This is a genomic window from Cyanobium usitatum str. Tous (assembly GCF_003011885.1).
In the GTDB taxonomy this organism is placed as follows: Bacteria; Cyanobacteriota; Cyanobacteriia; order PCC-6307; family Cyanobiaceae; genus Cyanobium_A; species Cyanobium_A usitatum.
Genome location: NZ_PXXO01000004.1, coordinates 1 through 52,131, shown reverse-complemented (window position 1 = coordinate 52,131; position 52,131 = coordinate 1). Strand labels below are relative to the sequence as shown.

The 52,131-nt window shown below is 65.1% G+C and carries 61 protein-coding genes and 1 tRNA gene; 21 read left to right on the top strand and 41 right to left on the bottom strand.

Annotated elements, in window-relative coordinates:
* Entirely contained in the window at window positions 1-744 is a 744-nt protein-coding gene (locus C7K55_RS04595) for a fatty acid desaturase (RefSeq protein ID WP_241518177.1), read from the top strand.
* Complete coding sequence (locus C7K55_RS04590; protein ID WP_338152863.1) at window positions 744-1,070, top strand: hypothetical protein; 327 nt, start codon at window positions 744-746, stop codon at window positions 1,068-1,070. Before C7K55_RS04595 ends, C7K55_RS04590 begins: the two co-directional genes overlap by 1 nt.
* A 3-nt stretch (window positions 1,071-1,073) precedes the next feature.
* Here the strand turns inward: C7K55_RS04590 and C7K55_RS04585 are convergent, their stop codons facing one another.
* Both C7K55_RS04585 and C7K55_RS04580 read right to left on the bottom strand, forming a co-directional pair.
* Window positions 1,074-1,277: a hypothetical protein gene (locus C7K55_RS04585; RefSeq protein ID WP_106502249.1), complete on the bottom strand. Its 204-nt coding sequence runs from the start codon at window positions 1,275-1,277 to the stop codon at window positions 1,074-1,076.
* Window positions 1,277-1,732 carry an RrF2 family transcriptional regulator gene (locus C7K55_RS04580; RefSeq protein ID WP_241518176.1) on the bottom strand — a complete coding sequence of 152 codons (456 nt, stop codon included), beginning with the start codon at window positions 1,730-1,732 and terminating at the stop codon, window positions 1,277-1,279. The genes C7K55_RS04585 and C7K55_RS04580 overlap by 1 nt, the downstream gene beginning before the upstream one ends.
* A gap of 403 nt (window positions 1,733-2,135) precedes the next feature.
* Here C7K55_RS04580 and C7K55_RS04575 point away from each other — a divergent pair, with 403 nt between their 5' ends.
* The 3 genes from C7K55_RS04575 (at window position 2,136) to C7K55_RS04565 (ending at window position 4,888) form a co-directional block, all read left to right on the top strand.
* Window positions 2,136-2,708 (top strand): HD-GYP domain-containing protein, encoded by a 573-nt coding sequence (locus tag C7K55_RS04575; protein WP_106502247.1) that lies wholly within the window; start codon window positions 2,136-2,138, stop codon window positions 2,706-2,708.
* A 421-nt stretch (window positions 2,709-3,129) separates the two neighbouring features.
* On the top strand, window positions 3,130-3,834 hold the full coding sequence (locus tag C7K55_RS04570) for a DUF6088 family protein (protein ID WP_206603474.1): 705 nt from the start codon (window positions 3,130-3,132) through the stop codon (window positions 3,832-3,834).
* Window positions 3,827-4,888, top strand: coding sequence for a nucleotidyl transferase AbiEii/AbiGii toxin family protein (locus C7K55_RS04565; RefSeq protein WP_161956120.1), 1,062 nt, complete (start codon window positions 3,827-3,829; stop codon window positions 4,886-4,888). Before C7K55_RS04570 ends, C7K55_RS04565 begins: the two co-directional genes overlap by 8 nt.
* Before the next feature lie 149 nt (window positions 4,889-5,037).
* Here C7K55_RS04565 and C7K55_RS04560 read toward each other — a convergent pair.
* The 4 genes from C7K55_RS04560 to ftsH form a co-directional block, all read right to left on the bottom strand.
* Window positions 5,038-5,110 (bottom strand) — tRNA-Ala (locus C7K55_RS04560).
* A gap of 87 nt (window positions 5,111-5,197) precedes the next feature.
* Complete coding sequence (gene lexA / locus C7K55_RS04555; RefSeq protein WP_106502245.1) at window positions 5,198-5,827, bottom strand: transcriptional repressor LexA; 630 nt, start codon at window positions 5,825-5,827, stop codon at window positions 5,198-5,200.
* A 52-nt stretch (window positions 5,828-5,879) separates the two neighbouring features.
* Window positions 5,880-6,833, bottom strand: a complete 954-nt coding sequence (gene argF, locus C7K55_RS04550) for an ornithine carbamoyltransferase (RefSeq protein WP_106502244.1) — start codon at window positions 6,831-6,833, stop codon at window positions 5,880-5,882.
* Between the two features lie 10 nt (window positions 6,834-6,843).
* On the bottom strand, window positions 6,844-8,703 hold the full coding sequence (gene ftsH, locus C7K55_RS04545) for an ATP-dependent zinc metalloprotease FtsH (RefSeq protein WP_106502243.1): 1,860 nt from the start codon (window positions 8,701-8,703) through the stop codon (window positions 6,844-6,846).
* Between the two features lie 95 nt (window positions 8,704-8,798).
* On the opposite strand from ftsH, the gene C7K55_RS04540 reads away from it, so the two are divergent.
* The 3 genes from C7K55_RS04540 to C7K55_RS04530 are packed head-to-tail and all read left to right on the top strand — an operon-like array spanning window position 8,799 to window position 10,167.
* Window positions 8,799-9,437, top strand: a complete 639-nt coding sequence (locus tag C7K55_RS04540) for an SOS response-associated peptidase (protein ID WP_106502242.1) — start codon at window positions 8,799-8,801, stop codon at window positions 9,435-9,437.
* Window positions 9,434-9,679, top strand: a complete 246-nt coding sequence (locus tag C7K55_RS04535) for a Nif11-like leader peptide family RiPP precursor (protein WP_106502241.1) — start codon at window positions 9,434-9,436, stop codon at window positions 9,677-9,679. The genes C7K55_RS04540 and C7K55_RS04535 overlap by 4 nt, the downstream gene beginning before the upstream one ends.
* Entirely contained in the window at window positions 9,679-10,167 is a 489-nt protein-coding gene (locus C7K55_RS04530) for a DUF427 domain-containing protein (protein WP_106502240.1), read from the top strand. Before C7K55_RS04535 ends, C7K55_RS04530 begins: the two co-directional genes overlap by 1 nt.
* Here the strand turns inward: C7K55_RS04530 and C7K55_RS04525 are convergent.
* The 7 genes from C7K55_RS04525 to C7K55_RS04495 form a co-directional block, all read right to left on the bottom strand.
* Window positions 10,133-11,152 (bottom strand): mechanosensitive ion channel family protein, encoded by a 1,020-nt coding sequence (locus C7K55_RS04525; protein ID WP_106502239.1) that lies wholly within the window; start codon window positions 11,150-11,152, stop codon window positions 10,133-10,135. The genes C7K55_RS04530 and C7K55_RS04525 overlap by 35 nt on opposite strands.
* Complete coding sequence (gene ribD, locus C7K55_RS04520) at window positions 11,149-12,252, bottom strand: bifunctional diaminohydroxyphosphoribosylaminopyrimidine deaminase/5-amino-6-(5-phosphoribosylamino)uracil reductase RibD (RefSeq protein WP_241518175.1); 1,104 nt, start codon at window positions 12,250-12,252, stop codon at window positions 11,149-11,151. The genes C7K55_RS04525 and ribD overlap by 4 nt, the downstream gene beginning before the upstream one ends.
* A gap of 7 nt (window positions 12,253-12,259) precedes the next feature.
* Window positions 12,260-12,757, bottom strand: coding sequence for a DUF3122 domain-containing protein (locus tag C7K55_RS04515; protein WP_106502238.1), 498 nt, complete (start codon window positions 12,755-12,757; stop codon window positions 12,260-12,262).
* On the bottom strand, window positions 12,754-15,255 hold the full coding sequence (locus C7K55_RS04510) for a GH116 family glycosyl hydrolase (RefSeq protein WP_106502237.1): 2,502 nt from the start codon (window positions 15,253-15,255) through the stop codon (window positions 12,754-12,756). The genes C7K55_RS04515 and C7K55_RS04510 overlap by 4 nt, the downstream gene beginning before the upstream one ends.
* A 143-nt stretch (window positions 15,256-15,398) precedes the next feature.
* Window positions 15,399-15,803 carry a PIN domain nuclease gene (locus tag C7K55_RS04505; RefSeq protein ID WP_106502236.1) on the bottom strand — a complete coding sequence of 135 codons (405 nt, stop codon included), beginning with the start codon at window positions 15,801-15,803 and terminating at the stop codon, window positions 15,399-15,401.
* Entirely contained in the window at window positions 15,800-16,030 is a 231-nt protein-coding gene (locus C7K55_RS04500) for a hypothetical protein (protein WP_106502235.1), read from the bottom strand. The genes C7K55_RS04505 and C7K55_RS04500 overlap by 4 nt, the downstream gene beginning before the upstream one ends.
* A gap of 85 nt (window positions 16,031-16,115) precedes the next feature.
* Complete coding sequence (locus C7K55_RS04495) at window positions 16,116-16,361, bottom strand: hypothetical protein (RefSeq protein WP_193486144.1); 246 nt, start codon at window positions 16,359-16,361, stop codon at window positions 16,116-16,118.
* A 70-nt stretch (window positions 16,362-16,431) separates the two neighbouring features.
* Between C7K55_RS04495 and cbiE the strand changes: the two genes are divergently transcribed.
* Window positions 16,432-17,712 (top strand): precorrin-6y C5,15-methyltransferase (decarboxylating) subunit CbiE, encoded by a 1,281-nt coding sequence (cbiE, locus tag C7K55_RS04490; protein ID WP_106502233.1) that lies wholly within the window; start codon window positions 16,432-16,434, stop codon window positions 17,710-17,712.
* Here the strand turns inward: cbiE and C7K55_RS04485 are convergent.
* The 4 genes from C7K55_RS04485 to pheS are packed head-to-tail and all read right to left on the bottom strand — an operon-like array spanning window position 17,675 to window position 20,811.
* A complete protein-coding gene (locus C7K55_RS04485; protein ID WP_106502232.1) occupies window positions 17,675-18,166 on the bottom strand; it encodes a DUF192 domain-containing protein in 492 nt (163 codons plus the stop codon). The two genes, cbiE and C7K55_RS04485, sit on opposite strands and share 38 nt — an antisense overlap.
* Complete coding sequence (locus tag C7K55_RS04480; RefSeq protein WP_106502231.1) at window positions 18,163-18,834, bottom strand: response regulator transcription factor; 672 nt, start codon at window positions 18,832-18,834, stop codon at window positions 18,163-18,165. The genes C7K55_RS04485 and C7K55_RS04480 overlap by 4 nt, the downstream gene beginning before the upstream one ends.
* On the bottom strand, window positions 18,831-19,748 hold the full coding sequence (locus tag C7K55_RS04475; RefSeq protein WP_106502380.1) for an NAD(+) kinase: 918 nt from the start codon (window positions 19,746-19,748) through the stop codon (window positions 18,831-18,833). The genes C7K55_RS04480 and C7K55_RS04475 overlap by 4 nt, the downstream gene beginning before the upstream one ends.
* Before the next feature lie 55 nt (window positions 19,749-19,803).
* Window positions 19,804-20,811 carry a phenylalanine--tRNA ligase subunit alpha gene (pheS, locus tag C7K55_RS04470; protein WP_106502230.1) on the bottom strand — a complete coding sequence of 336 codons (1,008 nt, stop codon included), beginning with the start codon at window positions 20,809-20,811 and terminating at the stop codon, window positions 19,804-19,806.
* Window positions 20,812-20,883: 72 nt separating this feature from the next.
* Between pheS and surE the strand changes: the two genes are divergently transcribed.
* Window positions 20,884-21,669: a 5'/3'-nucleotidase SurE gene (surE, locus tag C7K55_RS04465; protein WP_106502229.1), complete on the top strand. Its 786-nt coding sequence runs from the start codon at window positions 20,884-20,886 to the stop codon at window positions 21,667-21,669.
* 11 nt (window positions 21,670-21,680) lie between these two features.
* Here the strand turns inward: surE and C7K55_RS04460 are convergent, their stop codons facing one another.
* Window positions 21,681-22,262 carry a DUF3611 family protein gene (locus C7K55_RS04460; RefSeq protein WP_106502228.1) on the bottom strand — a complete coding sequence of 194 codons (582 nt, stop codon included), beginning with the start codon at window positions 22,260-22,262 and terminating at the stop codon, window positions 21,681-21,683.
* 77 nt (window positions 22,263-22,339) lie between these two features.
* Here C7K55_RS04460 and C7K55_RS04455 point away from each other — a divergent pair, with 77 nt between their 5' ends.
* From C7K55_RS04455 to C7K55_RS13690, 5 genes are all read left to right on the top strand, one after another.
* Complete coding sequence (locus C7K55_RS04455) at window positions 22,340-23,323, top strand: bifunctional riboflavin kinase/FAD synthetase (protein ID WP_106502227.1); 984 nt, start codon at window positions 22,340-22,342, stop codon at window positions 23,321-23,323.
* 77 nt (window positions 23,324-23,400) lie between these two features.
* Complete coding sequence (locus C7K55_RS04450) at window positions 23,401-24,480, top strand: thiamine phosphate synthase (RefSeq protein WP_106502379.1); 1,080 nt, start codon at window positions 23,401-23,403, stop codon at window positions 24,478-24,480.
* A complete protein-coding gene (gene thiS / locus C7K55_RS04445) occupies window positions 24,480-24,683 on the top strand; it encodes a sulfur carrier protein ThiS (RefSeq protein ID WP_241518189.1) in 204 nt (67 codons plus the stop codon). The genes C7K55_RS04450 and thiS overlap by 1 nt, the downstream gene beginning before the upstream one ends.
* A gap of 82 nt (window positions 24,684-24,765) precedes the next feature.
* Window positions 24,766-25,683 (top strand): DUF1517 domain-containing protein, encoded by a 918-nt coding sequence (locus tag C7K55_RS04440; protein ID WP_241518188.1) that lies wholly within the window; start codon window positions 24,766-24,768, stop codon window positions 25,681-25,683.
* A 106-nt stretch (window positions 25,684-25,789) separates the two neighbouring features.
* Window positions 25,790-25,948 carry a hypothetical protein gene (locus tag C7K55_RS13690; protein ID WP_193486141.1) on the top strand — a complete coding sequence of 53 codons (159 nt, stop codon included), beginning with the start codon at window positions 25,790-25,792 and terminating at the stop codon, window positions 25,946-25,948.
* Here the strand turns inward: C7K55_RS13690 and larB are convergent.
* The 4 genes from larB to C7K55_RS04420 form a co-directional block, all read right to left on the bottom strand.
* A complete protein-coding gene (gene larB / locus C7K55_RS04435) occupies window positions 25,922-26,635 on the bottom strand; it encodes a nickel pincer cofactor biosynthesis protein LarB (protein WP_106502224.1) in 714 nt (237 codons plus the stop codon). The genes C7K55_RS13690 and larB overlap by 27 nt on opposite strands.
* A 106-nt stretch (window positions 26,636-26,741) precedes the next feature.
* Complete coding sequence (locus C7K55_RS04430; protein ID WP_106502223.1) at window positions 26,742-27,134, bottom strand: TIGR03792 family protein; 393 nt, start codon at window positions 27,132-27,134, stop codon at window positions 26,742-26,744.
* 56 nt (window positions 27,135-27,190) lie between these two features.
* Complete coding sequence (gene ispF / locus C7K55_RS04425) at window positions 27,191-27,676, bottom strand: 2-C-methyl-D-erythritol 2,4-cyclodiphosphate synthase (protein WP_106502222.1); 486 nt, start codon at window positions 27,674-27,676, stop codon at window positions 27,191-27,193.
* Window positions 27,677-27,735: 59 nt separating this feature from the next.
* Window positions 27,736-28,155: an NfeD family protein gene (locus tag C7K55_RS04420; RefSeq protein WP_106502221.1), complete on the bottom strand. Its 420-nt coding sequence runs from the start codon at window positions 28,153-28,155 to the stop codon at window positions 27,736-27,738.
* 75 nt (window positions 28,156-28,230) lie between these two features.
* On the opposite strand from C7K55_RS04420, the gene C7K55_RS04415 reads away from it, so the two are divergent.
* Complete coding sequence (locus C7K55_RS04415; RefSeq protein ID WP_106502220.1) at window positions 28,231-29,112, top strand: SPFH domain-containing protein; 882 nt, start codon at window positions 28,231-28,233, stop codon at window positions 29,110-29,112.
* Here the strand turns inward: C7K55_RS04415 and C7K55_RS04410 are convergent.
* Genes C7K55_RS04410 through budA form a run of 6 tightly spaced genes read right to left on the bottom strand, consistent with a single transcriptional unit; the run spans window position 29,103 to window position 32,960 of the window.
* Complete coding sequence (locus C7K55_RS04410) at window positions 29,103-29,486, bottom strand: heavy metal-binding domain-containing protein (RefSeq protein ID WP_106502219.1); 384 nt, start codon at window positions 29,484-29,486, stop codon at window positions 29,103-29,105. The two genes, C7K55_RS04415 and C7K55_RS04410, sit on opposite strands and share 10 nt — an antisense overlap.
* Before the next feature lie 41 nt (window positions 29,487-29,527).
* Window positions 29,528-30,229: a tRNA (guanosine(37)-N1)-methyltransferase TrmD gene (gene trmD / locus C7K55_RS04405; RefSeq protein ID WP_106502218.1), complete on the bottom strand. Its 702-nt coding sequence runs from the start codon at window positions 30,227-30,229 to the stop codon at window positions 29,528-29,530.
* A gap of 4 nt (window positions 30,230-30,233) precedes the next feature.
* Window positions 30,234-30,737, bottom strand: a complete 504-nt coding sequence (locus tag C7K55_RS04400; protein ID WP_106502217.1) for a phycobiliprotein lyase — start codon at window positions 30,735-30,737, stop codon at window positions 30,234-30,236.
* Between the two features lie 13 nt (window positions 30,738-30,750).
* On the bottom strand, window positions 30,751-31,089 hold the full coding sequence (locus C7K55_RS04395) for a PIN domain-containing protein (RefSeq protein ID WP_106502216.1): 339 nt from the start codon (window positions 31,087-31,089) through the stop codon (window positions 30,751-30,753).
* Window positions 31,090-31,125: 36 nt separating this feature from the next.
* Window positions 31,126-32,055 (bottom strand): GTPase Era, encoded by a 930-nt coding sequence (era, locus tag C7K55_RS04390; RefSeq protein WP_106502215.1) that lies wholly within the window; start codon window positions 32,053-32,055, stop codon window positions 31,126-31,128.
* Window positions 32,056-32,081: 26 nt separating this feature from the next.
* Complete coding sequence (budA, locus tag C7K55_RS04385) at window positions 32,082-32,960, bottom strand: acetolactate decarboxylase (RefSeq protein ID WP_241518174.1); 879 nt, start codon at window positions 32,958-32,960, stop codon at window positions 32,082-32,084.
* A gap of 34 nt (window positions 32,961-32,994) precedes the next feature.
* On the opposite strand from budA, the gene C7K55_RS04380 reads away from it, so the two are divergent.
* Together C7K55_RS04380 and C7K55_RS04375 are read left to right on the top strand one after the other, a co-directional pair.
* The gene (locus C7K55_RS04380) at window positions 32,995-33,519 is read left to right on the top strand and encodes a hypothetical protein (protein ID WP_106502213.1); all 525 of its coding nucleotides are present in this window, start codon (window positions 32,995-32,997) and stop codon (window positions 33,517-33,519) included.
* A gap of 43 nt (window positions 33,520-33,562) precedes the next feature.
* Window positions 33,563-35,116 carry an alpha/beta hydrolase family protein gene (locus tag C7K55_RS04375; protein WP_106502212.1) on the top strand — a complete coding sequence of 518 codons (1,554 nt, stop codon included), beginning with the start codon at window positions 33,563-33,565 and terminating at the stop codon, window positions 35,114-35,116.
* A 43-nt stretch (window positions 35,117-35,159) separates the two neighbouring features.
* Here the strand turns inward: C7K55_RS04375 and C7K55_RS04370 are convergent, their stop codons facing one another.
* The 6 genes from C7K55_RS04370 to C7K55_RS04345 form a co-directional block, all read right to left on the bottom strand.
* Window positions 35,160-35,897 carry a Bax inhibitor-1/YccA family protein gene (locus C7K55_RS04370; protein WP_106502211.1) on the bottom strand — a complete coding sequence of 246 codons (738 nt, stop codon included), beginning with the start codon at window positions 35,895-35,897 and terminating at the stop codon, window positions 35,160-35,162.
* A 124-nt stretch (window positions 35,898-36,021) separates the two neighbouring features.
* Complete coding sequence (locus C7K55_RS04365) at window positions 36,022-36,528, bottom strand: FUSC family protein (protein ID WP_106502210.1); 507 nt, start codon at window positions 36,526-36,528, stop codon at window positions 36,022-36,024.
* Complete coding sequence (locus C7K55_RS04360) at window positions 36,525-37,556, bottom strand: PhoH family protein (RefSeq protein ID WP_106502209.1); 1,032 nt, start codon at window positions 37,554-37,556, stop codon at window positions 36,525-36,527. The genes C7K55_RS04365 and C7K55_RS04360 overlap by 4 nt, the downstream gene beginning before the upstream one ends.
* 11 nt (window positions 37,557-37,567) lie before the next feature.
* A complete protein-coding gene (gene rpsP / locus C7K55_RS04355; protein ID WP_106502208.1) occupies window positions 37,568-38,014 on the bottom strand; it encodes a 30S ribosomal protein S16 in 447 nt (148 codons plus the stop codon).
* Between the two features lie 49 nt (window positions 38,015-38,063).
* The gene (gene ffh / locus C7K55_RS04350; protein WP_106502207.1) at window positions 38,064-39,533 is read right to left on the bottom strand and encodes a signal recognition particle protein; all 1,470 of its coding nucleotides are present in this window, start codon (window positions 39,531-39,533) and stop codon (window positions 38,064-38,066) included.
* 75 nt (window positions 39,534-39,608) lie between these two features.
* Window positions 39,609-41,603, bottom strand: a complete 1,995-nt coding sequence (locus C7K55_RS04345; RefSeq protein WP_106502206.1) for an IMS domain-containing protein — start codon at window positions 41,601-41,603, stop codon at window positions 39,609-39,611.
* A 95-nt stretch (window positions 41,604-41,698) separates the two neighbouring features.
* On the opposite strand from C7K55_RS04345, the gene pdhA reads away from it, so the two are divergent.
* Window positions 41,699-42,826 (top strand): pyruvate dehydrogenase (acetyl-transferring) E1 component subunit alpha, encoded by a 1,128-nt coding sequence (gene pdhA / locus C7K55_RS04340; protein ID WP_106502205.1) that lies wholly within the window; start codon window positions 41,699-41,701, stop codon window positions 42,824-42,826.
* Window positions 42,827-42,881: 55 nt separating this feature from the next.
* Here the strand turns inward: pdhA and C7K55_RS04335 are convergent, their stop codons facing one another.
* Both C7K55_RS04335 and C7K55_RS04330 read right to left on the bottom strand, forming a co-directional pair.
* Window positions 42,882-43,808 (bottom strand): sigma-70 family RNA polymerase sigma factor, encoded by a 927-nt coding sequence (locus C7K55_RS04335; RefSeq protein WP_106502204.1) that lies wholly within the window; start codon window positions 43,806-43,808, stop codon window positions 42,882-42,884.
* 142 nt (window positions 43,809-43,950) lie between these two features.
* Window positions 43,951-45,504, bottom strand: coding sequence for an NAD(P)H-hydrate dehydratase (locus tag C7K55_RS04330; RefSeq protein ID WP_241518173.1), 1,554 nt, complete (start codon window positions 45,502-45,504; stop codon window positions 43,951-43,953).
* A 23-nt stretch (window positions 45,505-45,527) separates the two neighbouring features.
* Here C7K55_RS04330 and mnmA point away from each other — a divergent pair, with 23 nt between their 5' ends.
* Window positions 45,528-46,739 (top strand): tRNA 2-thiouridine(34) synthase MnmA, encoded by a 1,212-nt coding sequence (gene mnmA, locus C7K55_RS04325; protein ID WP_396094817.1) that lies wholly within the window; start codon window positions 45,528-45,530, stop codon window positions 46,737-46,739.
* A 10-nt stretch (window positions 46,740-46,749) separates the two neighbouring features.
* Here the strand turns inward: mnmA and C7K55_RS04320 are convergent, their stop codons facing one another.
* Genes C7K55_RS04320 through C7K55_RS04310 form a run of 3 tightly spaced genes read right to left on the bottom strand, consistent with a single transcriptional unit; the run spans window position 46,750 to window position 48,926 of the window.
* On the bottom strand, window positions 46,750-46,995 hold the full coding sequence (locus tag C7K55_RS04320; RefSeq protein ID WP_106502203.1) for a 2Fe-2S iron-sulfur cluster-binding protein: 246 nt from the start codon (window positions 46,993-46,995) through the stop codon (window positions 46,750-46,752).
* Window positions 46,996-48,486, bottom strand: a complete 1,491-nt coding sequence (locus C7K55_RS04315; protein ID WP_106502376.1) for a cobyric acid synthase — start codon at window positions 48,484-48,486, stop codon at window positions 46,996-46,998. It lies immediately after the preceding gene.
* 44 nt (window positions 48,487-48,530) lie between these two features.
* Window positions 48,531-48,926, bottom strand: coding sequence for an Npun_F0494 family protein (locus tag C7K55_RS04310; protein WP_106502202.1), 396 nt, complete (start codon window positions 48,924-48,926; stop codon window positions 48,531-48,533).
* A 21-nt stretch (window positions 48,927-48,947) separates the two neighbouring features.
* Here C7K55_RS04310 and C7K55_RS04305 point away from each other — a divergent pair, with 21 nt between their 5' ends.
* Window positions 48,948-49,526: a Maf family protein gene (locus tag C7K55_RS04305; protein WP_106502201.1), complete on the top strand. Its 579-nt coding sequence runs from the start codon at window positions 48,948-48,950 to the stop codon at window positions 49,524-49,526.
* On the opposite strand, the gene C7K55_RS04300 is transcribed toward C7K55_RS04305, so the two are convergent.
* Together C7K55_RS04300 and psbC are read right to left on the bottom strand one after the other, a co-directional pair.
* The gene (locus tag C7K55_RS04300; protein ID WP_161956119.1) at window positions 49,504-50,484 is read right to left on the bottom strand and encodes a YcgJ family protein; all 981 of its coding nucleotides are present in this window, start codon (window positions 50,482-50,484) and stop codon (window positions 49,504-49,506) included. The genes C7K55_RS04305 and C7K55_RS04300 overlap by 23 nt on opposite strands.
* A gap of 179 nt (window positions 50,485-50,663) precedes the next feature.
* Window positions 50,664-52,049: a photosystem II reaction center protein CP43 gene (gene psbC / locus C7K55_RS04295; protein ID WP_106502199.1), complete on the bottom strand. Its 1,386-nt coding sequence runs from the start codon at window positions 52,047-52,049 to the stop codon at window positions 50,664-50,666.
* Window positions 52,050-52,131 lie beyond the last annotated feature (82 nt).

Genomic DNA, 52,131 nt, shown 5'->3' with positions numbered 1-52,131 from the left:
ATGGGTTGGCTGGTCAGCCTTGCTGGCCTGCTGAGCTGGGATTTAAATGCCACCCAGCTGGCCAGACCATGGGTCTGGCTGGCCATCTTTATTGGAGTGGTTGGCCGCACCCTGCTGCAAACAGGCCTATTCATCGTTGGTCACGACGCCATGCATGGGGTGTTGTGGCCCCATTGCCGCAATCGCAATGCCTTGCTGGGCAGGATCGCCCTGGGCCTATATGCGGCGCTTCCTTATCAAGCCTGTTGCCGCAACCATCAACACCACCATCTATTCACCGCTAGCGCCTCTGACCCTGATTTCCACGGGGATCCAGCCGCAGGGGCCATCGCTTGGTATGCCCGCTTCATGGCTGGCTATCTCACCTGGGGCCAGATGGGCCGGTTACTTATGGGCTGGACAGTGTTGGCCTTGATCGCCTGCCGCTTGGCTCCATTCGGCTGGCTGAATGTGCTGCTGTTTTGCACCTTGCCCCTGCTGCTCAGCTCGCTGCAGTTGTTTGTTTTCGGCACCTACCTGCCCCATCGAGGCCAGCGTTTGCCCCAGCGTCGCCCCCACGCCGATAGCCTCGAACTGGCTCCCTGGCTTTCGTTACTGGCCTGTTTCCACTTCGGTTATCACAGGGAACACCACGACGCCCCGACGCTTGCCTGGTTTGAACTTCCGGCCCAGCGGCGTAGGTCTCGCAGCAGGCTGAGTCCCCGACTAGCCTCGCTGCTAAGGGAGAGGGCTCAATTCACATGATGGACACTATGCTTGAGGGTTGGACAGATACGGAGCAGGCAGTTGCCCGCGAAGCCTTCGACCGTGCTTACACCCGGGCAGTGCAGCAGCTAGTGGCTCAGGTGCGTGCTAAGGCCGACGAGCTTGAGGATGCTGAAACCGTATGGCAGCTGCACGATTACCTCAGTATCGAGCGCCACACGATCGAAGGTCGGTTTGATTTCCGCCTCGACGGCATCCTGTTCGTGTTTGCCAGCTTGGTTAAAGACAGCCTGCTGCAGCTCGACGAACTGAATGGTCTAGAAGCCGAGAAGCTGGCCAAGATCGTGGCGATGTCCCGCTTCTAGCCCTCAAGTGATTGAGCGGTTGCGCTGATCGGGCATTGGCTTGGGGCTGGGCGGCTCAAAGGCAGGCAAGAGGCTGTTAACCCCCAGCATCACGAAGCCAAGGGCCCCAAGCAGGGCCAGCAGCCTTAGCAACACGGGACGCCCCTGGTCGATGGGCCAGTCTTCTTGATCCTCCATTGATGGAGGCAAGGGCTTGCGGTTGCGCATCAGATGTAGAACATCGGCAATGGCTGCTTGAATGCATCGTGCTCGCGCAGCAGTTGGGCCAGGGTGGTTGCGGTGAGAAGGGCTTCCTTGCTGGCATCCAGTTTTTGGTCTAGAGCCGCAAGCACTAGGAAGGCCGGGTCATCTGGTTCTCTTTGCAGCTCCGTGTTGCTGCTGCCTTCCAGCGCAGCCACTACATCGGCCACGGTGATGTTGTCTGGATTGAGGGCGAGTTGAAAGCCACCCTTCGGTCCGCGGATGCTGTTTAGCAGTCCGGCCTTGCGCAGGCCGGTGAGCATCTGCTCGAGGTAGCGTTCGGGAATGGCATGGCGCTTGCAGATCTCGCCGGTTTGAACCAAGGCTCCAGAGGCGTAAGCCCCGGCGAGGTCTATGAGGGCGACCAATCCATATTGGGTTTTGGCGCTGAAGCCCATGGGCTTGCAATGGTCAACTGCCATTCTGCCAGCTAAACAACGCTGGGTGGGTAGGAAATCCCTAAGGGCAGTCAACTGATTGCGGCAAAAGCCCCAAAACAAGAGGAGGCTGGTGAGAGCGGAGATCTGTGTAGGCCGTCTCCCCTATTTCCTTATGGCCGCAAGCCATTTGCCTAGATAGGCTTTAGGGGTTGGGGGAGAAAAGATAGTGACGAAGCAGGAATATCTAATTCAACGGTCGTTGTAGGAGTCGGAGTAGCTCTAATGGCGTCTTTTTGAGTCTGCCCAAGATGGCATTTGGATAATTTATGCGTTGACTGGCTTGATTATGAAGGTCAATCCCTAACTCTGCGATCTACTTGGTTGTCCCTCTGCTGAAATTGGGGGGCTTGAAGTTGTGGGAGATTGGCGGTGAAATTTGTAAGCAATGTCTATTCGGTTGGCGAAGCTATATGCCGCTGGCAATACTCACCGAGTGGCGGGTCTTGCCGAGGCGATTGGTCGAGGGCTGGGCCTAGATGCAAGCACCATGCAGGGTTTACGCATTTCTGCACTTGTGTACGACATTGGCAAGATTGCAATTCCCGCAGAGTTATTGACCAAGCCCATCGCCTTGTCTGCTTGGGAAATGGCTCTGATAAAGAGCCATGGGGAGGTGGGATATGAGGTGCTTAGTGAAATTGATTTTCTCTGGCCGGTGGCTAAGGCGGTGCGTCAACACCACGAGCGTCTCGATGGCAGCGGCTACCTTCACGTGCTTGAGGATGACGCCATCATTGTCGAGGCCAGGATTCTGGCGGTGGCCGACACCGTAGAAGCGATGACTGCCAACCGTCCCTATCGCTTTGCCAAAGGATTGGTGGAGGCGTTGGAGGTCGTCAGTGCGGGCAAAAATACCCTGTTCGACGGCGCTGTGGTGGAAGCTTGCCTGGCGCTGTTTCGGGAAAAGGACTACTCCTTCCCCCAATCTTTGACCCGCCACGGTGGCAGCTCTAGCTGAACTTCTTAAGTGAGCTAGTGGGTTGCCCCCCGGCAGCTCATCGGCCAAACATCAAAAAAACCAGGGCTGAACTCCTGCATGCCATGCAATAAATGCCACCCTTCCAGCCCCCTGATCGCCACTGGTAAAGCCATTGCATTGCAGTCGATTTGGACAAGATCTGTGGTCAAGTGGATGTCTCTGGATGCATCGGTTTTGCGCTTTTTTGCGCTAGGTCTTGCGCTACTGCCCGCCCGCTCGCTGGACGCCGATGGAGGGCCCCTTCTTCCCTCCACCCCAATCACCTGCCCCGGAGCGCGTCGACGGCCAAGTCAAGAGCACCGGTCTCACGGAGGCGATGGCAAAAGCTCTGTAGACAGGGTGTCAGAAACTTGTGTAGGCTCCTGACACCCCAGGACATAACAGGACCTATCCAGGCGTCATGGCTGTTCCGAGCGAGAAGGCTGTTCCGAGCGAGAAGGCTGTTCCGAGCGAGAAGGCTGTTCCGAGCGAGAAGGCTGTTCCGAGCGAGAAGGCCGTGCTGAGCGAGCAGATCCTTGAAGCGGCAGGCAAGTGCCCTGAGGGATTCCTGCTGGCTGCCAAGCAGTTCCTTGCGCTGGGCAAGCGCGATGCGGTGGACCAGGCCCTGCGGCGCCTGGCGGCCCGGGGCAAGCTTGTGAAGATCACCCGCGGCCGTTACGCCCTGCCCGTTTGCAGTCGCTTTGGCACCAGACCACCGGCGCCGGAGGCGGTGATGGGCTGGCTCAACCAGGAGGGCGTTCAGCAGTTGGTGAGCAGTGGTGCTGCCGCTGCCAATGCCCTTGGCCTCACCACCCAGATGCCCGTACAGCAGATCTATCTGTCCCGCAGCCGGAGCCAGAAGCGCTATGTCTTCGGCAAGCAGCAGGTCACCATCCGTACGGCAGCCGCCTGGAACTTCCTGCTGGCCGATCGCCCTGCCGGCCAGGCGATCCGCGCCCTGACCTGGCTCGGCCCTGATCAGGCTTCAGCAGTTCTGCCGAAGCTCCGAACCGTGCTGCCTCCTGAAGAATGGGAAGCCCTGCTCTCCGTCAGCGCTGAGCTGCCCTTGTGGCTGGCTGAGCTGCTCAGTGAACAAGATCAGGGACCGCTGGAGGTTCGTGGCTGAGTCCTGGTTTGCTCTTTCCGCAGAGGATCAGAAGGAAGCCTTGGCGGTGGCTGCTGCCGAATCCGGCTGGCCTGCCTATCTGCTTGAGAAGGACATCTGGGTGGTTTGGGCCCTGCAGATCCTTGGCACAGATCAGCAACTCCTGCAGAGCCTCACCTTCAAGGGCGGAACCTCGCTCTCCAAGGCCCATGGGTTGATTGACCGCTTCTCGGAGGACGTTGACCTCACCGTCAACATTCAGCACCTCTGGCCGGATGTCGACCTGGCGCCGGCAGTCAATCCAAGCCAGGCCGAAAGGCGCCGTAAGGCCGCCGACAGCAAGCTCAAGCAATGGGTAAGCGAGATCCCCATGCCACTGCTTCAAGGGGCTGTCTCGGCCGCAGGCATCCCGGTGAAGCTGACGCTCAAAGCGGCGGAACTAAGGCGCCGGCAGCCACCCACCATCGTTCTCAACTACCCACCGCTGACCCCGCCGCCTGAGGGCACCTACGGCTACGTGCGGCCAACGGTGCTGCTGGAGTTCGGTGCCCATTCCACCGGCGAACCGCATGGGCCGATGCCCATCACCTGCGAGGCAGCCGCCCACCTGGCCATGCTCGATTTCCCGACTGCCAGGCCACTGGTGATGGACCCGAAGCGCACGTTCCTGGAGAAGGCCGCGGCGATCCATGTCTCCTGCCGAAGAGGCCGTTGGGGCAGCGGTGAGGGCGACCGTTATTCACGGCACTGGTATGACCTTGATCGCCTGGCCCGGGCAGGCATCGCGGAGGAGGCCGTTCGCGATGGCCTCCTCACCGCAGAAGTGGCTCAGCAAAAGGAGGATTTCTGGCGTGCCACGGATGCCGATGAGCAGCCCATCGACTACCTCTACGCCCTCAGCGGCAACCTGCAGCTGGTCCCGACCGATGCCGCCCGGCAGGCACTGGAGTCTGACTACACGGCCATGGCTGACTCAGGGATGCTGCGCGGTGAGTTCCCGAGCTTCCCGGAGCTGCTGGAGCGGATCAGTCAGCTGGAGGAGCACTGCAATGCCATCGCGCGCTCCCTCGCCTGAGCAGCCGAACCATTCCGATCCGGACCCATTCGGGGCCGTCGCTTGCCTCAGTTTTGAGCTTGATTTTACGCTTTTCGGCCCCGCCGGGCATGCCAGCGACCCCCTGGCCTACAAAAAAGACCCCTTGTAGCGCAAGGAGTCTGACGGAATGGAGCCAAGCGGATTCGAACCGCTGACCCCCTGCATGCCATGCAGGTGCTCTACCAGCTGAGCTATGGCCCCTATAGGACGCAGTGGCAACGGAATGCTGGTCATTCCGCTTGGCTTGTGGCCTTGCCTGGCGCGCACTGAGCTTACAACGCCATCCGTTTAGACCTGGCGCCAGACGGCCACTAGCTTGCCCTGCACCGTTACCTGGTCGGCGGGGAGCACGATTGGGGCATAGGCGGGGTTGGCTGCTTCCAGGGTCACCGTGGCGCCGCTGCGGTGGAAGTGCTTCAAGGTGGTGCCACTGCCCGGCACCAGGGCGCTGACGATCGTGCCTGCTTTGAGCCGGCTCGGGTCGCTGACGGGCTCGAGCAGCACCACGTCCCCGTCGGCGATGTGGGCGTCCACCATTGAATCGCCGTTCACGGTAAGGGCAAAAAGGCCGCGGGTATCGAGCACGGGGGCCAGGTCGAGGCGCTCCTGGATGTCGTCGAAGGTTTCAACCAGGCCGCCGGCGGCCACGGCGCCGAGCACTGGGATGCCGCTGGCCATGCCGCCCAGGAGCTGCAGGGTGCGGGCTTGGCCCTCTTGCCAGGTGATCCAGCCCTTCTGCTGCAGGTGGCGCAGGCGGCTCTGGATCGGCGCCGGAGAGCGCAGCCCCATCGCTTCCATCATTTGGCGGATCGAGGGACTGTGGCGGTTGCTGCCGATGTAGTCGCTAAGCCAGTCGTATAGCTCTTGCTGGGCAGAGGAGAGCTCCTGCTGGACTTGGTTGTTGCTGGGATGGGGCACGGACGCTACGTCGCTGATACAGATGTACCGCCTCGCGGCCTGTTTGTCCAGCTCAGGTGCTGTCGAGTAGGGCTGCCAGTAGGGCTTGTTGGGCGTGGAGGCGGTTTTCGGCCTGGTCAAATATGCGGCTGGAGCTGCCCTCCATGGCGCCAGCGCTGATTTCCAGGCCGCGATATGCCGGGAGGCAGTGCAGCACGATTGCGCTTGGATCTGCTTCTGCCACCAGCTCTTCGTTGAGACACCAGCCGGCGAAGGCCCTTTGCCGCTCTGCCTTTTCCTCCTCCTGCCCCATTGAGGCCCACACATCTGTGTAGAGGGCGTGGGCGCCACGCACGGCAGCCACCGGCTCGTGCATCACCACCACCTCGGATCCGCGAGCAGCAGCTAGGTGGCGTGACTGCTCAAGCACGGTTGCATCTGGTTCAAATCCCACCGGGCAGCCGATGCGCACATTCACCCCGAGCAGGGCGCCGCAGAGCATCAACGAGTGGGCCACGTTGTTGCCGTCGCCCACGTAGCTGAGGGTCAGGCCCTTCACTGCTCCGAAGACCTCCTGCAGCGTCAGGTAGTCGGCGAGGGCCTGGCAGGGGTGCTCCAGGTCGGTTAGGGCATTGATCACCGGGATCGTGGCCCAGTGGGCGTACTCTTCGAGTTCGCCCTGGGCGAAGGTGCGGATCGCCAGGGCATCCACGTAGCGGCTCAGCACCCGCGCCGTGTCGGCCACCGGCTCACCGCGGCCTACCTGGCTCACCTGGGGATTGAGATCGATGGTTTGGCCACCAAGCCTGGCCATGGCCACCGAGAAACTCACCCGAGTGCGGGTGGAGGCCTTGCTGAAGATCAGTCCAAGGGTTTTGCCGCCTAAATCGAAACTGCTGCTGCCGGCCTTTAGGTCGGCAGCCAGCTGCAGCAGGGACTGGGTCTGTTCGCCGTTGAGGTCGGACGAGGAGAGCAGGTCCCGCCCGCGCAGCTCTGCCAGGGGTGGATAGGCACTGATGGCAGCCATGGCTCAACTCCTAGGGCATGACGCTGCTTGCCAGCAGCTCCTTGAGGTCATCACCTTCGATCACCTCCTTTTCGAGGATCTTCTCGGAGATCGATTCGAGCAGCCCCCGGTTGTGGTTAAGGATCGCCAGCGCCTTGTTGTGGGCGTTGTCGACAAGGGAGCGAACCTCCTTATCGATCGCTTGGGCCGTGGCGTCACTCACCACCCGGCGGGGGTTGTTGTTGCCGCCGAGGAAGCGGCTGCCGCCCTGCTTGTCGTAGGCCAGGGGGCCGAGGGTTTCGCTCATGCCGAAGGTGCCCACCATCTGCTCGGCGATGTCGGTGGCGCGTTGCAGGTCGTTGGCGGCGCCGGTTGTGACCTCACCAAACACCACCTCTTCAGCGCTGCGGCCGCCCAGCAAGGTGGCAATTTGACCTTCAAGGTCTTCTTTGGAATTGAGGAAGCGCTCTTCGGTGGGCAGCTGCAGGGTGTAGCCCAAGGCGCTCATGCCGCGGGGCACGATCGAGATCTTGGCCACCTTGCTGCCGCCGGGCATCAGGTGCCCCACGATCGCGTGGCCAACTTCGTGATATGCCACCACTTTTTTCTCATCGGGTTGCAGCACCCGGCTCTTCTTCTCCAGACCAGCCACCACGCGCTCAATCGCCTCGTTGAGGTCGCCTTGCTCCACCTCGGTGCGATACGAGCGGGCGGCGAGCAGGGCTGCTTCGTTCACGAGGTTGGCCAGGTCGGCGCCGGCAAAGCCGCTGGTGGCCTGGGCAATTTTGTCGAGGTCGACGGCGCTGGAGAGCTTCACCTTCTTGGCGTAGATCTCCAGAATCAACTTGCGACCAGACAGGTCGGGGCGATCCACCAGCACCTGGCGGTCGAAACGACCTGGGCGCAGCAGCGCAGCATCAAGGGTTTCGGGCTGGTTGGTGGCTGCCAGCACGATCACCGGCTTGTCCTGGCCGGCAAAGCCATCCATCTCTGTGAGCAGCTGGTTGAGGGTCTGCTCGCGTTCGTCGTTGCCGCCGACCACACCCATCGAACCCGATCGGCTCTTGCCGATGGCATCTAGCTCGTCGATAAAGATGATGCAAGGCGCTTTTTTCTTGGCTTCTTCGAATAGATCGCGCACTCGCGCAGCGCCAGCACCAACGAAGAGCTCCACGAATTCGGAGCCGGAAATGATGAAGAAGGCCACGCCTGCTTCACCTGCAACGGCCTTGGAGAGCAGGGTTTTGCCCGTGCCGGGAGGACCCACCAGCAGCACACCTTTGGGAATGCGGGCGCCGATGGCGGCGTAGCGCTCGGGTTTTTTGAGGAAGTCGACAATCTCTGCCAGCTCGGCCTTGGCCTCATCCACGCCAGCAACGTCGGCAAAGGTGACCCGTGATTCCTCATCGGGCACGTAAACCTTGGCCTTGCTCTTGGTGAAGCTCAAAGCTCCCTGGGCGCCACCGCCCATCTGGCGGCGGGCGAAGAATTGCAGCACCAGGATGAAGATCAGCGGCGGCACCACCCAGCTCAAGGCGGTGGTGAGGAAGCTGGGCTTCTGGGGGGGCGCGGCGGCGAATTCCACCCCGTGCGACTCGAGCCGCTGGGGCAGATCCATGTCGAAGATCGGCGTGGTGGAGAGCACGGTGGGGGCCCCCTCCTCCTCGGGCTCCTTGAGCTCGTAGCGGATCTGGTCTGAGGTGATGTAGGCCCGCTTGACGTTGCTGCCGTTCACCTGGTCGATGAACAGGGAATAGGGCACCCGCGGCACCTGGGCGGCTGGATTGGGCAGGAAGTTGCTGAACAGCAGCAGCACACCAAAACCGATCAACACCAGGTTGATGATTCCGAAGCGGCGGTTAGGGCGGTTGTCGTCCTGGCGGATCGCCATGGTGCGGCAGCCAAAGGTGCACCCAAACTAGGGCTGTGGTCCCCTGGCCGTTTCGGCGGCGGGTTGGGAGAACCGAACGAGGACCCAATTCAGCTATGTGTGGTCGTTACTCCCTCTGCGCCGACTTCGATCGCCTGCAGCCCCGTTTGCAGGGTCCTCTGCCGCCCGGCCTGGCGGCCCACTACGCGCCCCGCGCGCAAGTGCTTCCCGGCGAACCCCTGCTGATCCAGCGCCAGGAAAATGGCCAGCTGCAGGTGGGGCTAGCCCTTTGGGGGCTGCTGCCCGACTGGGTCAAGGATCCCGCCACCGCCCACCGTTGCCTGCATGCCCGCGCTGAGACGGTGGCCTTCAAGCCCAGCTTTCGCGCCGCCTGGCGCCATCGCCGCTGCCTGATTCCTGCTGATGCTTTTTGGGAGCAGGGCCAGTGGCTGCGCCGCCGCGATGGCGATCTGTTTTGGCTTGCCGGCCTCTGGGAGCGTTGGATCGGCCCCGATGGCAGCGAGCTCGACAGCTGCTGCGTGCTCACCACCGCCCCCAATGCCCTAGTGGCGCCAATCCACCGGCGCATGCCGGTGGTGATTCCCAACGGCCTGGAGCAGGCCTGGCTCGAGCCCACCGATGGCCATGGCCTACGGGCCCTCGAACCGCTGCTGCTGCCCTGGGATGGGGGCGACTGGCAGGCCGATGGGGCAGCGATGGCGCTAGACCAACCGCAGTTGGAACTGGACCTGTGAGCCTCGAGCGCCTCGATGCCTTTTTGGCGCATGCCCGCCAATCGCCCCAGCTGGCGACCCAGTTGGCGGAGCCCTTGGAGCTGCAGGACTTCCTGGAGTTGGCCCGCGGCGCTGGCTATGCCCTTGAGGAGGCTGATGTGATCGCCGCGCAGCAGCGGCAGGAGTCCAGCCTCAGCGATGCGGAGCTGCAGGAGCGGGCTGGCGCTGAAGGCCGGCGGTTGCGCAATTTCATCTATTCCTGATGGCAGCCCCTGAGCAGGTAGGCGCCTACCCCCGCCCACCGGCCCTGGTTGAGAGCAGCCAGCTGGTGCGGGTTGAGGCTCTTGGCCAGCTTCTGGCCAAGAGCCGCCGCAGTTTGCGGGTGCTGGAAACCTTTCACCCACCCACCTACTACCTGCCGCCTGAGGCGGTGCGCCAGGAGCTGCTTTTGCCCAGCAGCGGAGCCAGTTTTTGCGAGTGGAAGGGGGTGGCGCGCTACTTCGATGTGGTGGTGGATGCGGGCGGACCGGCCGAGCGCCGGCTGCGGAGGGCGGTTTGGACCTACCCCGAACCCACCCAGGCCTTTGCTGCTTTGGCCGGTTGGTTTGCGGTGTACCCGGCCTTGATGGACGGTTGCTGGCTGGATGGTGAACCCGTGCAGCCCCAGCCTGGCGGCTTCTACGGTGGCTGGATCACATCCCAGGTGCAGGGGCCGTTCAAGGGTGATCCTTTGCATTCGGAGCTCGTATGAGCAGCCTGGTGGGGAAGGGCATCGAGCCACCGGCCTGCTCCACCACCTCGCCGATCAACAGCAGGGCTTGCTGCCGCAGGGCCCAGGCAGCGTGGATGTCGCTGCTGGCGGCGTAGCAGAGCAGGCGCAGCTGGAGGCTGGACTCGCCATAGCCAACGAAGTGGGCTAGCTGATCCTTGGCCGGGTCTACGCCGGGCAAGCTTGAGAGGCGCTGCTCCAGGTTTTGGGTGATCGTGGCGACGCGCTCCCGGTCGGAGAAGCTGAGGCCGAATTCGATCCAGATGCGGCGGTTGTCGATCTGGGCCAGATTCTGGATTGCTTGGCTGGTGAACACCCCATTCGGTACATAAATTCGCTGGCGTTCCGGATCGCGAAGCTCGGTGTAAAACCAGCCCACCTGCTCAACGGTGCCAAGCAAACTCAGGCCGGGCAGGTTGATGGTGTCTCCGAGCACGAAGGGGCGGTTGATGTAAAGGCTCAAGCCACTGAGGCCGTTTTCCACGATGGTGCGGGCGCCGAAACCCAGTGCCGCTGCTCCAAAGCCCCCTGCGGTGATCAGCACTCCCGCCGATACACCCAGCAGATCTAGGGCCATTACCAGCACCACCAGCAGGGCTGCTGTGGTCAGCAGCTTGTCGAGCACGTCGAACAGGAACAACTGGTCCTTGCTGGAGAGGTGTGGCAGCAACTGGGCGGCGTAGTGCTCGGCGCGCTGTTTGAGTTCGCCGCGCCAGCGCAGCAGGGTCCAAATCACGCCGATGGTGAGCAGCAGATTGCGCACCTCCAGGCCAGCCAGCCACCAGCCCGCACTGCTGAGCAACACCGTGCCCGCCAAGCTGACTCGCCCGCTGAGTAGCAGGGTTTGCCCCAGGGAGCCGCTGCGGCAGCGCCTGCCGAGCCGGCCCAGCAGCAGCCAGGTGCCCAGGGCCAGCAACACTCCCGCCAGGGGAATCTGCAGATCGAAGGGCAGGTTTGCGGCGATCATGGCTCCAGCTCCGCAGGTGAGCTGAGTTGCCAGAGCAGATCGCTCCCCTGGTGCCGGGGCGCTTGAGCCTGCCAGCTCCGCACCTGGGCCATAGATGTGAAACCCAGCTCACCAAGGGGGGTGCGGGCCGGCTGGCCGCCCATCAGCTTCGGGGCGATCACGGCGGCCAGCTCCTGCACGCAGCCTTCGGCTAAGGCGGCGGCTGCCAGTTCAGGTCCGCATTCCCAGAGCACCTGGTTGCAGCCCCGCAGCGCCAAGGCCTCCAGCAGCAGTCGGGGGCTGCAGCCCACTAGCTCCAGTCTGGGCACGCCGCGTTTTTCCAGGGCGGCGGCGGCCGCGGCTGGAGCCTCTGGCCCATGCACCACCAGGGTGGCGGCGGCGCTCTGATCCCAGAGCTTGGCCGCTGCAGGGAGCTCCAGGCGGCGGCTGAGCACCACCCGCAGCGGCTCGGGCTGGCGTTGGCCGCGGCTGGTGAGCAGGGGGTCGTCGGCGCGCACGGTGCCGCCGCCAACGATCACCGCATCGCAGCCGGCCCGTAGCTGGTGCACCCAAGCGCGGGCCTCGGGGCCACTGATCCACTGGCTGGCGCCATTGCTCAGGGCGGTGCGGCCATCGATGCCCATGGCCCACTTGAGGATGCCTAAGGGGCGGCCGCTGCTGATGCGGTGAATGAAGGCCCGGTTGAGGGCGCGGGCCTCGGCCTCGGCTACGCCGGTGATCACCTCGATGCCCGCGGCCCGCAGCTGGGCTAGGCCGCCCCCAGCCACCTGGGGGTTGGGATCGGCCATGGCCACCACCACCCGGGCGATGCCGGCGGCGATCACCGCCTGGCTGCAGGGGGGGGTGCGGCCTTGGTGGCAGCAGGGCTCCAGGGTCACCACCAGGGTGCCGCCGCGGGCTCGCTCGCCCGCCTGGGCCAGGGCGCCCACCTCGGCGTGGGGTTCGCCGGCCCGGGCGTGGTAGCCCTCCCCCACCAGCGAGCCGCCGGCATCGAGCACCACCGCACCTACCAGGGGGTTGGGGCTGGTGCGTCCGGCGCCCAGCTCAGCTAGCTGCAGGGCCCGTTGCATCCAGGGAAGCCAGGGCGCCGTGGAGGGCATCACTGGCTCATCCAGCAGCGCTGGGCAGGCTGCGCCATTCCGCCACCACAAATGGCGGCACCGGCAGCTCCACAAACACCCCCGGCAGCACCAGGCGCAGGGGCCGGTCTTGGCGTAGGTCGGCCAGCAGGGGGGCCAGATCAAACTCGGCGGCGGCGGCGCGGCCATCACCCGCCAGCTGGGGATTGGCCAGGGTCACATCGGCCAGCTCCCAGCGGAAGTGGCCGCTGCGCACCTGCAGAGATGTGGGGTGGTCTAGTCGCACCTTGCCGGGGTAGCCCACGATGCGCAGCTTCAGGGGGCCGCCAGGGGGGCCTTCGCGGTAAGCCACCACCTGCCAGCTCTGGTAGTCGAGGTCGCGCAGGCTCTCGAGGCTGCGCACCACCGGGGTGCCGTTTTCGTCGTTGTGGGCGTGCACCAGGGCCTGGGCCGGTGGTGTGGCCAGGCTCAGCCAGAGCCCTAGCGCCAGCAAGGGTGCCAGCAGCAGCGAAAGCAGGCTTTTCATGGTTGGCGCTCGGCGCCTGGAATCGCTTGCCAGTTGGTGTGGGTAGCCCACAGGGCCCAGATCGCCATGGCGCGCAGGTAGTGACAGGCCCGGAAGGTGTTCACGCCAGTGATCGCCTCGGGGGTGCGGAACTGCAGGCCGCCGCTGTACACCTGCTCCACCACGGCGCCGGTGATGGCAAAGGCCGTGCTGGTTTCTCCCATTAGGCGGTAGTAGGCCGCCAGGCCGAAGTTGATGCCGGTCCACACCTCAAGGGGATGGGTGCCGTTGGGATCGAGCGGGGTGCCATCGCGGCGCAGGCCATTGGCCACGCCGAGCCGGCCCCCCTGGAAACCCTCAAAGCACGACTCCTTAATCGCTTTGAGCGCACTGCTGGCGCGCTCATCAGCCACCACGGCGGGCAGTCCCAGCAGGCGGGCGTAGAAGTCGCCGCAGAGCTGGTCTGCCATCACCACCGGCGTGCCGCTCTCGGCATCGATTTTGTAAAACTCGCCGTTCCAGAGCAGCAGGTCGAAGTTGGCGCGCGACTGCTCCAGCCAGCCGCCCAGTTGGCGCTGTTCGCCGCTGGTGTCTAGCCCTAGCTCCAGTTGCAGCTGCTGGGCGATCGCTAGCCCCGCCTCCAGGGCGGCGATCCAGAGGGCGCCGCAGTAGGCGCTCACGCCCTTGAGCGGCCAGTCGTCGAAGGTTTGGTCGGGGGCGCCGCCGTTGTCGGGCAGGCCGTCGTTGTTGACGTCGAAAGTTTTGAGGTAGGTGAGGGCCTGGATAGCTGCCGGCCAGCACTCGGCCAGGAAGCCAAGGTCTGGGCCGTTGGGAGCGAGCTTGAAGGTGCGCCACACCTGCAGCACATAGTCGCTGGCCAGGTCTTTCCAGAGATTGCAGTCTTGATAGGCGGTGTAATTGGTGGCCTCAAAGGGCCGCTCGTTGGGGGCACCCAGGTCGTGGGGGGTGGCACCGGCCAATTTGCGGGCGGCCTCCACCCGGCCCTTGCCCTGGGTGAAATACCAGCCGATCGGCCGCAGCGTGGCGTCAGCGGCGGGGATGGCGCGGGCGAAGCTGCGCAGCACGGCCTTGTCGAGCTCGGGCCAGAGCTGCAGCAGGGCAAAGGAGCCGTAAAGCCGTACGTCCAGGCTTTCGTACCAGGCGTAGTCGAGGCACTCCAGCACTCCAAACTGACCCACCGGATCGCCTGCAGCAGCGGCGGTCCAGAGGCTGCCGCCACTGGCTAGGTCGTAGAGCTCGTTGAACAGGGCCATCCGCAGCGGTTCGGGCAGATCGCTGCGCTCCAGCACCGGCTTTTGCCAGGCCTCGATCTGGGCGCGCCAGTCGCGCCAGTCGCGAAGAGCCTCGGCGGCGATGGCGGCGGCGCTGGTGCCACTATCGCCGCCGGCCTCTCCGCCAAAAAAATCGCTGTAGCGGCGCAAGGCGCGGCTGCCGGTGGCGAAAGCCGTGACCGGCAGGTCCCAGCTGATCACCAGGGGAATCTCGATGCTGGCCCCCGGCTCCAGGCAGCACTTCACCGCCAGGGCGGCGCTGGCAGGGTCGCTATCGCCACTGCGGCGGTCGTTGTTGCTATCAGGAATCGAGCCGTCGCGGGCGAAGGGTTCCCATAGCTCGGCGCCACTGCCGCTGGGATCCCAACGGCTGCAGCGCTGCACTTCGAGGTGGTCGGCGGTGGCGATGCACCACTGGCCCTGGCCCTCGGCGAGGGGGGTGGCGCGCTCACCATCAAGCAGCACCCCCTTGAGCCCCGGGTGCTCAACCCAGGTGTTGCGGTGGCCCTTGCTGCGGCCGATCGCCGGCACGTAGTTGTGCTCCGGGCTGCCGTCATCTCGAAACGTGACTGCTGCTGAGGGATCGGTGTTGGTGAACCAGCCCGTGGTGTTGCGCCAGCTCAGCAGCAGGGAGAGGTCGAGGGGGCGGTTGGTGGGGTTGGTGAGGGTCCAGACGAACACCGCCACCGGGTAGCTGGTGCGCTGGTAGTCGCCCGGCAGGATCGGACTGAAGGCTTCGCAGCTCACCTCGGCTTGGAACACACCCGTGTACTGGGTGCTGCTGATCGGGTAGCGGGCGGCATAGGTGCCGGTGCGCTCCTTGTCGCTACTGGCGGGATACCAGCTCCAGGCGCTCAGGGGTTCGCCGGCTGCGGGCCTGGAGGCATCGACCTCTGGCTTCACCGCTAGGGCATGGGCGCGGCTCTGGTCGCCGTCGCTTTCAAACAGGGCGAACTGGCAGTCGGGCAAGTTGCCAAACCAGTGCTCGCCGCCATCGAGGTGCCAAAGGTTGAAGGAGCCATCGGGGGCGCGGCCGATGCAGCCGGCGCCGAAGCCCCCCAAGGGCATGCCGTGGTTGGGACCGTCGTCGAGGTTGCTGGCATAACGCACCATGTAGGGCTGCTCCCAACCCAGGCCAAAGGGCCGGCTCCAGCTACTGCTGCCAGCGGTGGGAGCCCCGTTGCCCTTCAGCAGCGATGTGAGGGCTGAAAGGCCGAAGCGCGCCATGGGGCCAGAAAAGGTGCGTCCAGCTTGTCAGAGGTTGTTGGCGGCTGGGACTGGGCTTCCTGCAGGGGCTCTAACAGAAGTGGTGTGTGCAGAAGATGGCAGAAAGATGCGATGGCTAGATGAACGTAAAGGCTTCGAATGGGTCAGGCAGGGCGTTCAAGGCGCTGCAGGCGCAGCTCACTCACCGAGGCGATGGCTTCGAAATCGGCATCGAAACTCACCAACACTGCGTTGTGGTGCAGAGCCACGGCGGCCACTAGGAGGTCGAGGCTGAGAACCGTCTGACCGATCTGGCGGCAGGCCTGGCCCAGGTCGATCGCCCGCTGCCACAGATCTACAGGGGTGGAGAGCGTGGGCAGGGTGTCGAACTGGGCTATCAGTTGGCGGGTTTCGTCTGGACGGGCTGAACGCAGCATCTCAAAACGCACCGGTTCCGCCAGGTGGGCCTCAGGGTCGAGCACGAAGGGCGCGATGAACTGTTTGAGGGGGGCCGGGCTCCGGGTACGGGTGAAGTCGACCCACAGGCTGGTGTCGAGCAGCAGGGTCATGCAGCGAACTCCTGGTTCCGTTGGCGCTCGCGCTCTTGGTCGGACTCGAAGCTCTCCAGCTCGACGCCCCACTCGCCGCTGAGGAATCGCTGAGCGATCTGGGCGCGACGGTGCTGCTGCAGGGCCTCCTCCATCAGGCGGCGGATGGCGGGCCCCTTCTTGCGCTCGCCGGTGAGCTCCAGGATTTCGGTCATCTCAGTATCCGAAAGTTCAACGGTCACTTTCATGGTTTCAGCTACCTCGAGTCCGACCCTGAGAGCAGTTTAAGCGGATTTTGGTGTTGGACTGGTGATCGGGATTGAGCAGAGCCGATCAGTAGGCCTGGTTCGCTGGCGCCTGGAATCCCCCGTTCACCTCCTGATCCACCAGGGCGTCGAGGGTCACGGCCGAGCGCACTAGGGCCTGATAGCGCTGCACCACGCGGCGGTTGCGCTCGATCCAATTGCCGGGATCGCTGCTAGGCAGGCCCGTGCCGTCGCCGGCGAGCAGCTCCAGGTCTTTTTGCTGGGCTAGCAGGGCCAGCACCAGGTCGTGGATGCGCTGGCGGCGGTCGCTCACGGCTGGGTCCGGTGGCACAGGCCGGCCATCATGGCTGCAGTGACCGTGGGGCGCCCTGGCTCAGCAGGCCGTGTTGGAGGTGGTCGGCACCGATGCCGGGGGGGTGGCTGCGCTGCCGGCCCCCAGCCTCGCCTTGGTGCGAGCTGCCCAGCTGCTGCTTGCCCCCCAGCGCTTGCTGGCGGAGCTTGGCCCCTGGTGGCAGGAGGAACAGGGGGCCGGCCGCATCCCGGCGGGGAACCCCTGCCCCCAGCTCCTGGCCAGCGATCGGCCCGAGCAGATTTTCGGCCCGCTGGAGCAGGCCCTGGCGACGGGCCGGCCGGCGGTGCTGCTCGCTAGTGGCGACCCGCTTTGGTTTGGCATCGGTCGCCTGCTGCTGCAGCGCTTTCCAGCCGCCCAGCTGCGCTTTCATCCCGCCCCCTGCTCCTTGCAGCTGGCCTTTGCCCGCCTCGGCCGCCCCTGGCAGGACGCCAGCTGGATCAGCCTGCACGGCCGCGACCCCGAACCCCTGGCCGCCGCCCTGCGGAAGCGACCGCCTGCCCTGGCGGTGCTCACCGACCCGGGCCGCGGCGGCGCCGAGGAGGTGCGGCGGATCCTGGCGGCCTCTGGCCTGGAGGCGGCCTATGCCTTCTGGCTGTGTGAGCGCCTGGGCCATCCGGCGGAGCGGATGCAGCGGCTGGTCCCCGGGGCACCCCTGCCGCCCGACTTGGATCCGCTGCACCTAGTGCTGCTGATCGCTGAGCCGCCGGCGCCCCCGGCTGATCCCGCCGCCCTCCCCCTGTTTGGCCTTGAAGACGGCCTGTTCCTCCAGCACGACGACCGCCCCGGCTTGATGACCAAGCGGGAGGTGCGCATTCAGCTGCTGGCCGATCTGGAGCTGCCCGAGTGCGGCGTGATCTGGGATATCGGCGCCGGCGTGGGTTCGGTGGGGCTCGAGGCGCTGCGGCTGCGGCCTGGCCTGGCGCTCTGGGCCCTGGAGGCCCGCGGCGGCTCTGCAGCTTTGATCGCAGCCAATGCCGAGCGGCTGGGGGTGCGTCCGGCGGGGATTCACGAGGGCCGGGCCCCCGAAGCCCTGGCGGAGCTGCCCGATCCGGATCGGGTGCTGATCGGCGGAGGTGGCCGCGAGCGCGCGGCGGTGCTGGCTGCGGTGCTGCAGCGGCTGCGGCCCAGCGGTGTGGTGGTGATCCCCCTGGCCACGCTGGAAGCCTTGGCGGAGTTGCGGCCGCTGCTGGAGCAGGCGGGCTGCCAGGTGGCGCTGGCCCAGCACCAGGCCTGGCGCGGTGCCCCCCTCGCCGATGGCACCCGCCTGGCGCCGCTTAATCCCGTGCTGGTGCTGACGGGGCGGCTGCCTTGATGGCCTCTAGCCGCACCGCCGTGCCCACCTGGATGCCCTGGGCTGCGGCCTGGCCGGCGGCAAGCTCCAGCACGCCGTCCACCTCCTGATCAGGGCCGTAGCTGCGGCAGGGCAGGTGCAGGCAGGGTTTGGTGTGGGCTTCGATCGCCACCACCCGGCCGCCCTGCACAAATAACATGTCGAGGGGTTCGGGGGTGCGGTGCATCCAGAAGCGCGCCAGAGACGGCGGGTTGTAGGGGAACCACATGCCCCGCAATGGCGCTAGCGCTGGCCGCAGCTGCAGTCCCTTGATTTGCTTTTCGGGGGTGTCGGCCACCTCCAGGGCGATGCAGCGATCAGGCGCCAGGCACCACCGGGCCGTGATCGGCAGCCATTGGGGCGGCGGCGGCGTGAAGCCGCACAGCAGGGCAGCCACTCCAGGCAGGGCTAGCACCCAGCCGCGTCTGGCGCTCATTCGCAGGTCTCCAGCTGGGGCAGCCGCTCGCTCAGGCAGTAGCCCTGACCGCGGATCGTGTGGATCAGCCGTCGTTCGCCGCCCTCCTCCAGCTTCTGGCGCAGGTAGCGCACATACACCTCAATCACGTTGCTGCTGCTGTTGCTGGCCTGCTCATCGTTCCATACCTGGCGCAGGATCAACTCCCGGCTCACCACAGTGCCCTTGCGCTCCAGCAGCAGCAGCAGCAGCTGGTATTCCCTGGCCGTCAGGCCCACGAGCCGCGCTCCCCGTTTCACTTGGCGGGTGCTGGGATTCAGCACCAGGTCCCCCACCTGCAGTAGCTGGGCCGGCACATTGGCGCTGCTTGTGAGATCTAGATGCAATCGCAGCCGCATCAGGAGGTCGCTGGGGCCGAGGCTCGAAAGCCAGAAGTCGTCTGCTCCTGAGCTGAGGCAGTGGACCCGCGCCTCCACCGTGTCGTCGCCCACATCCAGCAGCACGGGGATGGGGCCCCACTGCTCTCGCAGGGAGGCGATGCGGCCCGAATCGCCGCTGGAGAGCAGCACCGCATCTGGGGTTGCCCCAGCCGGCACAGGCTCCCTGCAGCACGAGTAGCCGGAAGCCTCGAGCCGTGGCGCCAGGGCCTCGGCCTCCGGGCCCAGCAGCAGGATGTGGGAATAGTTCATGGCGCCGTGCCGTTGCCGGGCTTGGCCACGTGGGGCAGGCCCCAACCCAATTTGTTGCGCAGCACCTGGAAAAACTCGTGGTTGGCCAGCCGCACAAAGCGCACGGGCTGCTCGCTGCGGCGCACCAGGATTCGATCCTCCGGCCAGATGTAACAACCAGCGCTGCCATCCACCACCATCATCAGTCGCTCGGGCGTGGCGGGAAACACCGTCACCGGCTCGCGGTCGCTGAACACCAGGGCGCGCGAGGCCAGCGAATGGGGCGCGATCGGCGTGAGTTGCAGCACCGGGCAGTCCGGGGTGATCACCGGTCCACCGGCGCTGAGGGCGTAGGCGGTGGAGCCGGTGGGGGTGGCAAGGATCACCCCGTCGGCGGCGATATCGACCGGCGCATGGCGGCCGATGGCGATTTCGAAGTGGCACATCGAGGTGAGCGGCTCGCGGTGCAAGGCCATTTCGTTGAGGCAGAGCACCTCCCAGCGCCGCTGCTCGCCGCGCATCACGCTGACGATCAGCATCGTGCGCTCCTCCACCGTCCACTCGCCGGAGAGCACCTGCTCCAGGGCCCCCTCCAGCTGGTGCAGGTAGGCCTCCGCCAGAAAGCCCAGATGGCCCGTATTGATGGTGAGGATCGGGATGCCAACCGGAGCCGTTTGACGGGCGGCTGAAAGCACGGTGCCGTCGCCGCCCAGCACCACCGCCAGGCTTAGATCCCGGTCGAAGCCGGCCGGCACGCAGGCCGCATAGCCCCGGGTGCGCAGGTGCTGGTCGGGGTTGGCGAAACCCACCATGCCGCCGGAGCTGCTAACCCGCACCACGCCATAGCCAGCCGCCGTAAAGCGCGCCTCGATGGTGTCGGCGGTGGACAGGGCGAGGTCCTTGCCGTCATTCACGATCAGTCCGACGCGGGGCACCGATCGGGAAGCGAGGGGCTGCCCGAGTTTATGGGGCTCCAATCAAACCGCCCAACTAAAACTGCTCCAGGAAGCGCAGGTCGCTGGTGTAGAGCCGGCGAATGTCGTCGATGCCGTGGCGCACCATGCAGAAGCGCTCGACGCCCAGGCCAGCGGCGAAGCCGCTCCAGCGCTCTGGATCGAGGCCCATACCGGTGAGCACGGCGGGGTCGACCATGCCGCAGCCCATCACCTCCAGCCAGCGGCCACGCCACTGCACATCCACCTCGGCGCTGGGTTCGGTGAAGGGGAAGTAGCTGGCCCGAAAGCGCACTGGCAGGTCGCCGAAAAACTGCTGCAGAAAGGCCGTGACGGTGCCGCGCAGGTGGCTGAAGTCCAACCCCTCATCAATCGCCAGGACCTCCACCTGGTGGAACACGGGCGAGTGGGTGGCATCCACGGCGTCGCGGCGATACACCCGCCCTGGGGCGATCACCCGCACTGGCGGTGGGTTGTTCTCCAGGTAGCGGATCTGCACCGGCGAGGTGTGGGTGCGTAGCAGTTGGCTATCGCCCAGATAAAAGGTGTCCTGCATGTCCCGGGCGGGGTGATGCTCGGGGATGTTGAGGGCCGTGAAGTTGTAGTAATCGCTCTCGATCTCAGGCCCCTCCGATACCCGATATCCCAGGCCGGCAAAGATGTCGACGATCTCCTCGATCGTGCTGATTAAGGGGTGGCGGTGGCCAGGCGGCGTGAAGCTGCAGGCCGCAGTTACGTCAATGGTTTCGCCGGCGAGACGCTCGGCCATGGCTGCGCTTTTCACTGCCGTAAGCCGCTCGCCAAGGAGCGCCTGCACCTGCTCTTTGAGCACGTTGGCCCTTTGGCCGATCAGGGGCCGCTCATCGCCAGGCAGCTTGCCCATAGCGCCAAGCACGCCAGAAAGGCGCCCCTTCTTGCCGAGCAGTCCCACGCGAAGTTCTTCCAGTTCAGCAGCGGTGCTGGCGGTGGAGATCTCTGCTGCAGCCTGGCTTTCCAGCGCCTGGAGCTGGTCGGTGAGCTGCTGCAGGGAAACGGTGGCGCTCACGGCAGGGGCAGAGGGATTACTGACTGTAAGGAGCCGCCCCAGTTACCTTGCGGCTAAATGGCGTTAGGCCCGATGGCACCGCTCAAGATCCTGATCAGCAACGACGACGGGGTCTTCGCTGAAGGCATTCGAACTCTGGCCAATGCGGCCCTGGCCCGCGGCCACCAGGTGAGTGTGGTGTGTCCTGACCAGGAGCGCTCCGCTACGGGCCACGGTCTCACCCTGCAGACCCCAATACGGGCGGAGCGGGCTGATGAGTTGTTCGATGATGGCGTCCAGGCCTGGGCCTGCAGCGGCACCCCCTCGGACTGCGTCAAGCTGGCCCTGTTTTCCTTGCTGGATGAGTGGCCGGATCTGGTGCTCTCCGGCATCAACCACGGCCCCAACCTGGGCACAGATGTGCTGTATTCCGGCACGGTGAGTGCGGCGATGGAGGGCACGATTGAAGGCCTCCCCGCCCTGGCAGTAAGTAGTGCCGACTTTCAATGGCGCCAATTTGCGCCAGCGGCACGCCTCGCCCTCGATGTGGCTGAGCGGATGCTGGCGGAGGGTTGGCCCAGCAACATGTTGCTCAATCTCAATGTGCCGCCCCGGCCAGCTGAGGCGATTGGAGAGCTGCGCTGGTGTAATTCAGCGGTGCGTCGCTACACCGACCAGTTCGAGCAGCGGGTAGACCCCCGCGGCCGCAGCTACTACTGGCTGGCGGGGGAGGTGGTCAACGATCTGGAGGCTCAGGTGTCGGGGCCGGCGGCCTGGCCCACCGATGTGGCCCAGATCAATGCCGGTGGTGTCTCCCTGACGCCGCTCCAACCGGATATTTTTTGGCGCGGCCGCACGGCTGATCTGCCGGTTTGGTGAGCGGCCTTTAATCAGGCTGTGCGGTAAACCCGCTGCAGCAGCCAGAGGCTGATCCAGAGCCCGATCAGATGGGCAAACAGCACCTGGGTGTTGCCCAGCACGGCCAACATCTCGATCGAGGTGATCGGTAGACCGATCACTCGCCCAGCCACGCCAGGGGTTGCCTGGATCTGGGCACCAAAGAAGCCTGGCACCTGTTGGGAGGCCTGCACAAACAGGCTGCCGGCCAGCGACTGATAGCCCAGCACCGCCAGGGTGATGCCGGCCAGGTCGGCCAGCACGCCCCGCTTGATCAGCCGCGAGGTTTCACCCTTGCTGGGCCGCACCGGCGAATTGAGGGCCCGGCCGCAGCGCACCACCAGCCAGCTCTGCCAGATGCACCAGAGCAGCAGCAGGAAGGCGATGGTGGTGAGCGAGATGCCAGGCCCCAGGCCGAGGGCGCGGGCTGAATTGGCCGCCAGGCGGCCGCCGATGTTGTTGAAAAGCAGCACCCCAACCACCACCACCCCCAGCACCACCTGGGACCAGAGCCGAATCCAGCCCAGGCGCCGCAATGCCGCGGCGATTAGCTGCAGGTCGAGGCGGTCAGCCATTCAGCCATCCAGATGGGTGAACCAAAGGTGCCATGGGAGGATCGATTTGGCTCCCGTTGCCTTTGGGTTCCGTAGCGTTGATACCCCTGCGATCCCCCCAGGAGGCCCTGCGCCCCACGGCCATCGCCCTCGGCAGCTTTGATGGCCTGCATCAGGGCCATCGCCGCGTCATCGCGGCAGTAACTGCTGCGGCTGGCAACGAAGCGGCGGCGATTCCCACGGTGGTGAGCTTTTGGCCCCATCCCCGCGAGGTGCTGCACGGCGAGGCGCGCTTGCGGCTCGACCTGCCCGCTGAAAAGCTGCATCTGCTGGAGCCCCTGGGCATTGAGCAGCTGGTGCTGGTGCCCTTCAGCCGGGAGCTTGCCGCTCTCAGCCCCGAGGCCTTCGTGGAGCAGGTGCTGGTGGGCCAGCTGGCGGCCCAGCGGGTCGCCGTGGGTGACAACTTCCGCTTCGGGGCCGGCCGCAGCGGCGACAGTCAGGCCCTGGCGGTGATTGGTGCCCGTCACGGCATCGAGGTGGAGGTGCTGCCGATGCTCTGGGATGGCGAGGAGCGGGTGAGCAGCAGCCGCATCCGCCGGGCCCTAGGGGCCGGAGATCTGGCGGAGGCCCGCCGCTTGCTGGAGCGTCCCTATCGCTTCAGTGGGCTGGTGGTGCGTGGCCGCGGGCTTGGTAAGCAACTCGGTTGGCCCACCGCCAACCTGCAGGTGGATGGCCGCAAGTTTTTGCCGCTGGAGGGGGTTTATGCAGCCATGGCATCGGTGGCCGGCGGCCCGATGCTGCCGGCGGTGATGAACCTCGGCCCCCAGCCCACGGTGGATCCCACCGCCCCTTCGGCGGTGGAGGTGCACCTGCTCGATCGACAGCTGGAGCTTGAGGGATTGGAGCTGGTGGTGGAGCCGCTGCAACTGCTGCGCCGCCAGCAAACCTTCGCCAGCTTTGAGCAGCTCGCAGCCCAGATTGCCGCCGATGCCCAGCTGGCCCGCGCCTTAAGCGCCGGGATAGGCGTGGGTGAGGCCCCAGCCAATGAAGGTTGCGATCCCGCCGAGCAGCAGAATCCCTGAAATCAGCACCAGCATCGGGCTGTCGGAATTGGCCCGATTTGGATTGCCTGGCTCGCCTGCCATTGGCCCATTGTGTGATGGATCCCACCCTAGACAGCTCCTCCAGCCCAGCTCGCGACCGGCTGCTCGATGCCAACCTCGATCGGGCTCGGGAGGGCTTGCGGGTGCTGGAAGATTGGGCCCGCTTTGGCCTCGATCGGGGCGATTTGGTGGTGCGCACCAAGGACATGCGCCAGCGGCTCGGCCGGTTGCATCGCGATGCCTACAAATTTGCGCGCCACACCGCTACCGATCCGGCCGCGGGCCTCGGCCATCCGGCCCAAGCGGAGCGATCCAGCCCCAGCGCCGTGGTGGGTGCCAACGCCGGCCGGGTGCAGGAGGCTTTGCGGGTGCTGGAGGAATTTGGGCGCAGCAGCGATCCCCTGCTGGCTGAGGAGGCCTCAGCTCTGCGCTATCTGCTCTACGACCTGGAAGTGGATTTGTTGCAGGCCTGTCGGCTGGCCGCTGCGGGCGGGGCGGGCCGCCGAGAGCTGCTGGCTAGCTGCCGCCTTTATTTAGTTACCTCGCCAGTGCCAAACCTGGAGTGGGTGGTGGCCGCCGCCCTGGGGGCCGGGGTACGCCTGGTGCAATACCGCGCCAAGGAGGCCGCCGGTCTCAATGACCTGCAAAAACTCAGCCAGGCCCGGGCCCTGCGCCAACTCTGCGCCGCCCATGGCGCCCTGTTTTTGGTGAATGATCGAATTGATATTGCCCTGGCGGTGGAGGCCGATGGGGTGCACTTGGGCCAGGGGGATCTGCCGCCGGCGGTGGCGCGCCAGCTGCTGGGCCCCGATCGGTTAATTGGCCGCAGCACCCATGCCCTGGACCAGCTGCAGCAGGCGGTCAGCGATGGCTGCGACTACCTCGGAGTCGGCCCGGTGGAGGCCACCCCCACCAAGCCCGGCCGGGAGCCGGTGGGGCTCGATTACGTGCGCCAGGCCGCGGCGGCTAGTCCGATCCCCTTCTTTGCCATCGGCGGGCTGGAGGCCAGCAAGGTGGCTGCGGTGCGGGCTGCTGGAGCCCAGCGGATTGCGGTGGTGCGGGCGATCACCGAGGCGGTTGATCCGGCTGCCGCCACCGCCGAGCTGCTGGCAGCACTAGAGGCGCCGGCTCTGTGATCACCCTGCAGGTAAACGGCGATCAGCGAGTTTGCTCAGACGGGCTCAATTTGGAGCAGGCCCTGCTGGAGCTGGGCTATCAACCCCGCTTGGTGGTGGTGGAGTTCAACGGCACGATTTTGGCCAGACAGCTCTGGCCCGCCCAGCCGGTGGTGGAATCCGATGTGCTTGAGGTGGTCACCATTGTGGGCGGTGGTTCCTAGATTTCGACCAATTGCTTTCAGCGCCTTGGCGCTTTCAACCCGTTTGGTTTTGCGGCGCTGTTTCAGCTTGTTGGCTGTGCCGATGTTGGCCCTGAGCCTGTTGGTGGTGCACCCCAGCCCCAGCTGGGCCGCCAGTGGCGGCCGCATCGGTGGCGGCAGCTTCCGCTCGGCCCCCTCGATGCCGAGGAGCTATGGCGGTGGTGGCTACGGAGGTGGTGGTGGATACAACAGCGGCTACCGCGGTGGCTACGGGGGAGGGGGTATCGGCTTTCCCTTCCTGATTCCAATGTTTGGTTTCGGTGGTGGCGGCCTGTTCGGTTTTCTTGTGCTGATGGCCGTGGGAGGTCTGTTGCTCAACGCGGTGCGAGGTGGCGGTGGTGGCGGCCAGGGGCCAGCAATTTCTGGCAGCCGCGGCGATCTGGTGGGCGGCGGCCGCCCCGATGGCCCCGTCACGATCAGCCAGCTGCAGGTTGGGCTGCTGGCATCGGCCCGCCAGCTTCAAACCGATCTGCGCCGTCTAGCTGGCAGCGCTGACACCAGCCATGCGGCGGGCCTCCAAGCCCTGCTTCAAGAGACCACCTTGGCCCTGCTGCGCCACCCCGACCTCTGGGTCTATGCCAATTCAGAGGTGGGTCAGGTGCCTTTTGCTAGTGCCGAATCCACCTTCAATCGCCTCTCGATGACGGAGCGCAGCAAGTTGCAGCGTGAGGTCACCACCAATGTGGGCGGCAAGCGCTTTAGCGATGACAGCGTGGCTGCGGGAGATAGCGATGCCAGTAGCGATTTCATCGCCGTCACCCTGCTGGTGGCAAGCCGCAGCCGGCTTGCTCTCAAGGGTTCGGGCAGTGCGGACCAGGTGCGTGATTCGCTGCAGCAGCTCGGCGCCGTCGGTGCCGCTGATCTGTTGGCGATCGAGGTGATCTGGCAGCCTGAAGGGGCCGGTGAAGTGCTGAGCACCGAAGAATTGCTGACGGCCTACCCCCAGCTTCAACACCTCTAGGACTGTTGTCCTGGTTCGAGTCCCAAACGGCGAGGGGAGATCGTTGCTTGTCCCCTTGCCCCTGCCTGGCTAGCTACCCACACTGCGCTGAGTGCCGGCTGTTTTCATGCTGCGTCGCTCGCCAACCTGGGTCAATACAGCGGTGCTGCTGCAGGCTATCGAGCGCTACGAGCAGGGACTTTTGCCCCGCTCGATGCAGCTCTGGATCCAAGCGTTGCTCGAGATTGAGCAGCCAGGTTCAACTCCCCTGCGTCCAGGCTGCTGAGCGCCCAGGCCCGCAGCCCAGGATCCGCAGGGCTGCCATGGCGGCGCCATAACCGTTGTCGATGTTGACCACCGTGAGCCCGGGGGCGCAACTCGCCAACATGCCGTGCAGGGCGGCGACGCCACCGGCACTTACGCCGTAGCCCACCGCCACGGGCACTCCAATCACCGGCTGGGGCAGCAGCCCGGCCAGCACGGTGGGCAGGGCTCCCTCCATGCCAGCGCAGGCGATCAGCACATCGGCATGACGCAGGTCTTCGAGGCGCTCCAGCAGCCGGTGCAGCCCCGCCACGCCCACATCCAGCACCAGCTCGGTGGCGATGCCATGGCAGGCCAGGGCCAGCTGGGCCTCGGCCGCCACCGGTAAATCGCTGGTGCCGCCGCTTAGCACCGCTACCCGACCAAGCCTTGATTCTGGGCTTGGTAGGAGCCCGGCGCTGAGACAGCGGGCCTGGGGATGGTGCTGCAGAAGCCAGGCCTCCCCTCGCTCCCGCCCTAGCAGTGCTGCCACGGCTTCAGCCTTCTCAGGGGAGACGCGGGTCACAAGCGCCAGCTCTCCTGCCCTATGCAGCTCCTCCAGGATCCGGGCGATCTGCTCGGCACTTTTGTGCTCGCCCCAGATGGCCTCCACCATCCCCAGCCGCTGGCGGCGGCCGAGGTCGAGCCGATGTTCCGGGCTGCTTTTCATTGCCGCTCCCACACCATCTCCACCAATGTCGGTGTTTCCCAGAGGCTGGCCCTCTCTTCGGCATGGCTGCCGAGCACGTAGGTGGCCTGGTCTGCGCTGATGCGGCTCATGCCGGCAGCAGCTCACCTTCAAACACCAGCGGGAAGGGGTTACCTTGCGATTGGCCGGTGGCCGCCTGGGCCAGCTGCTCGAAGCGCTCCTGCACCGCCTGCACCGCTTGCGGCGCAATCGCCTTCCAGTGCTCGCGATCGACCCACCGGATCAGCAGGGTGCCCTCCTCGGTGACGGGATCCCAGAGCAGCTGGCGATCGAGGAAGCCCTCCTGCTGGGCCAGCCATGGTTCCCAGCTGCCCCGTTCCGCCTCAAGCCAGGCCTGGCGGCCCTCGGCAGGCACCTTCAGGCGCAGGTGTTCCACCACCACCACGTCGTAGGAGCCATCGGGCTCGGCAAAGGCCGCGTGCACCGGGCTGGCTTGGCTGGAGAGCAGCACCAGGGTCATCCCTAGAAGCAATATTGATCTCACAAACTTAGAAAAGCTGGACTGCCAGAGGCGGCTCACGGCTTTTGCAGCAGGACCACGGCGTGGCAGGAGATGCCCTCTTCGCGGCCTTCAGGCCCCAGCTGCTCGTTGGTGGTGGCTTTGACACCCACCTGATCGGCTGTCAGCCCCATGCGGGAGGCGATTGCAGAACACATCGCGGCGATGTGGGGCTTGAGCTTGGGCCGCTCGGCCACTAGCACTGAATCCACATTCACCACGCTCCAACCCCGCTCCATCACCAGGGCCACCACCTGCTCCAGCAGCTCCAGGCTGTCGGCCCCCTGCCACTGCGGGTCGTCCGGCGGGAAATAGAGGCCGATGTCACCCAGGGAAAGGGCCCCCAGTAGGGCGTCCATGATTGCGTGCACCAGCACGTCGGCATCGCTGTGGCCATCAAGCCCCAGGCCGGCGGGATGCTCCAGGCGCTGGCCGCCCAGGATCAGCGCCCGACCGGGCACCAGCCGGTGGATGTCGTAGCCGTTGCCGATGCGCAGTTGCATGGAGTGGGGGTGCTTGGTCCCAGTCTCACCTAGGGCTGTATCTAAACCAAGACCCAATCTCACCCAGGCCCCAGCACTTGCAGCTGATTGCCTTCGCGGCCCAGCACGGTCACGGTCGCACCCGGGCTGAGGGCTTGGCTGCTGCCCAGGTTGACGGCGCTCCAGCTTTGGCCGTGCCAGCGCACCCGACCGGTATCGCTGCCGTTGAAGCCACTCAGCACCGTGGCATTTTCCGCTGGCGGCAGGCTGCGGTGGCGCTGCCGTGCCGACCAGCGCCGCAGACCCAACACCCCCAGGCCGGTGAGGCCCGCCAGTAGCCCTAGCTGCAGCAGGGGCGGCAGGGGTAACCAGGCCGTCGCCACTGACAACACCAGAGCCACCACCGCCGCCGGCAGCAGGCCATCCACCTCAGCACCCGCTAGGGCAAGCAGCAGCAGGCCGGTGGCCAGCAGCAGACAGAGGAGCGACACGGGAGCCATGGCGGCGCGGCGGGCGTGGGTGGTTCGGCCCGCCCATGCTGACTAGCGTTGGCATCTCCTGCTCGGATTCCCGCCGTGGAAGCTCTGCTCTCCCTGCCCGCCTTGGTGCTGATGGCCCTGCTGGGCGTTAGCAGCGTCAAGGTCACCAGCGGCGGCCAGTCGCGTCTGGTGGAGCGCCTTGGCAAATACGACCGCCAGCTGCAGCCGGGCCTGTCGCTTGTGCTGCCGGTGCTGGAGAAGGTGGTGAGCCATGAATCACTTAAGGAGCGGGTGCTCGATATCCCGCCCCAGCAGTGCATCACCCGCGACAACGTCGGCATCGAGGTGGATGCGGTTGTTTATTGGCAGCTGCTGGAGCACGCCCGCGCTTACTACGCCGTCGACAACCTGCAGGCGGCCATGGTGAATCTGGTGCTGACCCAGATCCGCGCCGAGATGGGCAAGCTCGACCTTGACCAAACCTTCACCACCCGCCAGGAGGTGAATGAGGTGCTGATGAAGGAGCTGGATCAGGCCACCGATCCCTGGGGCGTGAAGGTGACGCGGGTGGAACTACGCGATATCCAGCCCTCCCGGGGCGTGCAGCAGGCGATGGAGCAGCAGATGACGGCTGAGCGGGAGAAGCGGGCGGCGATCCTGCGTTCGGAAGGGGAGCGCGACTCCCAGGTGAATGCGGCCCGGGGCCGGGCGGAGGCCCTGCTGCTGGATGCCGAAGCCCAGGCCAAGCAGCAGACCCTGCTGGCCCAGGCCAGGGCCGATGCGGCCAGTCGGCTGGCGGAGGCGATGCAGGCCAACCCCCAGGCCGCCGAGGCGATGCGTTTGCTGCTGGCCGGCGACTGGATGGCCATGGGCGAGCAGATGGCCCATGCGCCTGGAGGCAGTGTGCTGATGGTGGATCCCCAGAGTCCGGCAGCCCTACTCACGGCGTTGCGGGGTCTGCAGCAGGGTCAGGGTTGAGGTGGCAGAGGCGGCGGTGGTAGGCCCCTATCCCCAGAAGCCCAATCCCCAGCAGCCTCGAGCCTTACGGCAGTGCCGATGGCGCAAGCCATCAACATTCCACCCGCCTGTCCCAGCACCTCGTAGTCCACCCGCACCCCCACAACCGCATCGGCTCCCAGCAATCGAGCGCGCCTGCCTAGTTCCTGCAGTGCCATCTCCCGGGCCCGCTCAAGAGTGACCTCATAGGACCTAGCCCGCCCGCCGATTAGGTCGCGGATTGAGGCCAGGATGTCGCGAAAGATATTGGCGCCCAAAATGGTCTCGCCGTGCACCAGGCCCAGGTAGTGCCGTATCGGCTGGCCTTCAAGGCTGGAGGTGGTGCTGAGCAGCATCGGTGTTAAGGCAACCGGAGGCTGAGCCCAGTTTGCTGTTTCTACTGCTGGAGTTGCTGCTGCGCCTGCCAGCGCCCGAATAAATCCGGCCGGCGTTCGGCGGTGCGCTGCTGCTGCTGCTCAAAGCGCCAGCGGGCGATGGCGCCATGGTCGCCGCTGCGCAGCACCGCCGGCACCTCCAGCTCCCGGAAGTTGGCGGGACGGGTGTAGTGGGGATGCTCGAGCAGTAGGGCGCTGTGGCTCTCCTCCTCGAGGCAGGCCTGGGTACCCACGGTGCCGGGCAGCAGCCGCACTACACCGTTGATGATCACCGCCGCCGGCAGCTCGCCGCCGGTGAGCACAAAGTCGCCGATCGACACCTCCTCATCAGCTAGGGAGCGGATGCGTTCATCGAATCCTTCGTAGTGGCCGCAGATCAGCACCAGCTGGTCGTAGCCGCTAGCCCAGCGGCGCAGATTGCTCTGCTGCAGGGGCTTGCCCTGGGGGCTCATCAGCAGCACCCGCCGCCGCAGCAGCACCGGGATCGCCTCCACCGCCGCAAATACCGGCTCTGGTTTGAGCACCATGCCGGCGCCGCCGCCGTAGGGCTCGTCGTCGACTTTGCGGTATTTGTCGGTGGCGAAATCACGGGGGTTGTGGGTGTGGAGCCCGGCGATGCCGGCAGCAAAGGCCCGGCCGATCACCCCCAGGCCCAGCAGTGGAGCAAAGGCCTCCGGTGCCAGGCTCACCACATCAAGGCGCATCAGCTCAGCTCGCGGGCACGGAGGGCCGGCTCACCCGGCGGATCTCGGAGCTGAAGCTGGCTCGGCCGGGGCTGCCATCAGCGCTGGTTTCCACCGTGGAGCGCAGCCTCAGATTGGGCTTGGTGAACCAGATCCGCTCGCGCACCTCCCGGCCATCACCTGTGATCACCAGCTCCAGGCTGCCGTCGGGCCAGAGCTGCCAGCGGCCCTGCTGCTCGCCGCTGCGGAAGCCACCTTCGGCGTCGAAGTGCAGCTGCTGCAGGGCCACCGCATCTTTCTGGCCCACTTGCAGGCCGCCCGCCCCACCAGCTGTCTCGGCCTCGAGAAAGGCCACCACCAGCTCGCCGCGGTCGCTTGTGTGCCAGCCGTCGTCGTCGTCATCGCCGGCACTTACCTCGCCGAGGGCGAACTGGCTGCGCAGGCCCATCCATTCGCCGGCGCAACAGCGCAGAAAGGCTCCGATTTCTTCGGGAGGAAATGGGGCGGTGTTGGGTCTGGGCTCGCTCATGGGCGTGATTCTCTCAGCCGCCTGCCCCGCCGTCGCCCATCCAGATCACCTGGTGGCCCTGCTGCTTCAGTCCGTCACGCATTTGAGCAGCGTCGACGACTAATCCAGGTTTGCCGAGGGAGGTTTTGATCGCCACTTCCCAGAGGCTCACCACGCTGTACAGCATGGGCAAGCGGCGGTCCATGAGGGTGCCACGCAACGTTGCCGGTAGGCGCTCAGGGGCGATGGCCAGCCAGAGCAGCAGCTCGGCTTTGAGGTCGCAGTCCAGAACCTCAGACCCCTGAAGAAAGCCGAGCGCTTGCTCGACATACCGGGAGAGATTGGTTTTGGCGTCGTGGAGGTTGACTTGCATTGCTTCGGCTTAGCCGGTAAGGCGGCTAAGCAGGTGTTACTCCCCCCGGTAGCCCAGTTCGCTCAAGCGCGCGGCGCTGCGGCGCCAATTGGGCACCACCTTCACGAACAGCTCCAGATACACCGGCCCGTCGATCAATTTCTGCATCTGCTGGCGGGCGCCGCTGCCGATCTCCTTAAGCATGCGGCCCCCTTTTCCGATCAGGATTCCCTTCTGGCTGCTGCGCTCCACCAACACCGTGGCCAGCACGGCGGTGCGCGGCCCGTCGTCGACGATGCGCTCGATCTGCACCGCCACCGAGTGGGGAATCTCCTCGCGGGTTTGGTGCAACACCTGCTCGCGGATCAACTCCGCCAGGAGCAGCTGCTCGGGCTGATCGCTCACCGCATCAGGTGGGTATAGGTGGGGACCCTCCGGTAGGTCGGCTGCCAGAGCTGCCACCAACTCGCTGGTACCCGCGCCGTTCAAGGCGCTCACCGGATGCAGGGGCCAGCCCGGCACCAGCTCGCGGTAGCTCTGGGCTAGCTCCTCGGTCCGGGCCGGATCCACCAGGTCATTTTTGTTGAGGGCTAGGTGTACCGGTGCGCTGCAGTGCTGCAACATCTCCACGATGAAGCCATCGCCCCGGCCAGCCGGCTCGCTGCCATCCACCAGCAGCAGCACCACATCCACTTCCCCGATGGCGCGGCGGGCGCTCTGTACCAGTCGCTCCCCCAGCAGGTGGTGGGGCTTGTGGATACCCGGCGTATCTAGCAGCACCAGCTGGGCTGTTTCGGTGGTGAGGATCGCCCGCAGCCGGTTGCGGGTGGTTTGGGCAACGGGCGAGGTGATCGCCACCTTTTCGCCCACCAGCTGGTTGAGCAGGGTGGATTTACCCACGTTTGGCCGGCCGATCAGCGCCACGAAGCCGGAGCGAAAGCCTTCTGGGCTCGTGGGCAGGGCCGGGATGGTCGTGGGAAACTCCATATCACCAGCCTGGCAGCCGGCAGGCCTTAGAAGGATTTGGCTTCTGCCCGGGCCAGGGCTTCGCTGGGATCCCGGCTGAGGTCAGCCTCGAGGAAGTCGCGCGTCTGGGGCAGGGCCACCCGCAGCTCGGATTCCAGGTGCAGATCCACGGTCAACTGGCCCGCTTTCACGGCGCCGTTCTCGAGCACATGGCCTCCGCAATGGCGATCGTCGCTGAGGAAATGGAAGTGATAGCCAGGGATATTCAGGCTGCTGACGTAACTCGGCGACCAGAAGCCCACCAGGGTGCCGCTGAGGTTGTGGTGGTCGAACACGGTCTGGACTGCGGCGGCTGCCTCCAGTTCCGTGCCGGTCTCCACGGCGCTGACGGTTCGCACCTCGATGCGGTCCAGCATGCCGCGCACGCGGATGGCCATGAAGAGGTTGTCGCTCGGTCGCAACGCGTCGAGGCGGTTGCAAAGGTCTGCCCAGCTGGTCACCTGCTCGAACTGGTGCTGCTGGTCGCTGTGGAAATGGGTCACCACAAAAAAGGGCGTCAGTTCCTCGTCGGGGGCTCGGCTGAGGGAACCATCGGCCCGGGCTTGCCAGCATTCGCCCTCCAGCAGCACCCCTTCGCCATCTAGGTGATCGAAGGTGCCCAGGCCGAAATCGCCATGCCGGGCCAGCTCGCCTACCCGCAGGCAGCCCTGGGACACCCCTTCCACCACGGCCGTGGAGGTGGACAACTGCCAGAGGGTGTGGTGCTCCAGGTCGAGATAGTCGCTCAGAGCCGCTCGCAGCACGTGGCTGGCGCTTTCGCCCGTGCGACGGCAATGCGCCTCCAGGGCCCGGCGGTGTCCCTCGGGCAAGTGCAGCTCCATCGTGTGGCGGCGGCAGGACATCGAAGCGGGGCGGCGAACGCCCATAGGCTGCTTTGGTGTGCAACTTGTGTCTACAGCGATGACCCCAGCTCCTCGCCAACCCACCTTTCAGCAGGCCATGGAGATCACGGCCCAGTGGCTGGAGTTGTGGGAGCACGGCGAACTCAGTGATGAAGTACTTGCCGACCGGGTGGCTGAGCTGGTGGCTAGCCGCGATGGTGCCCGGGGCTTTTTTGTTGTGAGCCTGGCCGGCGACTGCCCGCTGATGGACCGCCTGCCCGAAACCCTGCTGCTCCAGCTGCGGCTGGCAGGCGAGGGCGTCGTCGATCTCTCGGCCCGCAACCTGGCCATGAGTACGGCGATGGCCCTGCACCATCAACGTGCTGGCGATTCCAGCCAGCAGGGGGCTTCGGAGCGGGTGCAAGCCCGCTGCACCGAACTGCTGCGGAGCCTTGAGCCTCAGGCCGTTAAGGAGCGGCTGGAAATCCTGCTGGCGGCTACCGCCGGGCAGGGAGAAGACGTCGCCTTCCTAGATCGCTGGGGCTACGACGCCGAGCAGCGGAGCTCGATCGCCGCTGCAGTCGAGGCGGTGGCTGAGGCTTGAAACGGGCCAAGATGACTGGATTGCCCCGCCGTCGCTTCTGCCCATGAATCGCCCCTTCAGATTCCGGGCTTTATCCATTCTTGCCACGGGAATCGGTGCCGCCGCCCTGCTGGGCTCGGCGCCGGCCAGGGCGATTGAAACCATCAATTTGCGCCTGCCCCTGCTCGAGACAGACTTCAGCATCAGGGTCGCTGAATTGCGCAGTCCGGAAGCATTGATTGCCGGCGACAGCGATCTGGCCGAGCTCGACCGTGCCACCCGAGGCGAGATTGGCCGCAGGCTTAAGGCTGTGGTGAACTCAAACCTGCCCTTTGATGCCAAGGCGGTTATTCGCAAGGCCCAGGGTTCACCGCTGCTTGATCAGGTGCTGCTGTTGGTGGGGGCCCTAGGCGATATCGATGGCTTGCCTGATCCCCTCGATCCGGCTCAGTTTGAGCAAGCCATGGAGCGGTCTGCCGCTAAGGGGGGCATCACCCTGCTGGATGTGATCGAGCAGCTACCAGGCCAGAGCGTCACGGTGGAGCTGGGCCGGTTGGGATTTTCAATTCAGCGGTTTCGAGACCAACGCCGCTCGGCTGAAAAGCTGATTGCATCCATCCCGGCTGTGGGCAGTGCTGGACCACTGCAGGAGCCAGGGCGGCAGTCTGTTGCCCGCCAGGAATTAAAAATCGTCGTTGGCCATCGCCCGGAGCCGTTGGCTCTGGTGGTGCTCGAGCCAACCGGATCTGGAGCGGCGCCAAATCGACTGGTGGTGATTTCCCACGGGCTTTGGGATGACCCCAGCAACTTCGAGGGCTGGGCAGCCCACCTGGCTAGCCATGGCTACACCGTGGTGCTGCCCCGCCACCCAGGCAGCGATCAAAGCCAGCAGCGAGCCATGCTGGCCGGCAAGCAGCCGCCTCCTAGTCCGTCTGAGCTGGCCCTGCGGCCAAAAGATGTGTCGGCCGTGATCGATGCCGCCGCCCAGGGGCGGCTCGCCTTGCGCCGACCGGTGAACACCCAGGCGGTGCTGGTGGCAGGCCATTCCTGGGGAGCGACCACTGCGTTGCAGCTGGCTGGGGCCCGGCCCATCACCACCAAACTTCAGCAGCTTTGCGATGAGGTGCGCGACCCCTCCCGCAATCTCAGCTGGATACTGCAGTGCAACTTCGTTGGTTCGGCGGATAGTGCCGCTCTGGTAGACCCCCGGGTGGCTGCTGCCATTGCGGTAAGTCCGCCGATGCGCTTGCTATTTGATGTCGATTCCGCCGGCAGCATGAAGGCGAAGGTGCTGGTGATCAGCGGTAGCCGCGACTGGGTGGTTCCGCCCGGGCCCGAGGCGATCGAGCCCATGGCCAGGGCCACCCGGGGCGGCGCCAGTGGCCATCGCCTGGTGCTGGCTGAGAATGCCGATCACTTCAATTTGCGTTCGCCCAGGGGCGAGTCCGGGGGGGCCTTGCGGGCCCTGCTGCTGGCTTGGTTTAACTCTGCTGCTCGCTTAAGCCCAGGTAACCCGCCTGAATTGCCGCTTGCTGGTTGGGGCAGTGCAACCCATCCGCTGCGGGACGTGACATCGGCGTTGCCCAAGCCAACGCCCAAGCCACAGGCTCAGCCATAAAAAAAGCGCCCCTTTGGGGGCGCTGAAGTTGCTGGATTGAAGCTCAGTCGCGGCGGCCGCCGCCCTGGAGGGCAATGATCAGGCGCAGGATGAAGATAAATAGGTTGATGTAGGTGAGATACATCCCCAAAGCGCCGGCCAAATATTGGTCGTCGCTGTAGGTGCGAGGCATCGTGTAGAAGTCGACGAAGGCTGCGCCTACGAACAGCACCGTGCCGAAGCCTGCAATCAGCAGTTCGAAGGTGCCGCCGCTGAAAACGCCTGGGGCAAAAATGCCACCGATGATCTGCACGACCATGGCGATCAGCAGGCCGAGGATGCCCAGACCCACTACGCCGCTCAGGGCTTGGCCGATGTTGTCGCTCATGCGGCGACCCACCACTGAGGCCACCACAAAGGTGATGCCCGTAGCCAGGGTGGCAGTGCCTATGGCGCCTACACCAGCGGCACTTACGGCGTAGGCAACGATGCCACTGAGGGTGAAGCCGGTGATCAGGCTGTAGGCCGTCAGCAGCGGCAGGGCAGTGTTGTTGTTGCCCTTCAGGGCCACATTCTGGGCCACGAAGAACAGGATGAAGTTGCCGATCAGGGCCACCCAGAACAGGGGCATGAACAAGGCTGGGCTGCTGGCCATCAGGGCCAGGCCTCCCATCACCCCACCGGCGGTGAGCACCATGCCGCCGCCCACATAGGGCAGGGCCTTGTTGACCACATTGGGGCCCACTAGGGCGCTTGATTGGGCCTCACGAATGGCCTGTTGAAAATTGCTGCTGGCCGGCATGGCGCACCAGTGGTTTCGAAGTTTCTATATCCTGCCAGTGATCTGCAGGCAACGGGAGGCCCTGCTGGCTGCCGTTGGTGCGGATCTCCCTATCGGGATTGGGCACAGGTTTGGCGCCTGGGCTTCAGGAATCGCCACCGACCTGGTTGTTTGAGCCAGGCCAGAGCCCCGCCGCGAGCACCGCAACGCCGGTGCCGATGAATGATTCAGCCAAGCGCAGCAGGGCATTTAGCCCCGGACTCAGCTTCGGATCCAGGCTGCCGGTGACCATCACAACGATCACGGTGATCGCTGCGAGGCGGCCATGGCTGGGCACATTGATCGCTGCGCAGAGCGCAACTGTGGCGAAGATTGCCACGGCCATGCCCAGGGGGTGAAAGGGAAGCAGCGTCAGGTAGATGGCACTGGTGCCGGCGCCTATGGCTGAACCCAAAATTCGCAGCGAGGCTGAGGAGGTTGTCTCCCTGCGGGTGGCCTGGGTTACCACGATCGCGGAGATCGCCGACCAAAGCCCGCCGATCTTGGGTAGGTAGCCCGGGAACAGATTTGTGAACCAGTAGCCGAGCAAGTAAGCCACCAACGCCGCTATGGCGATTTCGGCGGGGATGCGCAGGCGCTCTGCCTTGTTCATGGCTCAGGCTCACTGCACGGGCTACCGAATTGCCTTTTAACGGCAGGCGCCAGCTTGGTGGCATCGCGATCGGCATAGGCCTCCACCAGCCGCTGCACTAGCGGGTGGCGCACCACGTCAGCCGCGGTGAGCTCGCAGATCGCCACCCCCTCCACCCCCTGCAGCACCTGGGCAGCTTCCTGCAGGCCGCTCTTTACCCCATAGGGCAGGTCCACCTGGGTGGGATCGCCAGTTACCACCATGCGGGAGTGTTCCCCCAGCCGGGTAAGCACCATCCGCATCTGGGCGGTGGTGGTGTTTTGGGCTTCGTCGAGGATCACAAAGGCGTCGGCCAGGGTGCGGCCACGCATGTAAGCAAGAGGGGCCACTTCAATCACCCCTTTTTCCAGCAGGGCACCGGTGCGCTCGGCGCCAAGCAGGGCGTGCAGGGCGTCGTAGAGGGGGCGCAGGTAGGGATCAACTTTCTGCTGAAGATCGCCTGGTAAAAACCCGAGCCGTTCGCCCGCCTCAACCGCCGGGCGAGTGAGCACCAACCGCTCGACCTTGCGCTCGGTGAGCATGCGCACCGCCTGAACGGCGGCCAGAAAGGTTTTGCCAGTGCCCGCCGGGCCGAGGGCAATGGTGAGGTCGTGGTGCTCCATAGCTTCCACATAGGACTGCTGGCGCAGGGTGCGCGGGCGCAGCAATTTGCCACTCTGGCTGCGGGCCAGCACTTGGCGCCCCATTTGCTGATGCTCCGCGCTCCTGCCGGTGTCGAGGGCCTGCAGGGCTACCCGCACATCCACTTGGGTGATGGCTTGGCCTTCCTGCCACAGGGGGCGAAGCAATTCCACCAACGCCGCAGCTCTCTCCATCTGGCTAGGAGGTGCCTGAATGACCAAATCCAGCCCCCGCAGCACTAGCGAAGCTCCGGTGAGGGCTTCGAGTTGGTGCAGGGTGGATGATTCGGCGTCACCTGCCAGGGCTAGAGCCGCGGCAGGATTGGGCAGGGGAATGGCAAAGCTTGTGGGCCCCTTTGGCTCTGCCATGGGGCGAAAGCTCAAGCTTCGGCGGTAGCGGCGGCTTCCGTAGTTGCTTCGTCGGCACTGGCGGCTTCAGCAGCAGCAGCTTCGGCAGCTGCTTTGGCTTCGGCGGCAGCAGCAGCTTCGGCAGCCTTGGCCTCAGCTGCTTCCTTGGCAGCCTGCTTGGCTGCAGCTTCGCGGGCATCAGCCTGCTTCTGCTTGCCAACTACCTCGGCGGGGCGCACTGTCTTCTCGATCAGACCACCCTTCTCCAGCAAGGAGCGCACCGTGTCGGTGGGTTGGGCCCCCTGGCCCAGGCGAGTGCGGATCGCCTCGGTGTCGAGACGGGTCTCTTTGGTACGGGGGTTGTAGAAGCCCAGCTCCTCAAGCGGACGTCCGTCGCGGCGAGAGGTGCTGTTAGTGGCCACAAGGCGGAAACTCGCTTCCCGCTTCTTTCCAAACCGCTTCAGGCGGAGCTTGATCATCGTGGCCTTGCGCTAGGTGTCCAAACAAGCAATGTACCCCGTCGGGTGCTCACAGCTGGCCGAATCCCTTGCGCTTCTTGGCGGGCTTGGCAACTCTTTGCCCCGCCCCACTGCCACTGCGACCGCCACCGCCACCGCCACCCATGGGTCCAGGCATGCCGGGCATCCCTGGCATTCCAGGCATACCCCCCATCCCTGGCATGCCGGGCATGCCGCCGCCGCGGGTCATCTGCTGCATGAAGCCGCGCATCTTCTGGAAATCGGCCAGCACCTTGTCCACCTCGGCCGAGCTGTGGCCGCAGCCAGAGGCGATGCGGCGCCTTCTTGAGGGTTGGGAGGCCAGCAGCTCCGGTTGCTGGCGCTCGATCTCTGTCATTGAGCCAATCATCGCCTCGATCTTCTTGAGCTGCACCTCGCCTTGCTTGAGCATGCCGTCGTCAATTTTGTTCATGCCCGGGATCAGCTTCATCAGCCCGCCCAGGGAGCCCATGCGCCGGATCATGCGCATCTGCTGCAGAAAGTCGGAGAAGTCGAAACTGGCTTCCTGGAGTTTTTGCTGCATGCGGGCCACGTCGGCCAGCTCCACCTCCTTGGTGGCCTTCTCCACCAGGGTGAGCACGTCGCCCATGCCGAGGATGCGGCTTGCCATCCGCTCGGGATGGAAGGGCTGGAGAGCCTCTACCTTCTCGCCGGTGCCGATGAACTTGATCGGCGCACCGCTCACCTTGCGGATCGAAAGGGCGGCACCGCCGCGGGAGTCGCCGTCGAGCTTGGTGAGCACGGCTCCTGTGATCCCAACCTGCTCGTGGAAGGCCCGGGTTAGATCGGCGGCCTCCTGGCCGATCATCGAATCCACCACCAGCAGCACCTCGTCGGGCTGCACGGCCTGACGGATCCGCACCATCTCCTCCATCATCGACGTGTCGATTTGGAGTCGGCCAGCGGTGTCTACCAGCACCGTGTCGAAGCCCTCCTCGCGGGCCTTGGCGATGCCGGCGGCGGCGATGTCCTCGGGCTTGGCTTCGGTGCCAAGGCTGAATACCTCCACGCCGATTTGGGCGCCCAGGGTTTTTAGCTGCTCAATGGCGGCAGGTCGGTAGACGTCTGCTCCCACCAGCAGGGCCTTGCGCCCCTGTTCCTTGAGGTGCAGGCCGAGCTTGGCGGTGGCGGTGGTTTTGCCGGCGCCCTGCAGGCCGGCCATCAGCACCACCGAGGGCGCGCCGGGTTTGCCTCCTGCGGCCAGGGGGGCGTTCTCGCCTCCCATGGTTTCAACCAGCTGCTCGTGCACCAGCTGGATAAATTTCTGATCCGGGCTAACGCCCCGGACCACCTCGGCGCCCACGGCCTTGCGGCGCACCTCCTCGACGAAGTCCTGAACCACCGGCAGGCTCACATCCGCCTCCAGCAGGGCTCGACGCACCTGCTTGAGCGCGCCTTCCACGTTGGTTTCCGTGATCGAGGCCTGCCCTCTCAGGCTCTTAACCGCCTCTTCAAATCGCTGGGAAAGCTCGTCAAACATCGCGGTGCCACTCCGGGGCCAGGGGTTGGGGCCTAGACCCCATATTCAAACGATCGTAAAAACCAGTCCGGCTGGTCAAGGAGCTTTCTGGAAGCTCACCAGGCGCCAGATACCTCCGTCTCGGCCAAACACATAGAGGTTGCGAAGCTCCATCTTGCTGGGCTCGCCTTGAGGATCCCCCTTGGAGTTGAGCCGCTGATCGGTGTAGCTCAGCCCCACCGTGGCGGCGATGCGGTTGGCGTCTCGCTCGTTGATCACCAGATTGGTGATGTCGGTGCTGATGGTCTGGGTTTCGCCCCGGGCCTGGTCGGCGTCGCGCTCCGATTCGAGTCGATCCAGCTGGCTTGGCCGGGCCAGCACCTCCAGGGGAATGCGACTGTCTTTGCCTGCCAGGATTGCGGCCTTGGCGTCGAGCCATGCTTCGAGCAGGGCCTGCACCTGGGCTTCACTCGGCGCTTCCTCCCGCAGGGGCAGGCTGGGCTCGGCGGCAGGGGTGGCCTTAACGGGAGGGGTGGGCTTGATGGGAACAGCCGGTGGGGCGACCGGTTGCACCGCGATGGGAGTGCGGCCCGGGCCGGGGGCGGGAGAGCGCAGCCTCACAAACGAGGCGATGGCAAGCAGTGCCACCCCGGCTGCCACGGCTACTCCGGTAGTTATGCGGCGCGACGGCCACTGCCACTGCCACTGCCAGTGGGGCATGCGCTCCATCCAGGAGGCAGGACCATGGCTATCCCAGGCTTCCCGCAGGTTCTCTAGCCAGGACGTCCCGTCCCAGTCCCACTGCTCGTCTTCGTCTTCCTGTTCCGGGAAGCCGCCGCTGGGGCTGGCTGGGGCTGCGCTAACTGGGGCTGAGCCCATGTCCCAGGCAAAGGCGTTTTCGGTGGTCGCTGGCAATCGCTCTGAGGGGCTGTCGTGCTGCTCGACATAGGCCTGTACGTCGCGGTCGGCGAAGTAGGCCTCCAGGTCCGGATCAGCCTCCAGATCGCGGTAGCCGGGCAACACATCACGCGCCAACCAGTCGCGGCAGTAGGCGCAAAGTTGGGCAAGGGAATCGCTGCTTTGCTGCTCCGCCCAGCGCTTCAGTTCGGGGGTTGCTCCCTGCTCGAAGGCGCTGCGGGCTTTGTCCACCTGCCCAAGCAGCAGATGCAGGCAGGCCAGCAGCGGTTGCAGTCCGTCTTGACCGCTGGCCTCCAGCCGCTCGCGGGCCGCGGCGATGCGCTCGGGCTTGCGTTGGGCAAAGCCGGAGGCGGTGAGGGCGGTGCTCGCCAAAAAATCTGCAGCCGCAGAGGCTTCTGCCCAGCGACTGAACAAATCCACTTGCTCCTGCACTGTCAGGAAGGCACGGATCTGCTTAAAAAAGGCTTGAAATTCCTCCGGGCCCATGCTCGGGTCACCGAAACCCTCAAGTCCGCCCCGGCGGGCCACCAGCTCTTCAAGCAGGGTCAGACCCTCGGCTCTTTCCGTTTGGGCAGTGAGGTTGCGGCTGAGTAGGTCCAGCACTCGGTAGGGCCGCAAACCATCGAGCTCGTCGCTGAGTTGCTGGCGAATGGCTGGTAATTGGCCCATCCGCTGCAGCAGGTGCTGGCCCTGCTGCAGGGTCTGGGCGGCGGCCTCGTAGCGCCGCTGCTGGTGCAGGTCGACGGCGGCCGCCAGGCAGGCGAGGCCAGCTAACAGGGCCAGGTCGGCCTCGCGAGTGCTTCCCAGCGCTGGCGTCTGAGGTGGCTGTAGGGCCCGGCAGGCGAGCTCGAAGCTTTCGAAGGCTTGACCCGCTTCGAGCAACAGCAGCAGGCCGCCCACCTCCTTGCTGGTGGGCACATCAAGGGCGGGCATCAGCGTTGGCCCGCTGCCGGCCAGCGCCGTCAGGTCGGATTCGTAGGCCTGGCGCCGGCTGCTGTCGCTGAGTAGGTCGGCGCTGGCGCGCAGTAGTTCCTCACGGGCTATCAGGGTTTCCTGGGTAAATCCCTGATCTGGCGCCCGGTCGATGCGTTGCTGCAGGGTGCGCAACAGGGACTGCAAGTCCGTGGTCGGGTTGACTCCGAGCAACCGGAAATGATCGATCGGCAGTTCCAATCCTTGCCTTCCACTGGTGGCTGACTGTAGGCAGGGTCAGCGGTTGTGGCACAAATTGTCAGCTGCCGCGGGAACAGACCTCGTACAGTTGGGCAATGACGCAGGCGGACATGGGCCACGACATTGCGGCGGCACCTGGATCAGCCTCCGGAGCACCGACCTGTTCAGCCGACGTCACCAGTTTGGTGGGGGCTCACGCTGAGCGCCTCGAGAACCTTTACCCATCCGTGCCTGCCACGGTGAATCGCGACGAGGGCTTGATGCTCTATCGCGACATGACCCTGGGCCGGCGTTTTGAGGACAAGTGCGCGGAGATGTATTACCGCGGCAAAATGTTTGGCTTTGTGCACCTCTACAACGGCCAGGAGGCCGTGAGCACGGGCGTGATCAAGGCGATGAAGCTGCAGCACGACTGGTTTTGCAGCACCTACCGCGACCACGTCCATGCCCTGAGCTGCGGCGTGCCGGCCCGGGAGGTGATGAGCGAGCTATTCGGCAAGGAAACCGGCTGCAGCAAGGGCCGCGGCGGCTCCATGCACCTTTTTTCCAAGGAGCATCACCTGCTCGGTGGCTACGCCTTCATCGGCGAGGGCATTCCGGTGGCCCTCGGCGCAGCTTTTACCAGCCGCTACAAGCGCGACGCCCTCGGAGATGCCTCCAGCGACTCCGTCACCGCAGCCTTCTTCGGCGACGGCACCTGCAACATCGGTCAATTTTATGAATGCCTAAACATGGCGGCGCTTTGGAAGCTGCCGATCCTGTTTGTGGTGGAGAACAACAAGTGGGCCATTGGTATGGACCACAACCGTGCCACCAGCGATCCGGAGATCTGGCGTAAGGCCGCTGCCTTTGGCATGGCTGGTGAGGAGGTGGACGGCATGGACGTGCTGGCGGTGCGTGCCGCCGCCCAGCGCGCCGTTGAGAGGGCCCGGGCCGGAGAGGGCCCCACCCTGCTGGAGTGCCTCACCTATCGCTTCCGCGGCCATTCCCTGGCTGACCCCGACGAGCTGCGCGAAGAGGCTGAAAAGGAGTTTTGGGCCAAGCGAGATCCGATCAAATCCCTTGCCAGCCGGTTGATCGAGCAGGGCTTGACTACAGCCGAGGAGCTCAAGTCGATCGAGAAGGAGATCGATGCCGAAGTGGCAGATTGCGTCGAATTCGCCCTGGCGGCTCCCGAACCCAAGCCGGAAGAGCTCACTCGCTACATCTGGGCGGAAGACTGATGGGCGGAAGACTGATACGCGTGCCCTAATGCCCCGTGCCCTAAAGCGTCGTGCCCTAAAGCGTCGCGGGGGTGCGGCGGGTGAGATTGCGCAGCTTGCGTAGAGCTTTGAGTTCTACCTGGCGCACCCGCTCCCGGGACACATCGAGCCGCCGGCCGATCTCCGCCAGGGTTTGACGCTCCTCTCCTTCCAGCCCGAAGCGCAGTTGCAGCACCTGGCGCTCCTGTTCGCTCAAATGGCTCAGCCAGCGCCCTAGCTGCTCTTGATGGATGCCGCGCTCCACCCGGTCGAGAGGCTCCTCCTCGGAGGAATCGGCGATCAGATCGCCCAGGAAGCTGCGGCCTTCATCACCGTTTACTGGCGCATCCAGGCTCGAGGTGGTGAGGGACTGGCGCAACAGGCCATCAAGCTCTTCGATCGGCATGGCCATGGCCTCGGCGATCTCCTGGCGGCTGGGCATGGCGCCGAGCTTGTGGGCAAGGTCGAGGCTCACCTTGCGAATGGCGGTGAGGCGCTCGCTGAGATGCACCGGCAGTCGAATCGTGCGCGACTGGCAAGCGATCGCTCGGGTCATGCTCTGGCGAATCCACCAGAAGGCATAGGTCGAAAACTTATAACCACGGGTGGGATCAAATTTCTCAACAGCCCGCTCCAGTCCCAGTGAACCTTCCTGGATTAAGTCGAGCAGCTCGAGACCCTTGCCTTGATATTTTTTGGCAACACTTACGACTAAGCGCAAATTGGCCTTCATCATGCGCTGCTTAGAGCGCTTGCCGATGCGCATCAATTTCTTTTCCAGGTCGCTGAGCTCCCTATCGCCCTCCTCCGTGAGGCGCATCATTGTTTGCACCTGATTGCCGAGTTCGATCTCTTCAGCTGGCGTCAACAGGGGCTCTCGCCCGATCGTGGCCAGGTACCACGTAATCGGGTCGCTACTTCTACGGCGACTGCTTTCGCTGACCCTCGTCGGGGATGAGGTCATTGGAAGGCCTATCGAAGGAGTTGACTATCGAGGCAAATTCGGCTCTATGAGGGTGTTTTCAGCAACCCTTTAGCTTTCACTTGCAAAACAACACAGAAGCAGCCCTGTCCTGGTCTGACATTTACTGATTTCCGTGTTGTGATCAACACAGCTGAGCCAGGTTTTCTGCCACCTGCATTGGTGTGAAACCGCTCTCGGAGTTTTCCCCCCGTCGCCCAGCCTGGGCGTGGGCCAGTGCTGCCGCGGCGAGCCAAGTGGCGTCGGCGTTGCCGCTGGCTGCCAGGGCCATCGCTCCCAGGCCGGCGGCGTAGCCGGCCAGCACGTCTCCGAGTCCTGTTCTGGCACTGCCGGGGCTGGCTTCGAGCAATTGCCAGCGGCGACCATCCGGGGCCGCCACGATGCTGCGGGCCCCTTTGAGCAATACGCAGGCCCCACTGCTCATGGCCGCCTGGGCGGCCGCCTCCAGGGCGGTGCTGCCGGCGAGCTCGGGAAAGAGGCGGGCGAATTCGCCGGGGTGGGGGGTGATCCAGGTAGGCCCCTGTCGCTGCTGGAGCCAGCGGCTTGCCTGCAGACCGAGCCCTTGGCTCACTGGCCCCGCAAGGCGGTTGAGGCCGTCTGCATCAAGCACCAGCAGCCCTTGCCAGCTCAGCAGCTCACTCCAACTCGGCGGATTGGGCCAGCAGTTGGCCTCCCCCAGGCCGGGCCCGACCAGCAGGGCATCCAGCCGCTGGGGATCGAGTTCGGCCGGGGGATCGAGGCATACCACTACCTGTGGGTGCTGCTGCCAGATGGTGCCGGCCAGGGCCTCCGGCAGGGCGGCCCGGACACTGCCGCAGCCGCTGCTGCTGGCGCCGGCCAGGGCCAGGCTGGCGGCACCCCGATAGGTATCGCTGCCCGCTACCACCAGCAGTCGGCCGCGCTGATATTTCGATGCCGCCGGGTTCAATTTGGGTTTAGGCCTTGCCGCCAGATCCCGCTCCGCCAGAGCCAGGGGCACTTTGAGGGGAAGCTCCTGCAGCAGCGCTGGCGGCAGGCCCAGGTCGACCCAGTGCAGCGACCCCACAGCCTCTAGGGCCGCGTCTTGAACCAGGCCGGTCTTGATGAGGCCGATTGCATAGGTGCTGATGGCCTGGGCCGTGTATGAGCCGGTGGCCTGGCCGCTGTCGGCGCAGAGGCCCGTGGGCACATCAATCGCCACTAGCGCATGTGGCCGCTGGCGCTGGCGCTGCCGCAGCAGGGCTTCGATCGCCTCTCCAGGTGCTCGCCGCTGGCCGATGCCCAGCAGGGCATCGATCCAGAGGGCGGCACCGCTGGGATCGGGGCTTGACTCCAGCCGGGGAATGCCAAGCCACAGGGCGTGTCGCAAGTGGGCGGCGCTGAGCGGCTTGTGGCGCCCAAACGGGCTCCAGATGGCCGTTGAGATACCAGCCAGGTGCAGTTCCCGGGCGATTACCAGCCCATCCCCGCCGTTGTGGCCTGGCCCCACCAGCACCAGCGCTCCATGGCGCCCCAGCCGCTCGCCGTGCTGCTCCAGCAGCAGCCGACTCACCGCCAGGGCGGCCTTCTCCATCAGGGCTTCCACCGGCAGGCCGCTGGCGAAGAGTTGCTCCTCCAGCGCTGCCATCTGGGCGCTGTTGACCAGCAGGTGGCTGCTATTGCGTTCCGGCCAAGGGGCTACTGCGGACGGCTCTCCCAACCCCTTTAAGGCATCTGGGTTTCATGATGGGAGTACTCCCGCCAGCTGTCTGCCCTTTGCCTGCTCCAGTGGCTTCTTCCGCTTTTGTGCCGCCTGCCTCTACGCCCGCTGGCCAGGCCGCTTTAGAGCGGCTGCGGGCCTGGCCCGGGGAGCATCGCGTTGCGGTGGGCCTCTCAGGCGGCGTTGACAGCTCCTTGACGGCAGCCCTGCTGGTGGAGGCGGGCTGGCAGGTGGAGGGCCTCACCTTGTGGCTGATGAGTGGCAAGGGTGCCTGCTGCGCCGAGGGCCTGGTGGATGCCGCCGGCATCTGCGAGCAACTCGGGGTGCCCCACCACGTGGTGGATTTTCGCGAGCACTTCCAGGCCCAGATCGTTGATTTTCTGGTGCAGGGTTATCAGGCCGGCGTGACGCCGCTGCCTTGCTCTCGTTGCAATCGGGAGGTGAAATTTGGGCCGATGCTCCAGTGGGCTGAAAGCGAGCGGAGCATCGGCCGGCTCGCCACGGGCCATTACGCCCGGGTGCGCCATGGCGCCAGCAGCGACAACGGCCGTCACCAGTTGTTGCGCGGCTTAGATGGCCAGAAGGATCAGAGCTACTTCCTCTACGACCTACCCCAGGAGGCCCTGGGCCGGCTGGTGTTTCCCCTCGGCGAGCTCACCAAGGCAGACACGCGGCTGGAGGCGGAGCGCCATGGGCTGCGTACGGCCCAGAAGCCCGAGAGCCAGGACCTCTGCCTGGCCGATCACCACGGCTCGATGAAGGCCTTTCTCGATGCCTACCTGCCGCCGCGCCAGGGACAGATCGTGCTTACCGATGGCACGGTGGTGGGCGAGCACGACGGCATTGAGCATTTCACGATCGGCCAGCGCAAGGGCCTGGGGGTGGCCTGGAGCGAGCCACTGCATGTGGTGCGCCTTGATGGGGCGATGAACCAGGTGGTGGTGGCTCCCCGCGCTGGGGCGGCCCGGGGCGAAGCGTTGGTGGGGGCGGTGAATTGGGTGTCGATCGAGCCACCTACGGAGCCCATGGAGCTGGAGGTGCAGGTGCGTTACCGCAGTGCACCCGAGCCGGCCCGACTGATTCCCTTGCCCGCCACCGACGCCGATAGCGCAGCCCTGCGGCCCCACCGGGTGCGGTTGGAGTTTGCAGAGGAGCAGTTTTCGATCACGCCTGGTCAGGCGGCGGTGTTCTACGCCGGTGAGGTGCTGCTCGGTGGAGGCCTGATTCAGTCCTAAGCCCAGGCAGTCACCAGTAGGGGTCGCTGGCTAGCTCCACCGTTAGCGAGCCGGAGCGGCTGGCGGGCACCGTGGCAATGCAGGCCCGCACCACCTGGCCGTTTACTTCGATCTCGCAGGCGCCGCAACTGCCGCCCAGGCAGCCCGTGGGGATCAGAAAGCCTGCGGCCTGGGCTGCCACCAGCCAGTCACACCCGGCGTTGCAGCTGCTGGTGTGGCCGTTGGGCCAGTGGATGCTGGTGGCGGAGTCGGCCATTTAGGGGCTCAGAAGGGGGGTGAGGTTCACTTGGGCCTCAAAGGCATCGGCGAGTCGCTCTAGGAGGGCGTCTCGCTGCCGGCTGTGGTGGGGCGGGTTCTCCGGCAGGGCAGCCAGGCCGCGACGCTGGCGAAGTTGGTTGAGCCAACGGCGCCGCCAGGGCCCGCTTTCGAATACCCCATGCAGGTAGGTGCCAGCCACCAGACCACCCGCTTCGCCAAAGCTGTACCAATGGCCCAGGTCGGGATCGGTGGCGAGGGGCTGCAGGGGGCCGGCAGTTTCGATGGGGCTGCTGAGGCCGCGATGCAGTTCGAATCCCTCCAGGCTCAAGCCCTCGCCGGGCCAGCGGGCCGTGCTTTGGCGCTGGCGCAGGGCCTTGCGGCCGCCGAAGCGGGTGCGTAGCGGCAGCAGATCCAGGCCGGCCACCACTTGCCCGGCGGCGCAATCACCGCCCTCAAGGCCCTGCGGATCCAGTAGCTCCCGGCCCAGAAGCTGTAAGCCGCCGCAAATACCAAACACCTGGCCCCCGCCGGCGACGTAGCTGCGCAGTTCCTCCCCTAGCCCAGCTCGCTGCAGGGCCGCCAGATCCCTCAGGGTCTGCTTGCTGCCCGGCACGATTACCGCATCGGGGCGCCCTAATGGTTCCCCCGGCGTCAGCCAGCGCAGCTGCACGCTTGGTTCGGCCTCGAGGGGATCGAGATCGGAGAAATTGCTCAGTGATGGCAGGCGCAGCACGGCGATCTCCAGCTCGGCGCTGCTTTTGCGGCCGCGGCGCTCCAGCAGATCGAGGGAGTCTTCTGGCGGAAATAGCTCGTCGAGCCAGGGCATCACCCCCAGCACGGGGATGCCGGTGTGGGCCTCCAACCAGCGGCGCCCCTCGTCAAACAGCTCACGGCGGCCGCGGAAGCGGTTGATCAGCAGGCCGCGGATTAGGGGCCGCTCCACCGGCCGCAGCAGCGCCAAGGTGCCCATCAATTGGGCAAAAACGCCACCGCGCTCGATGTCGGCCACGAGGATGCAGCGGGCCCGCAGAAATTGGGCTAAACGCAAATTTGTGAGGTCGCGGGATTGCAGGTTTACCTCCACCGGGCTGCCCGCTCCCTCCAGCACTAGGCGCCCCCCCGGATGGGCCGCCTGCAGCTCGCTCAGGCCGGCGCGAATGGCCGCCCAGCCTGGCCGGAACCAGTCGCGGTAGTAGTGCTCGGCGCGGGCCAGCCCCACCGACTGACCCAGATGGATCAGCTCGCTGGTGGAGTCGCCCTGGGGCTTGAGCAGCACCGGATTCATGCTGTGGTGTGGTTCGAGTCCGGCGGCCCAGGCCTGCAGCGCCTGGGAGTAGGCCATTTCGCCGCCGTCCTGATCAACCCAGGCGTTGTTGCTCATGTTCTGCCCCTTGAAGGGCAGGGGCGTTTCGCCGCGACGGCGCAGCACCCGGCAGAGGGCAGCGGTCATCAGCGACTTGCCAGCCCCGCTGCTGGTGCCAAGCACCATCAGGGGGGTGGGTGCGGCTGGGTCCGGCTGAGCAGCTTTTGCGCTCATAGACGCGGCCGGTGGCGGCGAAGCCAGTGCTGCAGGCGAATGGGGCCGCTGGCGCCGGGAATTTCGCCAGGCCATTGGGCCAGCAGCTCCCTTCCCATGGGCGTGAGCCGCACCCGCTCGGTGAGGCCCTGACCATCCACCTCGCGCCGCAGCACCCCGAGCTGGATCAGCCAGATCCAGTGGGCTTCTACCCGATCGGCCGTCGGTGCTCCCTGGCAAAGGCTCTGGAGGTCGTTCCGGCGGCAGAGCTCGCCGCCGCTGAGAGCCCGATCGCTCACCTCCACGTAAAACGCCCGCCTAAATGGCAGGCAGCGCATTGCCTGGCTGGCCCTGGACAGGGAGCGTTTGTTTTGAAGCAGGGGGTCGATTGAGGCAGCTTCCCGGTGTTGCATAGAAGGATTCTCCCTGACCCCATGCTCGTGCTCGCCTCTGCCTCCCCAGCTCGCCGGCGCCTGCTGGAGCAGGCCGGCATCGCTCACCAGGTGCAGGTGAGTGGCGTTGATGAGGAGTCGATCAGCGATCCCGATCCCGCCCAGCTAGTGCAGCGGCTGGCCCGGGCCAAAGCCGAAGCGGTGGCACAACAACTGCCCCAGGGCTGCAGGGTGCTTGGCTGCGATTCGCTGCTGGTTTTCAACGGTGAGGTGTATGGCAAGCCAGCTGACGCTGGCGAAGCTCGCCAGCGCTGGTTGCAGATGGCAGGCGGTTGGGGTGAGTTGATCACCGGCCATTGCCTCCTGCCTTGCAATCAAGAAGCAGCTGATGGCGGGCCCCTGTTGGCCGCGGTAGTGACCCGCGTGCAGTTCGCTCTACTCAGCTCGGCGGAGATCGACGCCTATGTAGCCAGTGGCGAACCCCTCCAATGTGCCGGTGGCTTTGCCTTGGAGGGGCGTGGAGGGCTGCTGGTGGAGCGGATTGAAGGTTGCTTCAGCAACGTGATCGGCCTGAGCCTGCCGTTGCTGAGGCGATGGCTCAAAGCCCCATCAAGTTGTTGAGCAGCTGGCCGAAGCTATTGCCGTTACTGGGGGCAGCAGTGGGTGTCACGGTGAGTACCCGATCAGACCAGGTGAAGCTGACACTGCGGCCCTGGTCATTGACATTGACTGGCCAGGAGTTGCCCTTGACATCGCTGAGCTGGTAGCCGCCGCCCCTGGGCTTGCTAACGCTGTAAACGTTGCCGTCTTGAAGACTCACCTCTAGGAGTCGTCCTTTGCCAGTGCGGTTTTCCCGCAGTTCACAGTTGCCGTTGTACAGGGATTTAAACCAGCGGGTCATGCGGCATTGGGCCGCTCGGGTCTGGGTGCTGGCACCGCCAGCGCCAGTCCCATTCGCACTACCGAATAGTTGGTTGGAGAGAGCAACATTCACCTGCTGACGGTTCCAGCCATCGCTCCAGCAGGTGCGAGCGTTGAGATCACAGGCGCTGCCGTTGCTGAGCCGAAATTGACGTGGCGGTGCTTGGCCGGCCAGGTTGCGCAGGGCGGTTTGCTCGGCAAAGGATCCGAAGTACTCCCTCGTCAGTCCGAGGGATAGGCCGGACTGGTCGTAGCAGACAGGACTGCTGCCGGGGTCGCAGACGATTCCGGCACGGGGGGTTTGCAAACCCTGGAGACCGCCGCCGGATTGATTTGCTGTTGTTGGGAGTGAGCCGAATAGTTGCTGGGTGAGGTTGGGAGCCATTTGGGCCCTCTGCCAGCCATCACTCCAGCAGGTGGCCGCTCGCGAGTCGCAAACAGCTCCGTTGCTCAGTCGGAAGTCATTCGCTTGGGGGCGGTTGCCCAGCTCGGAGCTAAGACGGTTGGCAGCGATGCTGCCGAAGTAGGTCTGGGTCAGGCCGATGGAAGGTCCTTGCTTGTCGTAGCAGGTGGGTCCAGCTTGGTCGCAGATCACACCTGCAGCAGGAGAGGTGATAGCTCCTTGGGCCTGGGCTGGCTGGGCCAGTAAAGGAACCATATTCAGACCAGTTGCCAGCAGAACAGCCTCCAATAGCCGTGATCTTGAGCTCAGGTTTTGAACTGAATGGCGGGCCATTAACAAAGGTCTTATTTCTCCGAAAGCTAGGTAGATAGGGGCGGGGCGGCAACAAAAAAGCCCCCGCTCGAAAGCGGGGGCCAGCAACGATCACTGTGTGATCAATCCAGATCCGGCATAGCCAAGGTGGGCTCTGCCTTGCGATCAATGCCCTTCTCGAAACCAGCAGCAGCAGCGCGAGCGCGACCTGCATGCCACAGGTGGCCGACCAGGAAGAAGAAGGCCAGCACGAACTGCGTGGACGCCAGCCACTGGCGGATGTTCACGAAGTTCACCGAGTTGGGCTCGGTGATGATGCCGCCAACGGAGTTCAGGGAGGCGTTCGGAGCGTGGGTCATGTATTCAGCCGCGCGGCGCACTTGCCAGGGCTGAATATCGTTCTGGAGTTTGTCCAGGCTCAGGCCGTTGGGGCCGCGCAGGGGCTCCAGCCAGGGACCGCGGAAGTCCCAGAAACGCATGGTTTCACCACCGAAGATGATCTCGCCTGTGGGTGAGCGCATCAGGTACTTACCCAGACCGGTGGGGCCCATGGCCGAACCGATGTTGGCGCCGAGGCGCTGGTCACGCACTAGGAAGGTGAAGCTTTGGGCCTGGGAGGATTCGGCGTTTGTAGGGCCGTAAAACTCGGAGGGATAGGCGGTGTTGTTGAACCAGATATAAGCCGAGGCGATGAAGCTCATAAAGCTCAGCGCGCCGAGGCTATAGCTCAAGTAGGCCTCACCATTCCAGATGAAGGCGCGACGCACCCAGCCGAACGGCTTGGTGATTGCGTGCCAGATGCCTCCGAAGATGCAGATCAGGCCGATCCAGATGTGACCGCCGATGATGTCTTCCATCGAGTTGACCCCGATGATCCAGCCCTCGCCACCAAAGGGTGCGCGGGTGAGATAACCGAAGATCACGCCGGGGCTGAGGGTTGGGTTGGTGATGATGCGTACATCGCCACCGCCCGGTGCCCAAGTGTCATAAACACCGCCAAAGAACATGGCCTTGAAGACCAGCAGCAGGGCGCCGACGCCGAGAAGAATCAGGTGATAACCAATGATGTTGGTCATCTGATTCTTGTCGCGCCAATCCTGGGAGAAGAAGGTGGAGTAGTTCTCCAGCACTTCGGGACCACGCAGGGCGTGATACAGACCACCAAGGCCGAGCACGGCCGAGCTGATCAGGTGCAGCACACCAACGACAAAGAACGGATAGAGATCGGTGACCTCACCACCAGGACCAACGCCGTAACCCAGGGTGGCTACGTGGGGGAACAGGATTAGCCCCTGCTCGTACATGGGCTTATCGAAGGTGAAGTGGCTCACCTCGAAAAGCATCATGGCCCCAGCCCAGAAGACCATCAGGCCAGCGTGGGCGACGTGGGCGCCGAGAAGGCGACCGGAGAGGTTGATCAGGCGGGCATTGCCCGCCCACCAGGCATAGCCGGTGGAGTCGAGGTCTTTGCCCCCGACCACCAGATTGGAATTAAAGGGCGTTTCCACGGGGCAGAACCTCTTCAGGGAAGACGAAGTTTTCATGCGGCTGGTCAGCCGGTGCCATCCAGGCACGCAGACCTTCATTCAG

Bases quoted from the DNA above. Each gene is read 5' to 3' on its own strand.
- C7K55_RS04595 (WP_241518177.1), top strand. From the start codon at position 1: ATGGGTTGGCTGGTCAGCCTTGCTGGCCTGCTGAGCTGGGATTTAAAT.
- C7K55_RS04590 (WP_338152863.1), top strand. From the start codon at position 744: ATGGACACTATGCTTGAGGGTTGGACAGATACGGAGCAGGCAGTTGCC.
- C7K55_RS04585 (WP_106502249.1), bottom strand. From the start codon at position 1,277: ATGCGCAACCGCAAGCCCTTGCCTCCATCAATGGAGGATCAAGAAGAC.
- C7K55_RS04580 (WP_241518176.1), bottom strand. From the start codon at position 1,732: ATGGCAGTTGACCATTGCAAGCCCATGGGCTTCAGCGCCAAAACCCAA.
- C7K55_RS04575 (WP_106502247.1), top strand. From the start codon at position 2,136: ATGTCTATTCGGTTGGCGAAGCTATATGCCGCTGGCAATACTCACCGA.
- C7K55_RS04570 (WP_206603474.1), top strand. From the start codon at position 3,130: ATGGCTGTTCCGAGCGAGAAGGCTGTTCCGAGCGAGAAGGCTGTTCCG.
- argF (WP_106502244.1), bottom strand. From the start codon at position 6,833: ATGGCTGCCATCAGTGCCTATCCACCCCTGGCAGAGCTGCGCGGGCGG.
- ftsH (WP_106502243.1), bottom strand. From the start codon at position 8,703: ATGGCGATCCGCCAGGACGACAACCGCCCTAACCGCCGCTTCGGAATC.
- C7K55_RS04540 (WP_106502242.1), top strand. From the start codon at position 8,799: ATGTGTGGTCGTTACTCCCTCTGCGCCGACTTCGATCGCCTGCAGCCC.
- C7K55_RS04530 (WP_106502240.1), top strand. From the start codon at position 9,679: ATGGCAGCCCCTGAGCAGGTAGGCGCCTACCCCCGCCCACCGGCCCTG.
- C7K55_RS04525 (WP_106502239.1), bottom strand. From the start codon at position 11,152: ATGATCGCCGCAAACCTGCCCTTCGATCTGCAGATTCCCCTGGCGGGA.
- ribD (WP_241518175.1), bottom strand. From the start codon at position 12,252: ATGCCCTCCACGGCGCCCTGGCTTCCCTGGATGCAACGGGCCCTGCAG.
- C7K55_RS04515 (WP_106502238.1), bottom strand. From the start codon at position 12,757: ATGAAAAGCCTGCTTTCGCTGCTGCTGGCACCCTTGCTGGCGCTAGGG.
- C7K55_RS04510 (WP_106502237.1), bottom strand. From the start codon at position 15,255: ATGGCGCGCTTCGGCCTTTCAGCCCTCACATCGCTGCTGAAGGGCAAC.
- C7K55_RS04505 (WP_106502236.1), bottom strand. From the start codon at position 15,803: ATGACCCTGCTGCTCGACACCAGCCTGTGGGTCGACTTCACCCGTACC.
- C7K55_RS04500 (WP_106502235.1), bottom strand. From the start codon at position 16,030: ATGAAAGTGACCGTTGAACTTTCGGATACTGAGATGACCGAAATCCTG.
- C7K55_RS04485 (WP_106502232.1), bottom strand. From the start codon at position 18,166: ATGAGCGCCAGACGCGGCTGGGTGCTAGCCCTGCCTGGAGTGGCTGCC.
- C7K55_RS04480 (WP_106502231.1), bottom strand. From the start codon at position 18,834: ATGAACTATTCCCACATCCTGCTGCTGGGCCCGGAGGCCGAGGCCCTG.
- surE (WP_106502229.1), top strand. From the start codon at position 20,884: ATGGCACCGCTCAAGATCCTGATCAGCAACGACGACGGGGTCTTCGCT.
- C7K55_RS04460 (WP_106502228.1), bottom strand. From the start codon at position 22,262: ATGGCTGACCGCCTCGACCTGCAGCTAATCGCCGCGGCATTGCGGCGC.
- C7K55_RS04450 (WP_106502379.1), top strand. From the start codon at position 23,401: ATGGATCCCACCCTAGACAGCTCCTCCAGCCCAGCTCGCGACCGGCTG.
- C7K55_RS04440 (WP_241518188.1), top strand. From the start codon at position 24,766: ATGTTGGCCCTGAGCCTGTTGGTGGTGCACCCCAGCCCCAGCTGGGCC.
- C7K55_RS13690 (WP_193486141.1), top strand. From the start codon at position 25,790: ATGCTGCGTCGCTCGCCAACCTGGGTCAATACAGCGGTGCTGCTGCAG.
- larB (WP_106502224.1), bottom strand. From the start codon at position 26,635: ATGAAAAGCAGCCCGGAACATCGGCTCGACCTCGGCCGCCGCCAGCGG.
- C7K55_RS04430 (WP_106502223.1), bottom strand. From the start codon at position 27,134: ATGACCCTGGTGCTGCTCTCCAGCCAAGCCAGCCCGGTGCACGCGGCC.
- ispF (WP_106502222.1), bottom strand. From the start codon at position 27,676: ATGCAACTGCGCATCGGCAACGGCTACGACATCCACCGGCTGGTGCCC.
- C7K55_RS04420 (WP_106502221.1), bottom strand. From the start codon at position 28,155: ATGGCTCCCGTGTCGCTCCTCTGTCTGCTGCTGGCCACCGGCCTGCTG.
- C7K55_RS04410 (WP_106502219.1), bottom strand. From the start codon at position 29,486: ATGCTGCTCAGCACCACCTCCAGCCTTGAAGGCCAGCCGATACGGCAC.
- trmD (WP_106502218.1), bottom strand. From the start codon at position 30,229: ATGCGCCTTGATGTGGTGAGCCTGGCACCGGAGGCCTTTGCTCCACTG.
- C7K55_RS04400 (WP_106502217.1), bottom strand. From the start codon at position 30,737: ATGAGCGAGCCCAGACCCAACACCGCCCCATTTCCTCCCGAAGAAATC.
- C7K55_RS04395 (WP_106502216.1), bottom strand. From the start codon at position 31,089: ATGCAAGTCAACCTCCACGACGCCAAAACCAATCTCTCCCGGTATGTC.
- era (WP_106502215.1), bottom strand. From the start codon at position 32,055: ATGGAGTTTCCCACGACCATCCCGGCCCTGCCCACGAGCCCAGAAGGC.
- budA (WP_241518174.1), bottom strand. From the start codon at position 32,960: ATGGGCGTTCGCCGCCCCGCTTCGATGTCCTGCCGCCGCCACACGATG.
- C7K55_RS04380 (WP_106502213.1), top strand. From the start codon at position 32,995: ATGACCCCAGCTCCTCGCCAACCCACCTTTCAGCAGGCCATGGAGATC.
- C7K55_RS04375 (WP_106502212.1), top strand. From the start codon at position 33,563: ATGAATCGCCCCTTCAGATTCCGGGCTTTATCCATTCTTGCCACGGGA.
- C7K55_RS04370 (WP_106502211.1), bottom strand. From the start codon at position 35,897: ATGCCGGCCAGCAGCAATTTTCAACAGGCCATTCGTGAGGCCCAATCA.
- C7K55_RS04365 (WP_106502210.1), bottom strand. From the start codon at position 36,528: ATGAACAAGGCAGAGCGCCTGCGCATCCCCGCCGAAATCGCCATAGCG.
- C7K55_RS04360 (WP_106502209.1), bottom strand. From the start codon at position 37,556: ATGGCAGAGCCAAAGGGGCCCACAAGCTTTGCCATTCCCCTGCCCAAT.
- rpsP (WP_106502208.1), bottom strand. From the start codon at position 38,014: ATGATCAAGCTCCGCCTGAAGCGGTTTGGAAAGAAGCGGGAAGCGAGT.
- ffh (WP_106502207.1), bottom strand. From the start codon at position 39,533: ATGTTTGACGAGCTTTCCCAGCGATTTGAAGAGGCGGTTAAGAGCCTG.
- pdhA (WP_106502205.1), top strand. From the start codon at position 41,699: ATGACGCAGGCGGACATGGGCCACGACATTGCGGCGGCACCTGGATCA.
- C7K55_RS04335 (WP_106502204.1), bottom strand. From the start codon at position 43,808: ATGACCTCATCCCCGACGAGGGTCAGCGAAAGCAGTCGCCGTAGAAGT.
- mnmA (WP_396094817.1), top strand. From the start codon at position 45,528: ATGATGGGAGTACTCCCGCCAGCTGTCTGCCCTTTGCCTGCTCCAGTG.
- C7K55_RS04320 (WP_106502203.1), bottom strand. From the start codon at position 46,995: ATGGCCGACTCCGCCACCAGCATCCACTGGCCCAACGGCCACACCAGC.
- C7K55_RS04315 (WP_106502376.1), bottom strand. From the start codon at position 48,486: ATGGTGCTTGGCACCAGCAGCGGGGCTGGCAAGTCGCTGATGACCGCT.
- C7K55_RS04310 (WP_106502202.1), bottom strand. From the start codon at position 48,926: ATGCAACACCGGGAAGCTGCCTCAATCGACCCCCTGCTTCAAAACAAA.
- C7K55_RS04305 (WP_106502201.1), top strand. From the start codon at position 48,948: ATGCTCGTGCTCGCCTCTGCCTCCCCAGCTCGCCGGCGCCTGCTGGAG.
- C7K55_RS04300 (WP_161956119.1), bottom strand. From the start codon at position 50,484: ATGGTTCCTTTACTGGCCCAGCCAGCCCAGGCCCAAGGAGCTATCACC.